Source organism: Caulobacter endophyticus (assembly GCF_003116815.1).
Taxonomy (GTDB): domain Bacteria; phylum Pseudomonadota; class Alphaproteobacteria; order Caulobacterales; family Caulobacteraceae; genus Caulobacter; species Caulobacter endophyticus.
Genome location: NZ_QDKQ01000009.1, coordinates 1 through 56,128, shown reverse-complemented (window position 1 = coordinate 56,128; position 56,128 = coordinate 1). Strand labels below are relative to the sequence as shown.

General features: G+C 69.0%; 54 protein-coding genes, 1 tRNA gene and 1 pseudogene (1 of these 56 cut by a window edge). 14 read left to right on the top strand and 42 right to left on the bottom strand.

Annotated elements, in window-relative coordinates; genetic code table 11:
* From DDF67_RS01015 to DDF67_RS25870, 4 genes are all read right to left on the bottom strand, one after another.
* Positions 1-640 carry the 5' portion of a FecR family protein gene (locus DDF67_RS01015; RefSeq protein ID WP_109099108.1) on the bottom strand. The gene continues 353 nt to the left of window position 1, outside the view, so only the first 640 of its 993 coding nucleotides appear in the window; it begins with the start codon at positions 638-640; its stop codon lies off the left edge, out of view.
* An 87-nt stretch (positions 641-727) separates the two neighbouring features.
* Positions 728-1,231, bottom strand: a complete 504-nt coding sequence (locus tag DDF67_RS01010; RefSeq protein WP_109099114.1) for an RNA polymerase sigma factor — start codon at positions 1,229-1,231, stop codon at positions 728-730.
* A gap of 266 nt (positions 1,232-1,497) precedes the next feature.
* Positions 1,498-4,293 (bottom strand): TonB-dependent receptor, encoded by a 2,796-nt coding sequence (locus DDF67_RS01005; RefSeq protein WP_233247493.1) that lies wholly within the window; start codon positions 4,291-4,293, stop codon positions 1,498-1,500.
* Between the two features lie 123 nt (positions 4,294-4,416).
* Positions 4,417-4,617: a hypothetical protein gene (locus DDF67_RS25870; RefSeq protein WP_233247492.1), complete on the bottom strand. Its 201-nt coding sequence runs from the start codon at positions 4,615-4,617 to the stop codon at positions 4,417-4,419.
* Between the two features lie 270 nt (positions 4,618-4,887).
* Between DDF67_RS25870 and DDF67_RS00995 the strand changes: the two genes are divergently transcribed.
* Positions 4,888-5,283, top strand: a complete 396-nt coding sequence (locus DDF67_RS00995) for an acid phosphatase (RefSeq protein WP_109099107.1) — start codon at positions 4,888-4,890, stop codon at positions 5,281-5,283.
* A 30-nt stretch (positions 5,284-5,313) separates the two neighbouring features.
* Here DDF67_RS00995 and DDF67_RS00990 read toward each other — a convergent pair whose 3' ends face one another.
* From DDF67_RS00990 to DDF67_RS00975, 4 genes are all read right to left on the bottom strand, one after another.
* On the bottom strand, positions 5,314-5,616 hold the full coding sequence (locus DDF67_RS00990; RefSeq protein ID WP_109099106.1) for a hypothetical protein: 303 nt from the start codon (positions 5,614-5,616) through the stop codon (positions 5,314-5,316).
* A 107-nt stretch (positions 5,617-5,723) separates the two neighbouring features.
* Positions 5,724-5,799 (bottom strand) — tRNA-Thr (locus tag DDF67_RS00985).
* Positions 5,800-5,862: 63 nt separating this feature from the next.
* The gene (locus DDF67_RS00980) at positions 5,863-6,642 is read right to left on the bottom strand and encodes an acyl-CoA thioesterase (RefSeq protein WP_332888308.1); all 780 of its coding nucleotides are present in this window, start codon (positions 6,640-6,642) and stop codon (positions 5,863-5,865) included.
* Between the two features lie 63 nt (positions 6,643-6,705).
* Positions 6,706-7,110: a VOC family protein gene (locus DDF67_RS00975; protein ID WP_109099105.1), complete on the bottom strand. Its 405-nt coding sequence runs from the start codon at positions 7,108-7,110 to the stop codon at positions 6,706-6,708.
* A 110-nt stretch (positions 7,111-7,220) separates the two neighbouring features.
* On the opposite strand from DDF67_RS00975, the gene pcaF reads away from it, so the two are divergent.
* Positions 7,221-8,432: a 3-oxoadipyl-CoA thiolase gene (gene pcaF, locus DDF67_RS00970; RefSeq protein WP_109099104.1), complete on the top strand. Its 1,212-nt coding sequence runs from the start codon at positions 7,221-7,223 to the stop codon at positions 8,430-8,432.
* 173 nt (positions 8,433-8,605) lie between these two features.
* Here the strand turns inward: pcaF and DDF67_RS00965 are convergent, their stop codons facing one another.
* From DDF67_RS00965 to fliL, 5 genes are read right to left on the bottom strand one after another with little or no spacing between them, the layout of a single operon-like run.
* Positions 8,606-11,473, bottom strand: a complete 2,868-nt coding sequence (locus DDF67_RS00965; protein WP_109099103.1) for a tetratricopeptide repeat protein — start codon at positions 11,471-11,473, stop codon at positions 8,606-8,608.
* A 19-nt stretch (positions 11,474-11,492) separates the two neighbouring features.
* On the bottom strand, positions 11,493-12,275 hold the full coding sequence (locus DDF67_RS00960; RefSeq protein WP_109099102.1) for a MotE family protein: 783 nt from the start codon (positions 12,273-12,275) through the stop codon (positions 11,493-11,495).
* Positions 12,272-12,886 (bottom strand): DUF6468 domain-containing protein, encoded by a 615-nt coding sequence (locus DDF67_RS00955; RefSeq protein WP_109099101.1) that lies wholly within the window; start codon positions 12,884-12,886, stop codon positions 12,272-12,274. Before DDF67_RS00955 ends, DDF67_RS00960 begins: the two co-directional genes overlap by 4 nt.
* Complete coding sequence (gene fliM, locus DDF67_RS00950) at positions 12,883-14,037, bottom strand: flagellar motor switch protein FliM (protein ID WP_058349208.1); 1,155 nt, start codon at positions 14,035-14,037, stop codon at positions 12,883-12,885. The genes DDF67_RS00955 and fliM overlap by 4 nt, the downstream gene beginning before the upstream one ends.
* A 27-nt stretch (positions 14,038-14,064) precedes the next feature.
* On the bottom strand, positions 14,065-14,679 hold the full coding sequence (gene fliL / locus DDF67_RS00945; RefSeq protein ID WP_109099100.1) for a flagellar basal body-associated protein FliL: 615 nt from the start codon (positions 14,677-14,679) through the stop codon (positions 14,065-14,067).
* 222 nt (positions 14,680-14,901) lie between these two features.
* On the opposite strand from fliL, the gene flgF reads away from it, so the two are divergent.
* The 5 genes from flgF to DDF67_RS00920 all read left to right on the top strand — a co-directional run bounded on the left by flgF (position 14,902) and on the right by DDF67_RS00920 (position 18,558).
* Positions 14,902-15,639, top strand: a complete 738-nt coding sequence (gene flgF / locus DDF67_RS00940; protein ID WP_109099099.1) for a flagellar basal-body rod protein FlgF — start codon at positions 14,902-14,904, stop codon at positions 15,637-15,639.
* Between the two features lie 13 nt (positions 15,640-15,652).
* Positions 15,653-16,441, top strand: a complete 789-nt coding sequence (gene flgG, locus DDF67_RS00935) for a flagellar basal-body rod protein FlgG (protein WP_101712695.1) — start codon at positions 15,653-15,655, stop codon at positions 16,439-16,441.
* A gap of 4 nt (positions 16,442-16,445) precedes the next feature.
* Complete coding sequence (flgA, locus tag DDF67_RS00930) at positions 16,446-17,207, top strand: flagellar basal body P-ring formation chaperone FlgA (protein ID WP_109099098.1); 762 nt, start codon at positions 16,446-16,448, stop codon at positions 17,205-17,207.
* Positions 17,208-17,224: 17 nt separating this feature from the next.
* Entirely contained in the window at positions 17,225-17,956 is a 732-nt protein-coding gene (gene flgH / locus DDF67_RS00925; protein ID WP_058349203.1) for a flagellar basal body L-ring protein FlgH, read from the top strand.
* Positions 17,957-18,096: 140 nt separating this feature from the next.
* The gene (locus tag DDF67_RS00920; RefSeq protein WP_109099097.1) at positions 18,097-18,558 is read left to right on the top strand and encodes a hypothetical protein; all 462 of its coding nucleotides are present in this window, start codon (positions 18,097-18,099) and stop codon (positions 18,556-18,558) included.
* Between the two features lie 684 nt (positions 18,559-19,242).
* Here DDF67_RS00920 and dxs read toward each other — a convergent pair.
* The 11 genes and pseudogenes from dxs to DDF67_RS00865 all read right to left on the bottom strand — a co-directional run bounded on the left by dxs (position 19,243) and on the right by DDF67_RS00865 (position 29,506).
* Positions 19,243-21,162, bottom strand: coding sequence for a 1-deoxy-D-xylulose-5-phosphate synthase (gene dxs / locus DDF67_RS00915; protein WP_109099096.1), 1,920 nt, complete (start codon positions 21,160-21,162; stop codon positions 19,243-19,245).
* Positions 21,163-21,179: 17 nt separating this feature from the next.
* Positions 21,180-22,061 (bottom strand): polyprenyl synthetase family protein, encoded by an 882-nt coding sequence (locus DDF67_RS00910; protein WP_058349198.1) that lies wholly within the window; start codon positions 22,059-22,061, stop codon positions 21,180-21,182.
* Positions 22,058-22,420 (bottom strand): tRNA-binding protein, encoded by a 363-nt coding sequence (locus DDF67_RS00905; protein ID WP_058349197.1) that lies wholly within the window; start codon positions 22,418-22,420, stop codon positions 22,058-22,060. Before DDF67_RS00905 ends, DDF67_RS00910 begins: the two co-directional genes overlap by 4 nt.
* Positions 22,420-22,674 (bottom strand): exodeoxyribonuclease VII small subunit, encoded by a 255-nt coding sequence (locus DDF67_RS00900; protein WP_109099095.1) that lies wholly within the window; start codon positions 22,672-22,674, stop codon positions 22,420-22,422. Before DDF67_RS00900 ends, DDF67_RS00905 begins: the two co-directional genes overlap by 1 nt.
* A gap of 65 nt (positions 22,675-22,739) precedes the next feature.
* The gene (locus tag DDF67_RS00895; RefSeq protein ID WP_109099094.1) at positions 22,740-23,360 is read right to left on the bottom strand and encodes a histidine phosphatase family protein; all 621 of its coding nucleotides are present in this window, start codon (positions 23,358-23,360) and stop codon (positions 22,740-22,742) included.
* Between the two features lie 41 nt (positions 23,361-23,401).
* Positions 23,402-23,503 (bottom strand): annotated as a pseudogene (locus tag DDF67_RS00890) (histone deacetylase family protein); the annotation flags it as partial.
* A gap of 27 nt (positions 23,504-23,530) precedes the next feature.
* Positions 23,531-24,148, bottom strand: coding sequence for a glutathione S-transferase family protein (locus DDF67_RS00885; RefSeq protein WP_109099093.1), 618 nt, complete (start codon positions 24,146-24,148; stop codon positions 23,531-23,533).
* A gap of 75 nt (positions 24,149-24,223) precedes the next feature.
* The gene (locus tag DDF67_RS00880; RefSeq protein WP_158277966.1) at positions 24,224-24,595 is read right to left on the bottom strand and encodes an endonuclease domain-containing protein; all 372 of its coding nucleotides are present in this window, start codon (positions 24,593-24,595) and stop codon (positions 24,224-24,226) included.
* A 67-nt stretch (positions 24,596-24,662) separates the two neighbouring features.
* Positions 24,663-25,946: a NupC/NupG family nucleoside CNT transporter gene (locus DDF67_RS00875; RefSeq protein ID WP_101711322.1), complete on the bottom strand. Its 1,284-nt coding sequence runs from the start codon at positions 25,944-25,946 to the stop codon at positions 24,663-24,665.
* A gap of 280 nt (positions 25,947-26,226) precedes the next feature.
* Entirely contained in the window at positions 26,227-27,147 is a 921-nt protein-coding gene (locus DDF67_RS00870; protein WP_109099091.1) for an EF-hand domain-containing protein, read from the bottom strand.
* Positions 27,148-27,436: 289 nt separating this feature from the next.
* Entirely contained in the window at positions 27,437-29,506 is a 2,070-nt protein-coding gene (locus DDF67_RS00865; protein ID WP_109099090.1) for a S46 family peptidase, read from the bottom strand.
* Between the two features lie 237 nt (positions 29,507-29,743).
* Between DDF67_RS00865 and DDF67_RS00860 the strand changes: the two genes are divergently transcribed.
* The 5 genes from DDF67_RS00860 to DDF67_RS00840 all read left to right on the top strand — a co-directional run bounded on the left by DDF67_RS00860 (position 29,744) and on the right by DDF67_RS00840 (position 35,246).
* The gene (locus DDF67_RS00860; protein ID WP_109099089.1) at positions 29,744-30,886 is read left to right on the top strand and encodes an ABC transporter permease; all 1,143 of its coding nucleotides are present in this window, start codon (positions 29,744-29,746) and stop codon (positions 30,884-30,886) included.
* Positions 30,883-31,647: an ABC transporter ATP-binding protein gene (locus DDF67_RS00855; protein WP_109099088.1), complete on the top strand. Its 765-nt coding sequence runs from the start codon at positions 30,883-30,885 to the stop codon at positions 31,645-31,647. The genes DDF67_RS00860 and DDF67_RS00855 overlap by 4 nt, the downstream gene beginning before the upstream one ends.
* Before the next feature lies 1 nt (position 31,648).
* Positions 31,649-32,641, top strand: coding sequence for an HlyD family secretion protein (locus tag DDF67_RS00850; protein ID WP_109099087.1), 993 nt, complete (start codon positions 31,649-31,651; stop codon positions 32,639-32,641).
* Positions 32,642-32,739: 98 nt separating this feature from the next.
* Positions 32,740-33,648 (top strand): SDR family NAD(P)-dependent oxidoreductase, encoded by a 909-nt coding sequence (locus DDF67_RS00845; RefSeq protein ID WP_109099086.1) that lies wholly within the window; start codon positions 32,740-32,742, stop codon positions 33,646-33,648.
* A 308-nt stretch (positions 33,649-33,956) separates the two neighbouring features.
* A complete protein-coding gene (locus tag DDF67_RS00840; RefSeq protein ID WP_109099085.1) occupies positions 33,957-35,246 on the top strand; it encodes an outer membrane protein transport protein in 1,290 nt (429 codons plus the stop codon).
* A gap of 1,020 nt (positions 35,247-36,266) precedes the next feature.
* Here the strand turns inward: DDF67_RS00840 and tgt are convergent.
* Entirely contained in the window at positions 36,267-37,382 is a 1,116-nt protein-coding gene (gene tgt / locus DDF67_RS00830; protein ID WP_109099083.1) for a tRNA guanosine(34) transglycosylase Tgt, read from the bottom strand.
* On the bottom strand, positions 37,383-38,489 hold the full coding sequence (gene queA, locus DDF67_RS00825) for a tRNA preQ1(34) S-adenosylmethionine ribosyltransferase-isomerase QueA (RefSeq protein ID WP_109099082.1): 1,107 nt from the start codon (positions 38,487-38,489) through the stop codon (positions 37,383-37,385). It lies immediately after the preceding gene.
* 149 nt (positions 38,490-38,638) lie between these two features.
* Between queA and DDF67_RS00820 the strand changes: the two genes are divergently transcribed.
* Complete coding sequence (locus DDF67_RS00820) at positions 38,639-39,619, top strand: endonuclease/exonuclease/phosphatase family protein (protein ID WP_109099081.1); 981 nt, start codon at positions 38,639-38,641, stop codon at positions 39,617-39,619.
* Positions 39,620-39,672: 53 nt separating this feature from the next.
* Here the strand turns inward: DDF67_RS00820 and DDF67_RS00815 are convergent, their stop codons facing one another.
* The 5 genes from DDF67_RS00815 to gyrA form a co-directional block, all read right to left on the bottom strand.
* On the bottom strand, positions 39,673-40,140 hold the full coding sequence (locus DDF67_RS00815) for a peptidylprolyl isomerase (RefSeq protein WP_101711334.1): 468 nt from the start codon (positions 40,138-40,140) through the stop codon (positions 39,673-39,675).
* A 57-nt stretch (positions 40,141-40,197) separates the two neighbouring features.
* Entirely contained in the window at positions 40,198-41,082 is an 885-nt protein-coding gene (locus DDF67_RS00810; protein WP_109099080.1) for a peptidylprolyl isomerase, read from the bottom strand.
* A gap of 15 nt (positions 41,083-41,097) precedes the next feature.
* The gene (locus DDF67_RS00805) at positions 41,098-41,931 is read right to left on the bottom strand and encodes a peptidylprolyl isomerase (RefSeq protein ID WP_109099079.1); all 834 of its coding nucleotides are present in this window, start codon (positions 41,929-41,931) and stop codon (positions 41,098-41,100) included.
* Positions 41,932-42,157: 226 nt separating this feature from the next.
* Entirely contained in the window at positions 42,158-42,646 is a 489-nt protein-coding gene (gene coaD, locus DDF67_RS00800; protein WP_109099078.1) for a pantetheine-phosphate adenylyltransferase, read from the bottom strand.
* A 23-nt stretch (positions 42,647-42,669) separates the two neighbouring features.
* A complete protein-coding gene (gyrA, locus tag DDF67_RS00795; protein ID WP_109099077.1) occupies positions 42,670-45,426 on the bottom strand; it encodes a DNA gyrase subunit A in 2,757 nt (918 codons plus the stop codon).
* Positions 45,427-45,541: 115 nt separating this feature from the next.
* On the opposite strand from gyrA, the gene sodC reads away from it, so the two are divergent.
* A complete protein-coding gene (sodC, locus tag DDF67_RS00790; RefSeq protein WP_109099111.1) occupies positions 45,542-46,066 on the top strand; it encodes a superoxide dismutase[Cu-Zn] in 525 nt (174 codons plus the stop codon).
* A gap of 87 nt (positions 46,067-46,153) precedes the next feature.
* Here the strand turns inward: sodC and dipM are convergent, their stop codons facing one another.
* From dipM to DDF67_RS00735, 11 genes are all read right to left on the bottom strand, one after another.
* A complete protein-coding gene (gene dipM, locus DDF67_RS00785) occupies positions 46,154-48,049 on the bottom strand; it encodes a cell division endopeptidase DipM (RefSeq protein ID WP_109099076.1) in 1,896 nt (631 codons plus the stop codon).
* 105 nt (positions 48,050-48,154) lie between these two features.
* Positions 48,155-48,814 carry a protein-L-isoaspartate(D-aspartate) O-methyltransferase gene (locus tag DDF67_RS00780; RefSeq protein ID WP_058349429.1) on the bottom strand — a complete coding sequence of 220 codons (660 nt, stop codon included), beginning with the start codon at positions 48,812-48,814 and terminating at the stop codon, positions 48,155-48,157.
* Complete coding sequence (gene surE / locus DDF67_RS00775) at positions 48,814-49,632, bottom strand: 5'/3'-nucleotidase SurE (protein WP_109099075.1); 819 nt, start codon at positions 49,630-49,632, stop codon at positions 48,814-48,816. The genes DDF67_RS00780 and surE overlap by 1 nt, the downstream gene beginning before the upstream one ends.
* Positions 49,629-50,924 (bottom strand): serine--tRNA ligase, encoded by a 1,296-nt coding sequence (serS, locus tag DDF67_RS00770; protein WP_109099074.1) that lies wholly within the window; start codon positions 50,922-50,924, stop codon positions 49,629-49,631. Before serS ends, surE begins: the two co-directional genes overlap by 4 nt.
* Before the next feature lie 114 nt (positions 50,925-51,038).
* Positions 51,039-51,938, bottom strand: coding sequence for a twin-arginine translocase subunit TatC (gene tatC, locus DDF67_RS00765; RefSeq protein ID WP_109099073.1), 900 nt, complete (start codon positions 51,936-51,938; stop codon positions 51,039-51,041).
* On the bottom strand, positions 51,935-52,549 hold the full coding sequence (gene tatB, locus DDF67_RS00760) for a Sec-independent protein translocase protein TatB (RefSeq protein ID WP_109099072.1): 615 nt from the start codon (positions 52,547-52,549) through the stop codon (positions 51,935-51,937). The genes tatC and tatB overlap by 4 nt, the downstream gene beginning before the upstream one ends.
* A gap of 100 nt (positions 52,550-52,649) precedes the next feature.
* A complete protein-coding gene (locus tag DDF67_RS00755; protein ID WP_058349436.1) occupies positions 52,650-52,874 on the bottom strand; it encodes a twin-arginine translocase TatA/TatE family subunit in 225 nt (74 codons plus the stop codon).
* Positions 52,875-53,010: 136 nt separating this feature from the next.
* The gene (scpB, locus tag DDF67_RS00750; protein ID WP_109099071.1) at positions 53,011-53,676 is read right to left on the bottom strand and encodes an SMC-Scp complex subunit ScpB; all 666 of its coding nucleotides are present in this window, start codon (positions 53,674-53,676) and stop codon (positions 53,011-53,013) included.
* Positions 53,677-53,836: 160 nt separating this feature from the next.
* Entirely contained in the window at positions 53,837-54,658 is an 822-nt protein-coding gene (locus tag DDF67_RS00745; RefSeq protein ID WP_109099070.1) for a segregation and condensation protein A, read from the bottom strand.
* Positions 54,655-55,683 (bottom strand): beta-N-acetylhexosaminidase, encoded by a 1,029-nt coding sequence (gene nagZ / locus DDF67_RS00740; RefSeq protein WP_109099069.1) that lies wholly within the window; start codon positions 55,681-55,683, stop codon positions 54,655-54,657. The genes DDF67_RS00745 and nagZ overlap by 4 nt, the downstream gene beginning before the upstream one ends.
* 11 nt (positions 55,684-55,694) lie before the next feature.
* Positions 55,695-56,128 (bottom strand): SPOR domain-containing protein (locus tag DDF67_RS00735; RefSeq protein WP_146197922.1); only part of this gene is annotated, 434 nt, incomplete at its 5' end.

The following is a 56,128-nucleotide window of genomic DNA, read 5'->3' as shown; positions in this document are numbered from 1 at the left end:
CGCGGCGGCTGACCGACACCCGGCCCTGCAGCAGCGAGACCTGCGCGCCGTCGCCGGTCAGGGTGGTGGCGAAGCGGGTGCCGGTGACGATCACCCGCCGGTCGCCCACGGCCACCTGGAACGGATGGGCCGTGTCGTGGGCCACGTCGAAGAAGGCCCCGCCCCGCTCGAGCGTCACGCGGCGAACGTCATCGGCGAAAGCCACGCGCACGGCCGAACCGGCGTCCAGCGTCAGGCGCGAGCCGTCCTCCAGCACCACGTCGACGATGCGGCCCGGCGCGCTCTCGTAGAGCCGGCCTTCCGGCGCCGGGCGCAACGAGGGTCCCACGGCGACCACCGCCACGGCCGCCGCCGTCGCTGCCAGGCCGCCGGCCAGAACCATCCGACGCCCGGTGCTGGCCGCCGGTTCGCGGCGGCGCAGGCGGGCGATGTCAAGGGCGAAGGCCCCGCGCGCGCCTTCCAGCGCCGCCAGGTCGGCCTTGGCCTGCTCGTACTGGCGCAGATGGTCGTCGTCGGCCTCCAGCCAGTCCAGGAACGCGGCCTGGTCGCGCGCGCCGACGCCTGGCCGGCCCATGCGGGCCAGCCAGCCCTCGGCCGTGGCCGGCCGGGGGGCGAAGATGGCGGTCAGGCGGCCGATCATGGGCGGCGGAAATCCCTTGTTTCTCGACCGGTTCGCGCGACGGCGCGGGTCGTCTCACAGACCACAACGATCCAGGCGCGCGACACCTCAGTCATGGCGCGAGCTCTTCAGCTGGCGCAGCGCCTCGGCGATGTGCTTTTCGACCATGCTGACCGACACGCCCTGGCGATCGGCGATCTGCCGGTAGGTCTTGGCTTCGAAGCGGTGCAGCAGGAAGGCGTCGCGGGTCTTGGCCGGCAGGGTCCGGATTACGGCGGCGGCGGCTGCCAGGTCCTGGCGGCCGATCAGCCGCTGGTCGGCCGACGGCGCCTCGCAGGAGATCGCCCGCGGCCCTTCGTCCAGGTCGTGAATGTCGTCGGCGTCGCGCCGCGCCCGCTCGCGCCCCGCCGACTTCCAGCCGTCGAGCTGCAGGTTGCGGGCGATGACGAACAGAAGCGGCCGGGCGTCCGGCGCGGCCAGGTCGTGGCCGGCGCGATGGAAGCGCGCGAAAGCCTCCTGAACCACGTCCTCGACCTCGCCGGCCCGGTCTCGGCGCTGCAGATAGGCGATCAGGTCGCGCCGCAGCGCCGCGGCGACGGCGTCAGTCCGCACGGGCGGCCTCCCGCGACCCGGACGCGCGAAGACGCCCCCTCCGGCGAAGGGGGCGTCCGCGTAGCCGCCCTCGGCGACCGTCAGCACGTCCTGGGCAGGAGATGTGGACGCCGTCCATGCTCTCGGACCTGGCACGAAGTGTCCTCTTCGCCTTGATGAGCCGCAGCCATCGCCAAAAAGTGTGACACTTTTTCACGACGCGCCGCGGCCGGCCGAAGGAACGGGACGGCCGGCGCCAGCCGACCGCCCCGCAGTCTTGCCGTGGATCAGAAGTTCATCCGCAGGCCGAGGGCGAAGCGGCGACCCGAGCGCTCGTCCATGGTCGGGAACGACGGGTCCATGGTGTAGCCCCGGGTGGCCTCGTCGGTGACGTTGATGCCTTCCAGGCTCAGCTGGACGCGTTCGTTGAGGTTGTAGCTGACCGAAATGTCGGTCTGGCCGTAACCCTCGCGCCAGATCGGGTACATTTCGTAGCCGATGCCTTCGACGTACTTGTCCTTGTAGTTATACGAGACGCGGGCCTGGAAGGCGTCGTTCTCGTAGAACAGGGTGAAGTTGTAGGCCTTGTCGGCCAGGCCCACCGGCGGGGTCGGCACGCCGATGATCGACTGGCCCGTCAGCGAGCTGTCGAGGATCGTGTAGTTGGCGTTGATCCCGAAGCCCTTCAGCGGCTCGTAGAACAGGCCGAACGGCACGATGGCCACCAGTTCCACGCCGCTGACCTTGTAGGAGCCGTCGGCGTTGATCGGTTGATAGACGTCGAAGTCGTAGACGCCGTCGATCGAGCCGTTGGCGTTGTACTTGGTGACGTTCTTGACCGTGCCCGTCAGGGCCTGGCGGACGACGCCCTCGATCTCCTTGCTGAAATACGAGGCCGCCAGCAGGCCGCCTTCCGGCAGGTACTTCTCGACACCCACTTCCCATTGCTTGGCGAAGGTCGGCTTCAGGTTCGGGTTGCCGTCGGTGAAGCGGAACGAGTTCCAGCTGGCCGTGCGCTTGTAGGCCAGGTCGGTCAGGGCCGGGCGCATCAGGGTCTCCGACGCCGCGGCGCGCAGCACGATGGTGTCGGTCAGCTCGGCGGTGAAGTTCACGCTGGGCAGGATCTTGTCGTAGCCGCCCTCGCTCGACACCGGCTCGGGGGTGTAGGTCGTGCCGCCGGTCGGGGTCTGCACCTGATGGTAGCCCGACGAGGTGACCGAGGTGTCGACGTAGCGCGCGCCGCCGTTGATCGCGACCGGCACCGGACCGACGTCGAAGCCGAAGTCGGCCATGGCGTAAAGGCTGGTGACCGTCTCGGACACTTCATAGAAGTCGCCCGGCGTGAACGGCGTGGTGAAGCCGTCGTAGCGGAAGGTGCGACGGGCGTACGCGTTGGAGATCTGGCTCCAGGTGATGTCGCGGATGCTGTAGGCGCCGCCCGGCACCAGCTGGTCGATCGGGGTCAGCTGGCTGTCGGCCAGGGTGCGGGTGTTGAGCCAGGCGGTGCTGCCCTTGCTCGGCCCCTGGATGTTCAGGGCGCCGTACTGGCGCTCCTTGGACTTGTCGGTGTAGCGGGCGCCGACCTGGATCGACTTCAGCGCCGGGAAGGCGTCGAAGGCGAAGTCCTTGGTGAAGTCCAGCTGCGCCGCGTACTTGTCGTCCTTGATCTTTTCGAGGGTCGTCTCATAGGCCTCGAACAGGTACCTGCTGGGCGAGTTGTACATGTCGATCGAGGCCGGGTTGGCGCTCTTGATCGTCTCGCCGCCGTTGGCGGTCCAGCGGGTGCGCGACGGGGCGTAGGCCACGTGCTTCAGGTTCGAGAAGTCGATGGTCTTCTTGGCGCCCGAATAGCCGGCCAGGCCGTGCAGCTTCCAGTCGTCGCCGCGCCAGTTGAACTCGGTCCCGAACTGGGCGTAGTCGGTCTCGCTGATCCGCTCCTTGCTCAGCATCTCGTGCTGGGTCGCGGTGTAGGAGACGTCGCGCAGTACGACCATGCCGTACTTCGACAGGGTGTCCTTGTCGTAGCTGTGGATAGTCTCGAGCGTGCTGCGGCTGGAGGCCGAATAGGCCGCCGCGTCATACTCGTCCTCAGTGCCGTCGAAGCCGCCGACCATCGCGTCGAAGGCCACGTCGAAATTGGCCGAGGGCTTGTACTGCAGCGACAGCGTGCCGCCCCACTGGTCCTGGGTGTTCAGGTAGGCGCGGTCGCCAACCTTGTCCTGGAAGATGATGCGGCCGGTCTCGTCGCGGTTGGTGTTGCTCTTGACGATGACGCCGGCGTCGCGCGCCAGCACGGCGGCGGCCTGCGAGGCGCGTGTGCCGCCCGCTTCGAGGAAGCGGAACATCGGGCGGAAGTTGATGCCCGAGTTGGAGTCGGTGCGGTTGGTGCGGCGGGCGGTCGAGAACGACACCAGCGCGCCGAAGTCGCCCCAGGTATCGCTGGCCAGGAACGAGACCTTCGGGTCGCTCTTCTCGGAGATCGAGTTGTAGGCGCCCTCGGCCGAGGCCACCAGCTTGCGGCCGCTGTAGTCGAACGGACGGGCCGTCGAGATGGTCACGGCGCCGGCGATGCCGCCTTCCTCGTCCGAGGCGCGGGGCGACTTCTGTACGGTGACCTGCTGGATCACTTCCGAGGCGAAGATGTCGAACTCGACGTCGCGGCCGCCGCTGCCCGAGGCCGTGGCCAGGTTGTTGATGGTGACGAAGGTGAACTCGCTGGGCAGGCCGCGAACGCTGACCCGGCCGCCCAGGCCCTTGTTGCGCTCGATGGTCACGCCGGGGATGCGCTGCAGCGCCTCGGCCAGGTTCTGCTCGGGGAAGTTGGCCACGTCGGTGGCGACGATCGAGTCCGAGAAGCCGACGGTGTTGCGCTTGATGTCGACGGCCTCCTCGAGGCTGCGGCGATAGCTGCCGGTGACGACGATTTCCTCGACCGCGTCCTGTTCGGCCACAGCCGAAGTGGGTTGGGCTGGCGCGGTCTGGGCGACGGCGCCCGACGCGGCGAACAGGCCGATGGCCGCGCAGCTGCTCATCAGCCAGGCGGTGTGGCGCGCGCGGCGGCCGGTGTTGTTCAGTTCGATCACTTGTGATCTCCGCAGGTCGTTTGTTGCGACGGCGGGGAGCCGGACGCCCTCGTCCGATCCATGCCCCCTGACGCCCTCAACGACGGCGCGGCGGGACGCCTCAGCGCTGAACCGCTGATTTCATCAAAACTTCACGGCCGGTCCGCGCACCGCCTCGCGGCCGGATCGTCCGCCGCCGCCGCCATCGTCGCCGAGGTCGGCCTGCGGGGCCTGACCCTTCGCGACCTCGCCCAGGCGCTGGGCAAGAGCACCACCGTCATCGTCAACCTGTTCGGCTCGCGCGCGGGCCTGACCGCCGCCCTGGAGCAGGACAAGGCGTTCCACGAGCGCTTCAGAGCTGGGCGGGCTGGTCGACCGCGCCTTCGGCCTGGAGGACGCCCCGGCCACCACCACCGAGGCCTATGTGGCCCGGATGACCATCCCGCAGGCCCCGGTCGGCGACGGCCCCAACGGCGCGATCCGGCTGAAGCTGCTCGACGTCGCCGCCGACCAGATCCTTGCTGGCGGCCTGCCTGCGGTCACCAACCGCTCGGTCTGCCAGGCGGCGGGCGTGTCGACCTCGACCATCGCCTATCACTGGAGCGACATGCGTCGATGCTCGGCGACCTGGAGACGATCCAGACCCCGGCCAAGAAGCGCTTTTCGCGCCCCCGGCCCTTCGTCGCCGAGCCCTTGGTCACCTGCATCGAGCCCGCCCCCGCCCTGGCCGCCAGCGGCTCCTACCCTTCCGGCCACGCGGCGCTCGGCTGGGCCTGGGCGCTGGTCCTTGCCGAGATGGCGCCCGGTCGCGCCGACGCCCTGTTGGCGCGCGGCGTCGCCTATGGGGAAAGCCGGGTCGTCTGCGGCCTGCACTATCCCAGCGACGTCGAGACCGGCCGGCTGGTCGGCGCGGCCCTGGTTTCGCGCCTCAAGGCCGACCCACAGTCCCAGGCCGACTTCGCCCGCGGCCGCGAGGAACTGGCCAGGGCCCGCAAGGCGAAGGCTGGCTAGGACCCGCCTTTCACCCCTGCCGTCGCACTCCTAGTCGCGACCGCCGCCGCCCAGGTCCATGCCCAGGGTCGGCCCGATGCCGTCGGGATGCTCGCCGAAGGGATTGGCTCGGCGGCGGGACAGGGCTTCCAGGCGCCGCCGCAGGTCGTCGTCGAGCTGGACGATGTGCTCCACCGCCGCCTGCTGCGCGGCGTCGACTTCGGGAAAGCCTGGCTCGGCCAGCACGCGCTCGATCGCGGCCTGGAAGCGGGCGTCGTCGGCGCCGCCCTCCGGCGGCGGGGCCTCCAGCCAGGCCAGCACCTGCTCGAGGGCGTCTTCGAAACTCTGCGCCATGCCGGTCGCCTCCTTCAAACCTATACCAGGCTTGGGCAACGCCAGGGCGCGCGAGTCGTTCAACGATCGCCGGGAGCAGAAGAAAGGCGCGGCCCCTTGGGGCGCGCTGGTGCCGGCTACAGGATTCGAACCCGTGACCTTCGGTTTACAAAACCGCTGCTCTACCAACTGAGCTAAGCCGGCCCGGCGAAGCAGGTTCGCCAATGGGCGTTCTCCTTAACCGTAGTCGACCGGGCGAGGCAATGGCTAGAGGAACACGGCCACGGTCTGGCGGGCGGCGATCAGCGGCGTCCCGTCCCGGCTCCACAGCGTCATCGCCTGGGCCGAATAGCCCTCGCGGATCGTCTCGGCCCGGCTGCTCATCAGCCGCCAGCCGTCGTCTTCCGGCGCCGCGCCCAGCACGTCCATCGACCAGGTCATGGTCGAGATCGGCGCGAACTGGTCGAACACCGACAGCGCCGGCGGCGGCAGGGCGTCGGCCAGGGCGACCATGGCCGCCAGCGACCGGGCGGCCGGATCGCGGTGACGGATCCAGACCAGGAAATCGGGCGGCCCGCCGCTCAAGGGGCGACCGCCGGCCACGTAGCGGAACTCGAACTGGCGGGCGAAGGCCGGCCCCGCTCCTTCGGGGATGAACAGCTCGCAGGCCTCCGGCGCGGGCGTCTCGGGGGCCGGCAGGTCGAGGTGCGAAAGCTTGGAAGCCCGCTCGGCGCCGAAGGTCAGCACGCCCCGCGTGGCCAGCCCTCCCTCGCCGGTCAGGTCGACACTGGCGAACAGCGCCGACTTGCCCTGGCGCAGAACCTCCACCTTGGCCGACAGCTCGCCTGCCGCCGGACCCACGAAGGCGAACTGGGCCGAGCGCAGCGGCGGGGCCGCGGGCAGGCGACGGGCGGCCGCCTCCAGGCACAGCGCCGCCGACAGCCCGCCATAGGTGGTGCGGCCCTGCTTCCAGTCGTCGCCGACGGTCGCCACCACGGCCTCGCCGTCGATCCGCAGGGCGTCCATCAGTTCGCTGTAGCTGGGCACGGCCGCCGGTCTCCACGCGCCCAAGCGGCGCGCGCCCGACATAGTCCTAATTCGAAACTAACGTCAATCGCCCGCGACGTTCAGTTGCCACGAGACGCCGAACCGGTCCGACACCCAGGCGAACCAGGGGCTGAAGCCGTAGTTTCCCGGCGGCATCAGCACTCCGCCGCCTTCGCCCAGCACGGCGGCCAGCCGATCGACCTGCGCCGCCGAAGCGCAGGTGACGAAGAACGAGAACGAGGGCGTGAAGGCGAAGGCATGCTTCACGAAGCTGTCGCTGCACATCACGCTCTGCCCGCCGATCGTGAAGCGCGCGGTCTTGATCGTGCCCTGCGGCCCAGGACCGGCCGGACCATAGAGCTCGACCTCCTCGACCACGCTTTCTGGAAAGACCGAGACGTAGAAGTCCAGCGCGTCGGGACCGACGCCGTCCTGGAACATCAGGAAGGGCTGGATGGTGGGGCTCATGCCGCCAGCCTAGACGCCTCCCCGCCTATCGCAAGCGCATTGCGCTTATCGCAAACGTTCGTTTGAATGCAGTCCGGAAACCGCCCCGGAAACCGCCCCGGAAACCGCCCATGACGACCGCCCCAAAGGCCGCCTACATCTGCGACGCCATCCGCACCCCGTTCGGCCGCTATGGGGGCGGCCTGGCCAGGGTGCGCGCCGACGACCTGGCCGCCATCCCGCTGAAGGCCCTGGCAGCGCGCAATCCAGGCCTCGACTGGAGCACGGTCGACGAAGTGGTCTACGGCAGCGCCAACCAGGCCGGCGAGGACAACCGCAACGTCGCCCGCATGGCCCTTCTGCTGGCGGGCCTGCCCGAGACGATCCCGGGCGTCACCGTCAACCGCCTGTGCGCCTCGGGGCTGGAGGCCGTCGGCTACGCCGCTCGCGCCATTCTCTCGGGCCAGGCCGACCTCGTGGTCGCCGGCGGGGTCGAGAGCATGAGCCGCGCGCCCTTCGTCATGGGCAAGGCCGACAGCGCCTTTTCCCGCAACGCCGAGATCTTCGACACCACCATCGGCTGGCGCTTCGTCAATCCGGCGATGCGCGCGGCCTATGGCGTGGATTCCATGCCCGAGACCGCCGAGAACGTCGCCAGCGACCATGGCGTCTCGCGCGCCGACCAGGACGCCTTCGCCCTGCGCAGCCAGCAGCGCGCGGCCGCCGCCATCAAGGCCGGCTTCTTCGATGGCGAGATCACGCCGGTCGAGATCCCCGGCAAGGCCGGCCCCACGATCCTCGATCGCGACGAGCACCCGCGCGAGACCACGCTGGAAGCCCTGGCCAAGCTGAAGCCCATCGTTCGCCCGGACGGCACGGTCACCGCCGGCAACGCCTCGGGCGTCAACGACGGCGCCGCCGCCATCATCCTGGCCTCGGAAGACGCCGTGAAGCGCCACGGCCTGACGCCGCGCGCCCGCGTGCTCGGCTACGCCACGGCCGGCGTCGCTCCGCGCGTCATGGGCATCGGTCCCGTGCCCGCCACCCAGCGCCTGCTGGCCCGCACCGGCCTTACGGTCGGAGACTTCGATGTGGTCGAACTGAACGAGGCCTTCGCCGCCCAGGGCCTGGCGGTGCTGCGGCAACTGGGCCTGCCCGACGACGGCGGGCATGTGAACCCCAACGGCGGGGCCATCGCGCTTGGCCACCCGCTCGGCGCCTCGGGAACGCGGCTGGCGCTGACGGCGCTGCGCCAGCTGGAGGCTACGGGCGGCAAGCGGGCGCTGGCGACGCTGTGCATCGGGGTGGGGCAAGGCGCGGCGCTGGCGATCGAGACCGTCTGATCCCTCTCCCCTTGCGGGAAAGGGTGGCCTCCGAAGGAGGTCGGGTGAGGGGTCGATAAGCCGGCCAGCTGCGACCGAGGCCCAGGCCGGGTGACGTGGTCACGATCTGAGAGACCCCTCATCCGCCGGCTTTCGCCGACACCTTCTTCCGCAGGGGGAGAAGGAAACCCTGATCAGACCTTCGGCGTCGCGGCCGCGCGGAAGCGGTCCTTCATCTTCGCCACCCAGCCGTTGAACACCTCGTTCTCGGCGGTCACACGGCCAAAGTCGCTGCTGGAGGCGACGCCGTCCACGCCGGCCAGGGCCACGCGCAGGCCTTCGGGATTGCGGGCCGTGCCGATCAGGGTGGTGTAGCGGCCGCGCAGACGGCCCAGCGACGCGTCGTCGTCCGACAGGCTATAGGACACGGCCGCGCGCATCAGCTTGGCCTCGTCCGAGGGCGTCAGGCCGGCGGTGTTCTTGAAGCGGTCGCCCAGGGCGGCCTCGTACAGCTTGCCCGCCATCGCCCAGTTGCGCTGCTTCCAGGCGATGTCGCCGCGGATATCCTGGGCGTCCTTGCCCTTGTCGCCCTCGATCACTTCCAGCGCGTCATCGTAGCGGCCCAGGGTCATCAGCGAGCGTGCGGTGGCCAGGCGCCGTTCGGCGTTGAGGGCCGGCGGCAGGATGGTGGTGCGTGTGCCGTTGATCGCCGCCAGGGCGTCCTCGGGCTTGCGGTCCATCAGGTAGATCCAGGCGAGGTCCGTGGCCACCTGGGCCTTGGGCACGCCGTTCAGGCGGTTGTCGACCTGATACTTCAGCAGCTTGGCGGCCTCGTCCAGCAGGTCCACGTCGACCAGCCGGCGCACGAGGTTGCGAACCATCTGGTCGCCGTCGGCGCCGATCGGGGTCAGGTCCTGGTAGTCGTAGAACAGGCCCACGGCCTGGATCGGCTGCATGCCATCGGCCAGGCCGTCGAGGAACAGGGTGCGGAAGGCGCCATAGAGGTCGTTCTGCAAGGCCACGGCCTGCGGCAGGTCGGGCAGGACCTTGCCGGCCGAACGCAGCACCTCCAGCGCCTCGCGATAGCGGCCCTGGTCGATATAGAGCTTGCCCAGCGCCCGCACGACCTCCAGCTCGACGCCGTCGCCGCGCCAGCGGAAGCGCAGCTGGTCCAGGGTCCTGGCGGCCTCGGCGGGCGAAATCTGGTTCTTCTCCAGGCGGATCTGGGTGGCGTGCAGCGCGGCGGGCGTAGCGATGCGGTCGTTCGGCGCCTTGCCGATCGCCTGGAACATCTTCAGCGCCTTGTCCTTGCGCCCCTGCAGCTCGAACGCCTTGGCCAGGGTCAGGCGCAGGTCCAGCTGGTCGACGACCGGCAGCTTGGGCAGCTTCAGCGCCTGGTTTACCAATCGTTCCGCTCCGATTCCGTCGCCGGTGGCGGCCGCGGACTCGGCCTGGGCGCCCAGGAAGCGGGCCTGCCAGACGGCCGGGAACAGGTTCATGGCCTGGGCGCCGCTGGCGAACTTGTTGCGGGCGTCCACCCACTGGCCCTGCTTGTAGGCGACATAACCGCGCCACAGGGCGCTGGACGGATCGTCGGACAGCACCGGCGAGGAGAAGTCGGCCTCGGCCTCGGCCCAGCGGCCGGCCATGGCCTTGGCCGCGCCGCGCAGGCCGCGGAACTCGGCGTCGCCCAGCAGGGCCTGCTGCTTGCGGGCCGCGGCGTTGAGCACGCCGATGGCTTCGAACGACAGGTTCGAGCCGACCAGGAAGCGGGCCAGGGCCATGCGGGCGGCGATGTCGCCCTGGCGGTCGGCCGGATCGACGGCGGCGACGGCCGCCTGCAAGGCGTTGTAGCGGGCCAGGAAGCCGCCCGAGCCGGTCTTGGGCCAGTGTTCCAGGTCGATGACGGCGGGCATGGCCGCCGGCTGCGGCGCGCCGGTCACCACCTCGGCCGCGCCCCCGCCGGCCCCTGCCGGCGACAGCACCAGCCCCTTGGGCCGGCCGATGCGGACGATGTCGCCTTCGGTCAGGATCTGCACGTCGCCGGCGAAGGCCTCGACCGCCAGGCCTTGCGCCGACGGCAGCAGGGCCATCTCGACATATTCACGGCGCGAGGCCAGGCCCTTTGACGGCGCCAGGGCCGGCACGACGCCGATGCGATCGCCGACGGCCGGGTCGCTGACCCATACCGGGCGCGCGGCCCCGGCCAGGTTGGCCGACAGGCTGGCGGGCGTGGCGGTCTCGTCGCGGGCCACCTTCACCGGATCGGGCTCGCGCTGCAGGCCAGCCCCCAGGGCGACGGTCCAGTTGTTCCCCTGCCCTTCGGCATAGACCGGCACGCCGGGCTTGGCGACGATGCGCAGGGCCGAATAGTCCGCGCCCCGGAAGGCCTGGACCTTGGTGTGGTTGGGGCCGGTCTGCGGCAGGCGGCCGATGTCGAGGCGCACGGGCGCGTCGAACACCACCCACACCGCCTCGCCGCGCTTGAACACGGCCGCCGCCGCCGGCGCGGCCCAGGTGGTGACGAACTGGGTCTGGCCCTCGGCCTTGTTCAGGCTAACGGCCACCACGCCGCTGGCGGGCGCGGGATTGGGCCGGCGTGGATCGCGCGGAACCGGCGCCGGGGTCGGCGCGGCGGGCGCTCCGGCCTGCGGCGGCTTGGCGAAGACGTTGACGAAGTCGATCCCGTCGGCGCGCCCCACCCGCAGGTCGGCGTCGTCGGTCGGGGTCAGGACGAGTTCCAGCGCGCCGCCGACGTGGCGGGCCTCGACGGTCTTCACCCAGCGCGGCGGGGCGATGCGAAGGCTGGCCAGATTGGGATTGGCGTCGCGGCCGAAACGCAGGATCGCCTGCTGGCCCTCGCGACGCATCTTCATCACCGGAACGCGGCCGCTCCAGCGGAATTCCAGGCGCGAGAAGTCCGGGGCCTGGGCCACGCGGACGACCAGATCGCCCTGGGCGGCCTGAGCGGCCGCGGGAGCGGCGGCCAGCACGGTGGGCGCGACGACGCCGGCGATGCAGATCGCCGCGACGCTCGCCTTCAACGCCCCCCTAAGGTTCATGAGCCCCCTCAGCCTTCCCCTAGCCGGCCTTCTTCGGCGCGGCGGCGCCGGCCAGCGGCGGGGCCGCGGCCTGCTGGCCGCCAGCGGCCGCCGGAGCAGCGGCGTTCTCGGCCACGGCGGCCTTGCCCTTGGCGATGGCGTCGCCCGAGAAGCGGCTGGCCAGGCGCTCGGTCAGCACCTTGGCGTCGCCCGGCGCCATGTTGGCCAGGATCATCGCCAGGGTGCGTTCCTTCATCTTGGCCGCGATCGGCAGGCGCACGGCGTCGTCCAGCACCGTCAGGCGCACGGCCGCATCCTTGGGCTTCATGGCGGAGAATACGGTGACCATGCGGTCGACCTCGGCGGCCTTCTGAGAATCCGCCTGGCCTAGCAGGCCCTGGATCTCGCCCTTCATGCCGTTGAGGGTCTTCATCTTGGCGTCGAGCTTGGCCTCGGCGGCGGCCAGCAGCTGCAGCTGGACGTCGATGTCCTGCTCGCGCTGGTCCAGCTGGCCGCGACGCGCGCCCAGGCTCTGCAGCACGCGCAGTTCGGCCGGCGACAGGCCGGCTTCCTTGGCCAGGTCCGTGGCCGACGGCGCGCAGATGCGCGGCGGCGCAGCGCCCGGCGCCTTGGCGGCCGCGTCGCTCGCCGCGCCCTCGGCCGAGGCGGCCTCAGCCTTCTTGTCGGGCTTGGCGCCCTCGGCAAAGGCCTTGGCGCCGCTCAGCAGGTCGGGAACCGACTTGGCGCCGGCCATGGCGTTGACCGCCAGGACGCCGACCACGGCGACGCCGACGATCGGCAGGATGCGAGGAACGTTCTTCATCGACGGTCTCTGAATGGCGATCCGGGCCGCGACGCGGGGTCGGGGCCATCGAACAGGTCATCATCCACCCGCGCCCGTGAACGGGGCGTTTCACGCGCGGGCGTGGCGGACGAAATAGGGGAAGATTGGGCAGGCGTCGCGGGACGCGAGGTCGCAGGGCCCGGGCCGCGGGCGCGGGCCTCGCGCTCCAGCATGGCCTCGAAGTCCTGCGCGTTCAGGCGGCGGCCGCCGGCCGGGGCGGCCTCGGGGGCCGGCGGCGCGGCGAAATCACGCGGCTCGCGAGCCGGACGCGGAGCGGGCTCGGCACGGGTCTCGATGCGGGGCGCGGCGGCGGCGCGGGTCATGCGCTCGTCCAGCTGCAAGGCCAGGGCCTTGGCCTTCTCGATGCGGTCGGCCAGGTATTCGGAGGCTTCGTCGGTCGCTGCGCGCAGGTCCGCCAGGCCCTGTTCGGCGCGCTGGGCGGCGTTGTCCAGGTCGGCCACGGCCTTGGCGAAGCCGCTCTGGGCGTCGCGCAGCGCCTTCAGCTTGCGCTCCAGGCGCCAGCCGAAGACGAGCGCCACCATCAGCAGCACCGCCAGAAGAACCTGCAGGGCGACCGAGATCAGGCTCATTTCAGCTTCTGAACCGCCTTCTTCGCCGCGGGCGTCAGCGGGGCGTCGGCCCGAATGGCGATGGAATGGTTACGGCGGCCCATCCGGCCGCGGGTAAGCGGAATCGACCCCGCCCGCAACTCCACCAGGCTGTCGGGCGTGGCGTTCAGCATCAACGTGTCGCCGACCTGCAGGTTCAGCACCTTGGAAAGCGGCAGCTGCTGCTCGTCGAGCACGGCGCGCACCTCCATCTGGGTGGTCCAGAGTTCGGTGGCCAAGTGGCCTTCCCAGATGTTGTCGCGGCCGAACTTCTCACCCATGAACTGCTGCAGCAGCATCTTCCGGATGGGTTCCAGCGTCGCGTAGGGCAGCAGCAGCTCGATGCGGCCGCCGCGGTCTTCCATGTCGATGCGCAGCTTGACCAGGATCGCGGCGTTGGCCGGGCGGGCGATAGCGGCGAAGCGCGGGTTGGTCTCCAGGCGGTCCAGGGTGAACGACACCGGATGCAGCGGCTCGAAGGCGGCCTTGGCGTCGTTCAGCACCACCTCGACCATCCGCTGCACCAGCACCCGTTCGATGGTGGTGTAGGGACGGCCCTCGATGCGCATGGCCGCGGTGCCGCGGCGGCCGCCCAGCAGCACGTCGACGATCGAGTAGATCAGGTTGGAGTCGACCGTCAGCAGGCCGTAGTTGTCCAGCTCCTCGGCCCGGAACACCGCCAGTATGGCCGGCAGCGGGATCGAGTTCAGATAGTCGCCGAAACGGATAGAGCTGATGTTGTCGAGGCTGACCTCGACGTTGTCGGAGGTGAAGTTGCGCAAGCTGGTCGTCATCAACCGCACCAGGCGGTCGAAGACGATTTCCAGCATCGGCAGGCGCTCGTAGCTGACGAGGGCCGAGTTGATGATGGCGCGGATGCCGGTGCGGTCGTCGCCGCCGTCGCCCGACAGGTCGAAGCCCAGCAGGCTGTCGATCTCGTCCTGGTTCAGGATCCGCTCGGATCCCATGCCGTCGCCGCCGCCGTCGTCCCAGCCGGCCATGCCGGCCATGCCGCCGCTGAAGTCGCCGAAGCTGTTGTTCAGCTCGCCGCCGCCCGAGGCGTCGAAGGTCCCCGGGGGGTTCTCCGCCGCCCATTGGGCCATCGCGGCCTGATCGTCGATCTCGTCTGCCATGATGGTTCGCCTCAGCCGGCCCGAAGGCTAGTTGATCAGCATCTCCTCGATCAGGACGGCGTTCACTTTCGAAGGGGCGGCCACCAGATTAACACGACGCAGCAGCTCGGCGCGCAGCTGATAGCTGCCCTGGCTGCCGGCGAGGTCCTCGGGACGCAGTTCGCGCAGGAAGGTCTGGAACATGTCGGTCAGGCGCGGCAGGTTCGGCGTCAGCGCGTCGGCCGTCTCCTCGTCGGGCAGCTCGAAGGTCAGCTTCAGCTTCAGGAAGGTCGACTTGCCGTCGGCCGACTGCATGTTCACGACGATGTCGGGCAGGGTGTAGAACACCACGCCGTCGGGGCCTTCCTTGATGACCGGCGCACCGGCGCCGCCCTCGGCGGTCTTGGCGCCCTCGCCGCCCTCTTCCTTCTTCTTTTCCTTTTTCTTTTCCTTCTTCTCCTCGCCGTGGCCGGCTTCGCCCTCGGCGGCCGGCTTGGGCTTGAGCATGAAGAAGGCCGCGGCCCCGCCGCCGCCCAGAACGAGCACGCCGGCGGCCGCCGCGATCAGGATGATCGGCGGCTTCTTCTTGGCGGGAGCTTCACCCTCGACGGCGCCCTCTTCGCCTTCGGGGGCGGGAGCTTCCTTTGGGGGTTTCTTGGCCACGCGAGAGTTCCTTGAAATCTATGACCCGTACTCATGCGCGAGCATGGTTAACGATCTCTTTTGAAGGCCATTTGGTCGCAGGTCGAATCTGCCCGGCGGAGTCCGCAAAAGCGTCGCCGTTAACCACCCTCCCCGCTGATTTCATTGCGATTTTCGAGTTGGCACGCGGCTTGCTTGCAGGGTTGCGGCGCATTTGTCGCGCCAAACTGCGAGTTAATCGTCATGGACAACGCGCTGTATGTGGGCCTTTCGCGGCAGATGACGCTCCGTCGTGAGCTGGACATCGTCGCGAACAACATCGCCAACGCGAACACCACCGGCTTCAAGGTCGAGGACCTGATGGTCCGCACCGAACCGGCCAAGCCCGCGCGCACCGCGGGCGGCCCGGCGCCGATCAAGTTCGTGCTGGACGACGGCGTGGTCCGCGACTTCACGCCCGGCGCCCTGAACCAGACGGGCGGGACCTTCGACCTGGCCATCGAGAACCAGGGCTTTTTCAAGGTCTCGACCGGCGAAGGCGAGCGCTACACCCGTGACGGCCGCTTCACCACCAACCCCGAAGGCGTCCTGACCACCCAGGAAGGCGCTCCGGTGCTGGACGACGGCGGCGGCCAGATCACCATCGACCCGGAACTGGGCCCCGTCAGCATCGGCCGTGACGGCATCGTCACCCAGGGCCAGGTGCGGGTGGGCAAGATCGGCGTCGCCCGCTTCTCCGACCTCGCCTCGCTGCGCAAGGACGGGGACAACCTCTATCGCAACGTCGGCAACGAGACCCCGCAGTCCGCCACCGACGCGATCATCCACCAAGGCATGCTGGAGGGGTCGAACGTCCAGCCCATCCAGCAGATCACCAAGCTCATCGAGGTCAGCCGCGCCTACGAGAGCATCGCCAAGATGATGGACCAGACCGCCGAACTCTCGCGCTCCGCCGTCGAGCGCATGGGCAAGGTCCAGTAAGGGATAACGAACAATGCAAGCTCTGCGCACCGCCGCGACCGGCATGTCGGCCCAACAGCTGAACGTCGAAGTCATCTCGAACAACATCGCCAACATGAACACCGTTGGCTTCAAGCGCCAGCGGGCCGAATTCCAGGACCTGCTGTACCAGACGATCGAGCGCGCCGGCGCCCAGTCGTCCAGCGACGGCAACGTGGTCCCGACCGGCGTTCAGGTCGGCGGCGGCGTCAAGGCCGGCTCGGTGTACCGCATCACCGAGCAGGGCACGCCCACCATGACCAACAACCCGCTGGACGTGGCCATCCAGGGCAAGGGCTACCTGCAGATCCTGCTGCCCTCGGGCGAGACCGCCTACACCCGCGCCGGCAACTTCTCGACCAACGACCAGGGCCAGATCGTCACCGAGGACGGCTACCTGGTCCAGCCGGGCATCACCATTCCCGAGAACGCCACCGGCATCACCATCGGCAAGACCGGCCTGGTGCAGGTCAACCTCGACGGCCAGACCGACGCCCAGACCGTGGGCCAGATCGAACTGGCCAACTTCATGAACGAAGGCGGCCTCGAGGCCATCGGCGACAACCTCTATCTGGAGACCGGCGCGTCCGGCGCGGCCAACATCGCCGCCCCCGGCCAGCCCGGCTTCGGCACCCTGCTGCAGAACTACACCGAAGCCTCGAACGTCGACGCCGTCAGCGAAATCACCTCGCTGATCGTCGCCCAGCGCGCCTACGAGATGAACTCCAAGGTCATCACCACGGCCGACCAGATGCTCCAGGCCACCTCGAACCTGCGGTCGTAAGCTCATGAAAACCCTGCTTCTCGCCGCCGCCGCCCTGCTGATCGCCGCCCCGGCCGCCTTCGCCGGCCAGCCCGTCAGCCTGCGCCAGGACACCACCGACGCCGACGGCGTCATCACGCTGGGCGAACTCTTCGACGGCGCCGGCTCGGCCGGTTCGGTCGTCATCGCCCGCCGTGTCGGCCCCAGCGTCGTGCTCGACGCCGCCCAGCTGCAGATGACCGCCCGCCGCGCCGGCCTCGAGTGGGCCAACCCGCAGGGCCTGCGCCGCGTGATCGTGCGCCAGGGCGCTGAGGGCGGCGGCCAGCTGGCCGGCGCTTCGGCCGCCGCGCCGCGCGGCAACGTGGAGGTTCTTGCCTACGCCCGCAGCCTGGCCGCCGGCGAGACCGTGCAGCCGCAGGACCTGGTGTGGATCAAGGTCGCCTCCGCGCCCTTCGACGCCCCGGCCGACGCCGACGCCATGATCGGCATGACCACCAAGCGCCCGCTGCGCGAGGGTTCCGCCGCCTCGATGCGCGACGTCGCCGCCGCCCAGGTCATCGCCAAGGGCGATGTTGTCGCAGTCACCTACGACTACGCCGGCGTGGCCCTCACCTTGCAAGGCAAGGCCATGAGCGCCGCCGCCGTCGGAGAAGCCGTCAGCGTGCAGAACACCGCCAGCAAGAAGATCATCGAAGCGGTGGCCACCGGCCCCGGTTCGGCCGCCGTCGGCCCCGAGGCGCAAGCCCTCAAGGCCCGTTCCAATTCCGTGCGCTACGCCGCCCGCTAAGAGAGCAAGAGACATCCATGCGCCCCGCCGCCTTCGTCGCCCTCGCCCTGCTCGCCCCGATCGCCGCCTGCTCGACCGTCACCGAAGCGGTGAAGGGTCCCGAACTGGCCCCCGTGGGCTACCCCGCCTCGCTGGCCCCGATGGCCCCGACCTACGTCTCGGCCCGCGAACCGGCCCCGCAGGCCGCCTCGGCCAACTCGCTGTGGCGCGTCGGCGCCCGCGCCTTCTTCAATGACCAGCGCGCCAGCCGCGTCGGCGACATCGTCACCGTGCTGATCGAGATCGACGACAGCGTCAGCACCTCCAACACCAGCAAGTCCTCGCGCACCTCGACGGGCAATGCCGGGGTCAGCAACTTCTTCGGCCTGGAATCGAGCCTGGGCAAGGTTCTGCCGGGCGGTTTCGACCCGGCCAACGCCGTGGGCACCAACTCGGCCTTCTCCAACGCCGGCGCCGGCAGCGTCAGCCGCTCGGAAAAGATCAACCTGACGGTCGCCGCGATCGTCGCCCAGGTCATGCCCAACGGCAACATGGTCATCCAGGGCACCCAGGAAGTGAAGACCAACAACGAACTGCGCCAGCTGACCGTGGCCGGCATCGTTCGTCCGGAAGACATTTCCTCGGCCAACACGATCAAGCACACCCAGATCGCCGAAGCCCGCATCAACTACGGCGGCCGCGGCGACATCAGCCGCGTGCAGAAGACCCCGGCCGGCCAGTCCCTGGTCGAGAAGTTCTCGCCGTTCTGATGATCTAGGGGCCGTTCCGGACAGGTCCGGGCGACGGCGTACAATCGGCTTTCCTCCGCCGCCTCCAGGGTGGGCGGAGGCAGACCGGCAGAAACCGCCTAGGCGGCGAGGCGTTCTCCTGACGAAGGAGATCCGCCGCCATGTCTTCCCGCCTCGTCGCCGCCGCACTGCTCGCCGCCCTCGGGCTGGCCGGCTGCGCGCACGAGCAGGCGGCAAATCCCGCCTACGCCTGGGCCTATCTCAACGAGCCCGGCGAAGGCCCGAAACTGGCCTACGGCCGTCCCTCCAGCGACGAGGTGCTGCTGATGCTGGTCTGCCCCGCGCCGGGCGGGCCGGTCGAGGTTTCGGCCAGCGGGCTGGAAGGCGGAACCATAGGGCTGGCCAGCCGCGACCGGACGTCGCACCTGGCCGCCAAGCGCGCCGAAAGCGGCGGAACCGGGACCATCCTGATGGCCTCGGCGACCACGCGCGACCCCGCACTAGGCAATTTTCGCCGCACGGGCGATCTGGCAATCGTTAACGCCGGCCAGCGCCACAGCATCGCCGCCAAGGCCGACGAGCGCCGCCGCGTGAAGGCGTTCTTCGAGGCGTGCGGGGCTTAGGGCGGCAGCTCATGCTTGCCTGCCCGCCTTTCCTTCGCGACGGCCTTCACCGCTACCAACCGATCGCGCGGAACCGGCGGATTGGACGTCAGCTATGGGTGGTTAGCGGTCGTAGCAAAATCTCGGTCCCAGCCGCTCGGCCGCGATCGTCCTCTGCACTGTCACCTTTGAACGCCAAAGCCCCAGATGACCCGCACCACCAAAGGGGTAGTGCGTTCTATAACCGACAAAAGTGACCAGGATCGGAGGCGCCATCTGGCAGTCGCCGTCGCCGGGCCTCGCTTCCATAAGCTTTTTCAGGCGCGGCTGTTCTCGCCACTCGAACCAGTCCGTTTTCTTAGGGTCTGGGCGCCTCTTCGGTATCTCAGTCGCGCCTTCGACAAAGGTTGAATCCTCGAATTCGTAGAGCCAGACGCCGGAGAACTGCTGGTGACGGCCGTTAAGTCCTCCGTCCCAGCACGACGAAAGCGTCAGGCAAAGCGCTATCGAGCCGATCGATCTGAAACTCATGATTGAGCTAACCACGTTTCCCTCGGCCTTGTAAGGGATGGTGCTCGAACGTCCGACTAGGGTCGCGAACCGACATTGTTTCAGCCATCACCCGCATCCAGGCCGAGCCGGAAAAGCAAAACGCCGCGACGGTGACCGTCGCGGCGTTCGATGCTCTTCGTCAGCGTCCTAAAACTAAGCCCGCCGCCCCGCCGCGCTGACATTGTCCATGCCCAGCGCCGACAGCGCCCCGCGCAGGATGCCTTCGGCGTCGAGGCCGGCCTCGGCGTACATCAGGTCGGGCTTGTCCTGGTCCTGGAACACGTCGGGCAGGCCCAGCGTGCGGATCTTCAGGCCGCGATCCAGGGCGCCGTGCTGGGCCAGGGCCTGCAGCACGAAGGCGCCGAAGCCGCCCATGGCGCCCTCTTCCACCGTGACGATGGCCTCGTGCTCGCGCGCCAGGCGCAGCAGCAGGTCAAGGTCCAGCGGCTTGGCGAAGCGGGCGTCGCAGACCGTCGCCGACAGGCCGCGCGCGGCCAGCAGGTCGGCGGCCTTCAGGCTTTCCGAAAGGCGCGTGCCGAACGAGACGATGGCGACGCTGGTCCCCTCGCGCACGATGCGGCCCTTGCCGATCTCCAGCGGCTCGGCCGGACCGGCCGGCAGTTCCAGGCCCAGGCCCTCGCCGCGCGGATAGCGGAAGGCGCTGGGGCGGTCGTCGATCTCGACGGCGGTGGCGACCATGCGGGCCAGCTCCAGCTCGTCGGCGGCCGCCATCAGCACCATGCCGGGCAGAGCGCCCATGAAGCCGATGTCGAACGAACCGGCGTGAGTCGGGCCGTCGGCGCCCACCAGGCCGGCGCGGTCCATGGCGAAGCGCACCGGCAGGCGCTGGATGGCCACGTCGTGGACCACCTGGTCGTAGCCGCGCTGCAGGAAGGTCGAGTAGATCGCCGCGAACGGCTTCATGCCGTCGGCGGCCAGGCCCGCGGCGAAGGTCACCGCGTGCTGCTCGGCGATGCCCACGTCGAAGGTGCGGGTCGGATAGGCCTTTTCGAAGATGTCCAGGCCCGTGCCCGAGGGCATGGCGGCGGTGATGGCGACGATCTTGTCGTCCTTGGCCGCCTGCTTGACCAGTTCCTGGGCGAACACCTTGGTGTAGCTGGGCGGGCCGGCGGCCGCCTTCTGCTGCTGGCCGGTGACCACGTCGAACTTGGCCACGGCGTGCAGCTTGTCGGCCGCGCCCTCGGCCGGGGCGTAGCCCTTGCCCTTCTGGGTGACGACGTGGACAAGGACCGGCTTTTCCTTGAATTCCCGGGCGTTCTTCAGCACCGAGACCAGGGCGTCCATGTCGTGGCCGTCGATCGGGCCGACATAGTGGAAGCCCAGTTCCTCGAAGAAGGTGCCGCCGGTGACCATGCCGCGGGCGTATTCCTCGGCCTTGCGGGCCGCGTCGCGGATCGGGGTCGGCAGCTTCTCGACCACCGTCTTGCCGAGCTTGCGCGCCTTGCGATAGGCGCCGCCCGAGACGAGATTGGCCAGATAGGCGCTCATGCCGCCCACCGGCGGGGCGATCGACATGTCGTTGTCGTTGAGGATGACGGTCAGCTGGCGCGTGGCGTCGGTGGCCGCGTTCATCGCCTCGTAGGCCATGCCCGCGCCCAGCGAGCCGTCGCCGATCACGGCGACGACGGCGTTGTCCTCGCCTTTGGCGTCGCGCGCGGCGCAGAAGCCCAGCGCCGCCGAGATCGAGGTGGCCGCGTGGGCCGCGCCGAACGGGTCGTATTCGCTCTCGGCCCGCTTGGTGAAGCCCGACAGACCCCCGCCCTGGCGCAGCGTCTTGATGCGGTCGCGGCGGCCAGTGAGGATTTTGTGCGGATAGGCCTGGTGGCCGACGTCCCAGATCAGGATGTCCCGCGGCGTCTCGTAGACGTGATGCAGGGCCACGGTCAGCTCGACCACGCCCAGGCCCGCGCCCAGGTGGCCGCCGGTTACGGAAACCGCGTCGATGGTTTCGGCGCGCACCTCGTCGGCGAGCTGCTTGAGCTCGGCGATCGACAGCCCGCGGGTGTCGGCGGGCGAGGAGACTGAGTCGAGAAGAGGCGTGTGCGTCGGCATGTTCGTAGAAAGCGCGGTCAGTTGCGGCGGTCCAGCACGAAATCAACGCTTTCGCGCAGATGATCGGCCCGATCCCCAAAGATATCCAGATGCGCCTTGGTCTGCGCGGCGAGAAGCTCCACCCGCTCCTTGGCCGCATCGAGGCCCAGAAGCGTGACGTAGTTGGCCTTGCCCTTGGCGGCGTCCTTGCCGGCGGCCTTGCCCAGCAGGGCCGCGTCGCCCTCGGCGTCGAGAATGTCGTCGACGATCTGGTAGGCCAGACCCAGGTCCTGGGCGAAGCCCATCAGCGCCGCGCGCTCGGCTTCCTTGGCCCGGCCGATGATCAGCGGAATTTCGAAGGCGAAGGCGATCAGGGCGCCGGTCTTCAGGCGCTGCATGCGCGCCACCGCGCCCAGGTCGTCGCGAACGCCCAGCAGGTCGATCATCTGGCCGCCGCACATGCCGCGCGCGCCCGAGGCGATGGCCAGCTTGCGCACCAGCTCCGAGCGGACGTGGCCGTCGTCGTGGGTGTCGGGGTGGGCCATGATCTCGAAAGCCGCCGTCTGCAGCGAATCGCCGGCCAGGATGGCGGTCGCTTCGTCGTACTGCACGTGCACGGTGGGACGGCCGCGTCGCATGTCGTCGTCGTCCATGGCCGGCAGGTCGTCATGCACCAGGCTGTAGGCGTGGATGCACTCCAGCGCGCAGGCCGCGCGCAGCACCGGCCGCTCGGGCAGGTCGAACATCTTGCCGGTTTCCAGCGCGAAGAACGGCCGCAGGCGCTTGCCCGGGCCCAGCGCCGCATAGCGCATGGCCTCGGTCAGGCGGCTTTCGGGTCCATCGGCGCGGGGCAGCAGCTCGTCGAGCGCCACGGTGACGATATCGGCCGCCTGGGCGATGCGCTTGCCAAGGTCGCTCAAAACAGCTTTCCCCCATTGGGCGCCGCGCGATCCACCGTCACGAGGACGACTTCGCCCTCGTCATCCGGAAAGCCTAGGCACAGGACTTCCGACATGAAAGGGCCGATCTGACGCGGCTTGAAGTTCACCACCGCCGCCACGCGGCGACCAACCAGCTGGTCGGTCGTGTAGTGACGGGTAACCTGGGCCGACGAACGCTTTACGCCGAACGCCGGTCCGAAATCGATCGCCAGCTTGTAGGCCGGCTTGCGGGCTTCGGGAAAGGCCTCAGCCGAAACGATCGTGCCGACTCGGATGTCCACGCGCTCGAAATCCTCGAACGCGATCGTCGGCGACAGTTTCGGCGAGGCCTGGCCCATCAGGAGAACTCGGCCGGCTCGACGCCCGCGGCGCCGCCCTGGCCCAGGACGATCTTCTCGACCTTCAGGCGCGCGGCCTCGAGCTTTTTCTCGCAGTGGGCCTTCAGGGCCGCCCCGCGCTCGTAGATGTCGATGGAACGCTCCAGCGGCGCCTGGCCCGATTCCAGTTCGGACACGATCTTCTCGAGCTCGGCCAGGGCCTGTTCGAAGCTCAGGGCCGAGAGGTCGTGCGCGGGAGAAGCGGCGTCGGTCATTTCTACTCCAAGGAGAAGCTCGCACCCTAGTTGGCGAGGGGCTGGCGGGCAACGGCTGTGAAAGGTCAGGCGCGCTCGAAGCGCTTGACGCACCAGTACTGGAAGCCCTGGTCGAGCGTCTTCTTCAGGCCCCGCGCCTGCAGGGCGTTGCCGATCATCACGTTGAAGAAGCCGTGGGCCACCAGCAGCACGTCGCGGCCGTCCTGCGACAGGGCGATCAGCGCGTCGGCGGCCGCCTCGGCGCGGGCTTCGGCCTGCTTGCGGCTTTCCTGGCCCATGTGGTGATCGAAGAACCACCACCAGAACCGGGCGAAGAAGCCCCATTTCTTGGGCGACAGCTTGATCCAGCTGGGCCACGGCGGCGGCGGCAGCGGCGCCTCGATGAACATCGGGTCGCGCGGAAAATCCCGGCCGCCGGCCACGGCCTGGGCGGTCTCGATCGAACGAAGGCGGGTCGAGGAAACGATCACTTCCGAACGCCTGGCGATCTCCAGCAGGCAGTCCGGCGGGGTCTGGCCGGGCAGCAGGCCGCCCTCCTCGTAGCGCGCCCACCAGTCGCCGTAGGTCCTGGCGTCGAAACGCACCTTGCGCGAAAGGGCCGGCTCGCCGTGACGGGCCAGGACGATGGCCCCGGGCGGGCGGACCACGCTCGAGGCGGTCTGGTCGGCGGTCGGTGCGTCGGCCATTTTCCTCGACGACCCGGCGGCCGCTGACGCGGGACCGGGTCTCATCCTTCCTGAAGCGCTCGAACATGCGCCGCAGCCGAACGGCCGAGCGCTTCGAGGTCGTACCCGCCCGCGAGCGAGGAGACAATACGCCCTCTGGCGCGTCTCCCCAGACTTCGACCGGTCTCGCTTCAGACTCCCGCCTTCGCCGCCGGCCGCGCCTTCATCGCCTCCAGCCAGCGCTTCACGTTCGCCAGCTCGGGATCGGGCCTGAAGCGCGCCATCCGGGCGAAGTCGATCCCGGTCACGGCCAGGATGTCGGCGATGGTCACCCGGTCGCCGGCGATGAACGCGCTTTCGGCCAGCCGGCGGTCCAGCACCCTGATCCCCCTTTCGGCGGCGGCGCGGTTGCTGGCGGCCACTTCCGGGATCTGGGTCTCGATCGCCGCCAGGGCCGGATGGCTGTGGCGCACGGTCAGCATCAGCGGCGTGGCCACCAGCATCTCGGCCCGCCTGGCCCACATCTCGATGATCGCCACCTCGCGCGGATCGACGCCGAACAGGTTGGGCTCGGGATAGACGCTTTCGAGGTAGCGGCAGATGGCCACCGACTCGGTGATCGTGGTCCCGTCGTCCATCTCCAGGGCGGGCACGTTGGGCAGGCCGGCCCTGGCCCTGTAGTCGGGCGCGCGGTGCTGGCCGGCGAAGATGTCGATCTCGACGATCTCGACGTCCTCGATCCCCTTCTCGGCCATGAACCACCGCACCCGCCGGGGATTGGGCGCACGCCGGCTGTCATAGAGCTTCATTCTTTTCGTCCTCCCGTCGCCATAAGAGCCCTTCCCCCTTGATGGGGGAAGGGTTGGGATGGGGGTGACGTAGCGTCAGACGTCCGCGCGACGTACTTCCAGCGCGATCCGTTCGGCGACCTCTTCGGGCCGGCCGAACGCCTCGGAGTCACGGATGCGCATCACGCGGTAGCCCTGGCTCGCCAGCCAGACGTCGCGTTCGGCGTCGTGCCGTTGCTGTTCGGGAAGATCATGCCAGCCGCTGTCGACCTCGATGACGAGGCGCGCTCCGTGATGCGCGAAGTCGGCCACGTAGCGGCCGATCGGCGCTTGGCGGCGAATGTGGAGATCGAGCGCTCGAAGCGCTTTCCAGAGAGTCCGCTCGCTGGCGGTCATGTCCCGCCGAAGGCGGCGGGCGCGGCCGACGGCGCCGGGGGCGTGCGTCGGCTTTGGTGTTTTCTCGGACACGCCGCGGTCACCCCCATCCCCGGCCCTTCCCCCATCAAGGGGGAAGGGAGGGACGGAGGCAACGGTCTTAAAGCCCGAACAGCACCCGGGGCATCAGGCCGATCAGCGAGCCGGTCAGGCAGGTGGCCAGGAAACCGGCCATCATCGCCTTCCACACCAGGCTCAGCACTTCCTGGCGGCGCTGGGGCACCAGCACCGAGAAGCCGGCGACGTTCATGCCCACCGAGCCGATGTTGGCGAAGCCGCACAGCGCGTAGGTCATGATCATCCGCGAACGCTCGTCCAGGCTGGCCGCGCCGGTCTTGGCCATCTGGATGAAGGCGGTGAACTCGGTGAGGATCAGCTTGGTGCCCAGCAGGCCGCCGGCGCTGCCGGCTTCCTTCCAGGGAATCCCCATCGACCAGGCCAGCGGCGAGAAGATCACGCCCAGGCCGCGCGTAAGGCTAAGCGGCTGGCCGCCGATCGCCGGCAGCATGGCCAGGAACTTGTCGAGCATGGTGGCGAGCGCCACGAACACGATCAGGGTGGCGCCGACGTTCAGCGCGATCTGCAGGCCGTCGGTGGTGCCCTTCATCACGGCGTCGATCGAGCTGCCGTAGGTCTTGTCCTCGGCGGCCAGGTCCAGGTCGCCGCCCTTTTCCAGCGGGTCCGACGGCACCACGATGCGGGCCAGCAGCACGCCGGCCGGGGCCGAGATGATCGAGGCGGTCAGCACGTGGGCCGCGGCGTTGGGCAGCACGTCGGCCAGGATGGTGGCGTAGGCCACCATGGTCGAGCCGGACACGCAGGCCATGCCGACCGTGATCAGCATGAAGAGTTCCGAGCGCGACAGCTTGTCGAGATAGGCGCGGATGAAGATCGGGCCTTCGATCTGGCCCATGAAGATGGTGGCGGCGGTGGCCAGGGCCGGCGGACCGCGCAGGCCCAGCGTCTTCTGGAACACGAAGCCGAAGCCTTGAGCGGCCCACTTCAGGATCTTCCAGTGCCACAGCAGCGCCGACAGGGCGCAGACCACCAGGATCACCGGCATCACGCGGAAGGCGAAAATGAAGCCCGCGCCCGGATTGCTGACCGGATAAGGCTGGTCGCCGCCGGCCAGGAAGCCGAACACGAACGCCGTGCCGGCCTGGGTCGAGGCGCCCAGGCCCTCGACCGCGCCGTTGACGCCGCGCAGCATCTGCTGGGCCTGCGGCAGGCCGAACAGCAGAACCACCAGGCCGACCTGGATGATCAGGGCGCCGATGGCCAGCACCCACGGGAAGCGCTTGCGGTTTTCGGAGACGAGCCAGCAAAGGCCCAGGGTGAGCGCCAGACCCGCCAGGGCCTGAACGTTCTCGGGACGGAAGAGCAAGAGCGGAACCTTGAATTGTGAAGCGACGCCCCCGCGACGCCGACCAAGGGGCCAGTTTGTCCAACACAAGCGCGCCCGGCGCAAGCGGCTTGCGTGAGCTTCGGCGTCGCGGGGGCCGGCGCCTGCTTGGCGAACAATCCTGGGTCGAAGCCAGGTCACTCTCCCTTCCCGTTGGCGGATGGGGAAGGGTCGGGGATGGGGGCGATGCTGCGGTTCGGCCGGCAAGGCCGCACCACCCCCACCCAACCCTCCCCCATCAAGGGGGAGGGCTTGCCTTGGTTCAGGCCGCGATGCTCACCGACGAGGCCGAGCTGACGCCCTCCCCGCTGGCGGCGCTGCTGGTGGCCGCATCGGCCAGTTGCTGCAGCAGCTTCTGCATCATGTCGGACGCCAGCGACGCGCTCGACAGCGTGCTGGCCAGGGTCGAGACGCTGCCCGAGCTATCCGAGGCCTGCTTCAGCAGCTCCGCGAACTCCTGGCCCGACAGGCTCCCGTCGCCGTCCGCATCCGCCGCCGAGATCAGGTCGGAGGCGGCGCTGGCCGCATCGGCGCTGTCGGTGTCGGCCGCGGCCAGTTCGGCGGCCGAGACCGTGCCGTTCTGGTTGGTGTCGAGGCTGTCGAACACCTGGCTCACGCCGCCGCCCCCGCCAGTGCCGCCGCCGCCTTCACCACCGCCCGACGGCGGAGGTCCGGGCGGTGGGCCGCCCATGCCACCCGGGCCGCCCGACGCCTGGGCCAGCGCGGCGAACTCGCCGCCGGTCAGCACGCCGTCGCCATCGCTGTCGCCGTCGGAGATCAGGCTGCTCACGGCCGAAGACACGTCGTCCGACTCGCCCAGCGCATTGGTCAGGGCCGCGGTCAGCTCGTCGGTCGACAGCGCGCCGTCCGCATCGGTGTCGAGGCTCTCGAAGATCCCCTGCCCGCCGCCCGTCTGGCCGCCCATGCCCTGCACGCCGCCTTCCTGCATGGAAAGCAGCGAGCCGAGGGTTTCAGAGCTGAAATTCTCGCCGCTGGAGCCCTGCGAGCTCATCGGCGGCGGGGGCGGCGGCGGCGGCTCGCCGCTGCCGACCTGCATTTGTTGCCCAGCGGCCGCGCCGCTGGAGGACGACGCGGCGCTGGCCGCCGACGTCGTCTGGGAGCCGCGCATCGACTGCAGCAATTGCTGCATGATCGAGGTGCTGCTCAGGCTGGAAACGCTCAAGGCGATGTCTCCTGGAACCGGTGATGCGCCTCAAGGCGCGGACGCTACGCGCGCCCTTGCCCTGGGCGCGCTCCGGTTCGAGCGAAAAACATTCCACATTTCGGCAGGTTACGGCGCTGAAATGGGGCTTTGCCCCCACGGGCTCCCTTCCCCGTAAAATCCCCGCGAAAGCGGGGATTTTACGGAGGGGCGTGTTCCCCACCGCCCAAACGAAAAACGCCGCGACAGCCAGTCGGCTGTCGCGGCGTTCGTTCCAGATCCGCTCTCCCTCAGAGGAGAGAGATCAAGATCACTTCCCGGCCAGTTCCTTCACCAGCGCGTCGCGGCCGTAGACCTTTGTCAGGGCCTCGGTGATCGCCGCCGTCGAGACCACGACGGTGCGGTTGATCGCGCCGTCATAGCCGAAGGCGCCGCCCAGCGAGTGGATGTTGCCATCGAAGGCCGCACCGATCACCCGGCCCTTGGCGTCGATCACCGGCGAGCCGGAATTGCCGCCGATGATGTCGTTGGTGGTGACGTAGTCGTAGACCGTCTTGGGGTTCAGCTTGTCCTTGGCGGCGATCCAGCGCGGGGCGGCCTCGAAGGGCTCGGCGCCGGTGACGCGGTCGTAGAAGCCGGCGAAGTCGGTGAAAGGCGTGATCGTGCGGCCGCGATGGGTCCAGCCGGCGACCTTGCCGTACGACAGGCGCAGGGAGAACGTCGCGTCCGGATAGACGCTGTCGCCCAGCACCGCGAAGCGAGCCTTGGCGATGCGCTCGGCGGCCGCGTCGGTCGGCGCCGTCACGCTGGCCTCATAGGCCTTGCGCGCCTCGCGGCCTGCGCCTTCGGTCTTCAGCACGAACTGGATCATCGGGTCGTCCGAGGCGTGGACGGCGGCAAGACCCCCGTCCCACAGCGCCTTGCGCACGGCCGGATCGGCCAGCTTGCTGCCGGCGACCAGGCGGGCCGACAGGCCCTCCGGGCTTTCCTTGCCCAGCAGCAGCTTCACGGCCGGGGCGTCGGCGGTCAGGTATTCGCGGGTCTTCAGCAGCCAGTGTTCGAGATAGATGCGCTCCAGCGGAGCGTCGACCGGCCGGATGTCCAGCAGACGCTTTTCCACCAGCGGCAGGCGGGTGTCGCCGTATTCCGGCAGGCGGTCGGTCGCCGGCCTGGCGCGTTCCTGGGCGCCGCGCACCAGGGTGCGGGCGTAGCCGTAGAGGTCCGAACCGCCGCCGGCCGCCGTCTCCAGCTGGCGCATGGGCACGAACTGATCGGCCAGGGCGACCTGGGCCTTGTCGATCTCGCTCCACGGATCGCCGATCTCGGCGGCCAGCTTCGGGTCGGCGGCGATCTTGGCCTTCAGGTCGGTCTCGGCCGCGCGCTTGGCGTCCATGAACTTCTTGTCGCTCAGCACGAACTGCTGGCCGAAGAACACCTTGTAGCTGTTCTCGATGCCCGCCAGCGGCTGGTTGGCGATGCGCTTGTTCTCTTCGGACTGTTCGCCGAACTGGATCAGCCGGCCGCGCATCTCCGAGCGCTGCAGCTGGCCGACCGGGATGATCAGGTCGCGGTTGGTCTCCAGTTGCGAGACGGTCAGCTGGCGCTGGGTGGTGCCAGGGTTGCCGGCCACGAAGGTCGGCTCGCCCTCGGCCGGGGCAGTAGCCCGCCAGACCAGGTGGTTGGGCGTGCTGGCCGGCTTGCCGTCCTCGTACAGGCGCAGGAAGGCGCTATCGAGGTTGAAGCGCGGGAAGTTGAAGTTGTCCGGATCGCCGCCGAAGAAGGCCGTGGCGTACTCCGGCGCGAACACCAGGCGCACGTCGGCATAGCGGCGATACTTGTAAACCTTGTACTGGCCGCCGCGGTAGAAGCTGATGGTCTGGCAGCGCAGGGTCTTGTCCTGGCCGCAGGCGGCCAGCTCGGCGGTGGCGAACGAGGCGTCGCGCGCCTTGACGAAGTCCTGGCCGGTCTTGCCCGCGCCTGCGGCCTTCACCTGGTCGGTGACGTCGGTGATCGACAGCAGCACCTCGGCCTGCATGCCCGCGCACTTCAGTTCCTCTTCGCGCGCGCCGGTCAGGAAGCCGTCCTTGACGTAGTCCTTGCCTTCGCTCGACAGCGCCTGGGTGCAGTCGGCCACGCAGTGGTTGTTGGTCAGCACCAGACCCTGCTTGGAAACCACCGAGGCCGAGCAACCCGTCGTCAGGCGCACGGCCGAGGCGCGCACGGTGTCCAGCCACTTCTGGTCGATATCGACGCCGTAGGTCTGCTTGACCTTGGCCGAAGGGAAGTTGTCGAAGGTCCACATGCCCTCGTCGGCCTGGGCCGCGCCGGCGGCCGCGAACGAGAGAACCAGGGCCGAGGCGGCCAGCGTCAGAGTCTTCATGAGTCGTCCTTGCACGGCGCAGCGCCGTCGTGGCGTACAATGTAACAGCCATAGCCAAGCCTCGCAGCCAGAGCCACCCCTGTTTCGCCATCCTTGTTTCGCCCGTCGACTGCTCGACGCAAGAAACGTGCGCTCCAATCACATTCCGTCGAAGAGTTCCGTCTTACCCCGATTTAACTTGGCCTGGACGGGTTGGGGCTGTTCTTGTGCAACCGTTGATTGGGGGAGCGTGTCGGCATGTCGCTGGCGTTGGCCACACTGTTGTACGAATGGCGGCGATACCTGGCGGCGATCATCGCCCTGGCCTTCTCGGGCCTGCTGGTGCTGGCCCAGGTCGGCATGTTCACCGGCATCGGCAAGGCCTTCACCGCCACCATCGACCGCTCGCCGGCCGACATCATGGTGCTGGGCCCCAAGGCCGAAAGCCTGATGAACGGCGGCAACGGCCTGCCGCGCCGGGTCATGGCCCAGATGTACATGCACCCCGAAGTGGTCGAGGTCGCCGATCTCGACGGCGGCGGCGGCATGTGGAGCAACGACCCGCCCCCCGGCAAGAAGCGCGTGCGCGAGTGGATCCAGACCTCGGCGGTCGACACCCGCAGCGACGCGGTCACCTGGCCGCGCGACTACAACGAAAACATCCGCGTGGCGCTTCTGGAGCCCTACTCGGTCGCGATCGACCGCACGGGCATGGCCAAGCTCGGCATCCAGAAGCTGGGCGACCGCGCCAGCATCAACGGCAAGACCGTCTACATCCGCTACATCCTCGACGGCTATCCCAACATGATGCAGCCGACCGTCGTGGTGTCGCGCGACACCCTGCGCCTGCTGGGCCAGGCCTCGACCGGCAGCCGCGTCGGCCCGCTGATGGTGCGCATCAAGGATCCGGCCCGCGCCGAGATCGTCCGCGACCAGCTGAACGCTACGTCCGACAACGCCTATCGCGCCTGGACCCGTGCCGAGCTGTCGGAAGCCAATGACGGCGCGATGATGAAGGAGAGCTTCATCGGCATCATGCTGGGCTTCTCGGTGTTCCTGGGCCTGCTGATCGGCGTGGGCATCACCTCCCAGACCCTGCGCGGCGCGATCCTGGCCAACATCAAGGAGTTCGCCTCCCTGCGGGCGCTCGGCGTGTCGATGGGCTCGCTGCGGATGATCGTCATCGAGCTGGGCTTCTGGACCGGCGTCGCCGGCCTTTTCGCCACCGCCGTCCTGGTCGGCCTCGTCTCGCAGCTGGCCAAGATGAACGGCCTGCCGATGAGCTTCCCGCTGCCGATGGTGATCGCCTCGGCCGGCTTCCTGATGCTGATCGCCATCGTCTCGGGCCTGCTGGCCCTGGGCATCCTCAAGAAGAGCCAGCCGGCGGATCTGCTGCGATGAGCCAATCCCCCTCCCCACTCGTTCCGGGCAAGACGGCGATCGTCGCCAAGGGCCTGGTCAAGCGCTTCAAGACCGGCCGCACCTATATCGAGGTGCTCAAATCCGTCGACTTCGACGCCCTGCACGGCGACGTGACCATGGTCATGGGTCCGTCGGGCTCGGGCAAGTCGACGCTGGTCGCCTGCCTGTCGGGCCTGCTGCGGCCCGACGGGGGCCGGGTCAAGGCCATGGATCAGGACCTGTGGTCGCTGCCCTCCGGGCGGATCGACAAGTTCCGCCTCGACAACTGCGGCTTCATCTTCCAAGGCTTCAACCTGTTCCCCGCCCTCACCGCCCTGCAGCAGGTCACCACCGTGCTGAAGTACCAGGGCTACGACGTCGCCGAGGCCAGGCGCATGGCCATGGTCTCGCTCGACGAGGTGGGCCTGGGCCATCGCGTCAACCAGCGCCCGTCCGAGCTGTCCGGCGGCGAGAAGCAGCGCGTGGCCATCGCCCGGGCTCTCGCCAAGCAGCCCCGCCTGCTGTTCGCCGACGAGCCGACCTCGGCCCTCGACGGCGAGAACGGCCAGATCGTCACCCGCCTTCTGCAGCGGGCGGCCAAGGAGCATGGGGCGGCCGTGATCTGCGTGACCCACGACCACCGCATGGAATCCTTCGCCGACCGCGTCATCCACATCGAGGACGGCCGCATCCTCGACGACCGCCGCGTCACGTCGCAGCCCGCGCCCGCCGCGGCCGACCGTCCTCTCATCGGAGCCTGAGATGCCCGCCCTGTTCCGTCGTCGCCGCTTCTGGCTGATCTCCGTCGGCGCCCTCGCCATCCTCGGCGGAGGGCTCTGGATGCAGAGCCAGGCCAAGGCCAAGAAGGTCGAGGCCGCCAAGGTGGCCGCCGCCACGCCCGCCACCCCCTACGGCGCCGTCGCCGACGGCAAGGCCGACGTCGAGGGCGGCATGATCTCGGTCGCCGCCCGCCGCCAGGGCATCGTCAGCGAGGTCTATGTCCAGGAAGGCGACATCGTGAAGAAGGGCCAGGCCCTGGCCAAGCAGGAGGACGACGACGTCCGCCTGGCCGCCGAGACCGCCGCCGCCAACCTGGCCCAGGCCAGGGCCCAGATCCGCGTGCTCGAGGTCCGCAAGACGACGGCCCAGCGCGAATACGCCCGCCTGCAGGGCCTGACCGCCTCGAACTTCGTGGCCGGCCAGCGCCTCGACCAGGCCCGCGACGCCATCGCCGGCGCCGACGCCGAGCTCGACGCCCAGCGCGCCCTGGTGGCCACCTTCGCCGCCCAGCTGAACCAGGCCCGCTACAACCAGGAACTGACGGTGATCCGCGCGCCGGCCGACGGACGTATCGCCCGCCGCTACGCCAACCCCGGCTCGGGCGCCTCGACCCTGAACGTCACCTCGATGTTCGACCTGGAGCCGGCCACGGCCCGCATCGTCCGCGCCGAGATCAGCGAGTCGGCCATCCCCTTCGTGGCCATCGGCCAGCCGGTCGAGATCATCCCCGAGGCCGACCAGAAGAAGACCTACACCGGCAAGGTCCTGCGCCGCGCCGCCGTGTTCGGGGCCCGCAAGCTGCAGTCCGACGATCCTTCCGAGCGCACCGACGCCCGGGTGGTCGAGGTGGTGGTCAGCGCCGACGAGACCCCCTTCCTGATCGGCCAGCGCGTGCTGGTGAAGTTCATGAAGCCGGGCCAGACCGCCGGCGCCAAGCGCAGCGGCCCGCAGGCCCCCGATCCGGCCAAGACCTGATCGCGCTTCCATAAGCCGCCTCCCCCGCCCTTGACGCTCCCTCTTCGCGGTCGCACAAACGCGTCAAACCAAACACGCGTTTGAGGGAGACTTAGGGCATGGCGGACGACATTCGCTTCGACGGTCAGGTGGCCATCGTCACGGGCGCGGGCGGCGGGCTTGGACGCCAGCACGCCCTGGAACTGGCCCGTCGCGGCGCCAGGGTGGTGGTCAACGACCTGGGCGGCAGCGTCGACGGCTCGGGCGACTCGTCCGACGCCGCCAAGGCCGTGGTGGCCGAGATCGAGGCCTTCGGCGGCCAGGCGATCGCCCACGGCGCCTCGGTGACCGACGACGCCGGCGTCGCCGACCTCGTCAAGACGACCATGGAGACGTGGGGCCGCATCGACATCCTCGTCGCCAACGCCGGCATCCTGCGCGACAAGACCCTGAGCAAGATGGAGCTGGCCGACTTCGAGGCGGTCATGCAGGTGCACGTCTTCGGCACCTTCAAGCCGATCAAGGCCGTGTGGGACATCATGAAGACCCAGAACTACGGCCGCATCGTCGTCACCACCTCGTCCTCGGGCATGTACGGCAACTTCGGCCAGTCCAACTACGGCGCGGCCAAGATGGCGGTGCTGGGCCTGATGAACACGCTGAAGCTCGAAGGCGCCAAGAACAACGTCAAGATCAACGCCATCAGCCCGGTCGCGGCCACCCGCATGACCGAGGGCCTGATGCCGCCCGAGATCCTGGCCAAGCTGAACCCCGAATACGTCACCCCGGGCGTCGTCTACCTGGTGTCGGAAGACGCCCCCACCGGCGCGATCCTGACCGCCGGGGCCGGCGTCTTCGCCCTGGCGCGCATCTTCGAGACCGAGGGCGTCTATCTGGGCGAGGGCGGGCTGTCGGCCGAAGAGGTCCGCGACAGCTGGGAGGCGATCACCGCCGAGCCAGGCCAGCAGGCCTATTTCAACGGCGGCGAACAGGGCCAGAAGTTCTTCCGCAAGCTGGCCGGCGGTTGATCCAGAAGATCGCGGGCGCTGGAACATCCGCGCCCGCGATCGCCGCATTTGACGTAAATTGCAAAAAACTGCACCTACGGTAATTGCGGCGAATACAAGTCTTTACCTAAGGGAAGGCGCTTGTTTTGACATAACGGCGAATGAATAGAGGCCAAAATGGCGCTCTTTCTTTGACGCCGAGAACAAAATTCACCGTTACGCGAATAAATAGCAACGGTTTTTGAAAAGATGCGTTAGAGCCGGCGGCAACCTCCAGCATCGCAAGGTGTTGGTTGGACCTAACCTCCCCAAGAAGGTCTGTCAGTCACATGGCTCTCTCGCGTAAAGTCCTCGCCGCCGGCGCCGCGCTCGCCGCCCTCGCCGCCGCTTCGCAAGCCTCCGCCTCGGGCTTCTACCTGCAGGAACAATCGTCCCGCGGCGCCGGCCGCGCCTATTCGGGCGAAGTCGCCGACAGCGGCGCCGCCAGCCTGTGGTGGAACCCCGCCGCCATCGCCGGCGTGGAGCACGCCGAAGTCTACGGCGGCCTGCACGCCGTTCTGGTGAACTCCAAGGTCACCGACAAGGGCTCCACCATCACCCGTCCGGTCCCGGTCACCACCGGCGTCGGCGGCGTGGGCACGGCCACCGACGTCATCAACGACGGTGTCGTCCCGAACTTCGCCGGCGCCTGGCGCCTGAACGACAAGATCGTTCTCGGCGTCTCGATGGCCGCCCCCTACAACTTCACCACCGAGTACGAGGCCAACAGCTGGGCTCGCTACGACGCCATCAAGTCGCGCCTGACCACGGCCGACCTGCAGGCCACCCTGGCCTACCGCGTCAACGACAAGCTCGACCTGGGCGTGGGCATCAGCGGCGTCTACGCCGACGCCGAACTGTCGAACGCCCTGCCGAACGCCTCGCCGCTGCAAGCCGACGGCCGCCAGGAACTGACCGGCGACGGCTGGGGCTACGGCTGGACCGTGGGCGCCCAGTTCCACGCCACTCCGGCCCTGACCTTCGGCGCCAGCTACCGTTCGAAGACCGAGCACACCCTGAAGGGCGACGTGGCCGTCTCGGGCATCCTGGCCCCGCTGCCGACCGCCTCCAACCGCACCATCGCCGGTGAAGCCACCATCACCACCCCGTGGATGGCCAACGTCGGCGCCCGCTGGGCCGTGACCCCCAAGACCACCCTGAACGCCCAGGTCAGCCGCGTGGGCTGGAGCGAGTTCGACGCCATCCGCGTCACCTTCGCCGGCGGCGGTTCGGTCAGCGAGCAGAACTACAAGGACATCACCACCGTGGCCCTCGGCGTGGATCACCAGCTGACCCCGCGCCTGACCCTGCGCGGCGGCGTCCAGAAGGACCCGACCCCGACCCCGGACGAAGGCCGCACCGCCCGCGTTCCGGACGGCGACCGCATGCTCTACGCCGTCGGCGCCACCTGGGCCGCCAAGCCGAACCTGAACCTCGACATCGCCGCGACCTACATCTCGTTCGACGATTCCGAGATCCACCGCACCGACGCCACGGCGACCGGCTCGTCGGTCACCCTGAACGGCCTGGCCACCGGCCACGCCACGGTCCTGTCGACCGGCGTCCGCTGGACGTTCTGAACCCTCTAGGGTCCTGAATGCGGAAAGGCCGCCTGGAGCGATCCAGGCGGCCTTTTTGTTTTGAACCTCCCCCCGTGGGGGAGGCGGCCGAAGGCCGGTGGGGGGCGTTTTCAGCTTTCGCGGAATTGGCCGATCCCGCTACCACTCCCCCCACCGATCGCTGCGCGATCGCCTCCCCCACAGGGGGAGGTTCTCAGTTACGGGGATAGAGCAGCGTGGATCCTCTGCGTTCAGCGGATGAACCCCAACGATCTCAACCGCTTGCAACTTTCTCATGCGCCTGGATCAGACGCGCTTAAACCCGATGCATAATCAAAGCTGTCCCGTCGCAGGGAGAGGGCGCAAGGATCCGGCCCGAAGCGGCGACGTGGATGCGATCGAGCGGGGCTGAAGGAGCGGCGAGAGCCGAGCCCGAAGGCTTAAATGAGGATGGGGGACGTAAACCCATCCATCGGAAGGCTGCCGACTTAGCCTTCCGCCCGCCCAAGGGTTCGCGCCGCCATGCACGCCTGGCTGTCAAGAAACGGGGCGCACTGCATGGGGAAGGGGCACAGGGCGGAAGAGGCCCGCGCGCCCCGGCCTGAGGACAAACGATCGCGCGGGGCGTTCAAGCTTCGTCGAAACGGTACTTAGAACAAACACATCCGGGCGAGGCCCGGACGCCCCGCGCCCTCTCCATAAGCTCTGCGCAATCGCGCGAGAGGCGGAAGTCGCGCGCCCAAGATCCTCCCCCTGAAGGGGGAGGTGGCCCGAAGGGCCGGAGGGGGAAGTGACTGATGAGATCAGTGCTCCCTCCGCCACAGAAGCCCCTTCCCCCTCAGTCGCTCCGCGACAGCTCCCCCTCCAGGGGGAGCATGTGGAGGAACTAACCTCCCCCTCTGGGGGAGGCGGCCGAAGGCCGGTGGGGGGACGTTTTCAGCTTTCGAGGGCGCCGGAAAGTCATCACCAACTCCCCCCTCCGATCGCTACGCGATCGTCTCCCCCACAGGGGGAGGTTCCTTGAGCATCAACCTCGCCCCCCTACCCGCCCTTCTGCCGCGCGGCGAACTCCCGGCGGAACTGCTCGAACCGCCCCTCTTGGATGGCCGCCCGCATGGCCGCCGTCAGGGCCTGGAAGAAGGCGATGTTGTGCCAGGACAGCAGCACCTGCCCCAGGATCTCCTCGGCCTTGAACAGGTGGCGCAGATAGGCCTTGGAATAGTCGCGGCTGGCCGGGCAGTCGCTGGTGGGGTCCAGCGGGCTCTCGTCCTCGGCGAAGCGGGCGTTCTTGATGTTGATCGCCCCGTCCCAGGTCCAGGCCTGGCCGTGACGGCCCGAACGGGTGGGCAGCACGCAGTCGAACATATCGACGCCGCGCCAGACGGCCTCCACGAGATCGATCGGCTTGCCCACGCCCATCAGGTAGCGCGGCTTGTCGGCCGGCAAGAGGCCCGGCGCGTAGTCCAGCACCTCGCACATGGCCTCGTGCCCCTCGCCCACGGCGAGGCCGCCGATGGCGTAGCCGTCGAAGCCGATCTCCTGCAGGCGCTCCGACGACTCCTTGCGCAGGTTCTCGAAGGTCGAGCCCTGCTGGATGCCGAACAGAGCCTGCGTATCGCGCGTGCCGAAGGCGGTCTTGGAGCGCAGGCCCCAGCGCGCCGACAGCTCCATGCCCTCGCGCGCCCGCTTCTCCTCGGCCGGCCAGGCCACGCACTCGTCCAGCTGCATGACGATGTCGGAGCCCAGCAAATCGGCCTGGATCTCCATCGACCGCTCGGGGGAAAGCACGTGCTTGGTCCCGTCGATGTGGCTGGCGAAGGTCACGGCCTCTTCGGTGACCTTGCTGATCCCCGACAGGCTCATCACCTGGAAGCCGCCGCTGTCGGTCAGGATCGGCTTGTCCCAGCGCATGAACCTGTGCAGCCCGCCCAGGCGCTTCACCCGCTCGGCGCTCGGCCGCAGCATCAGGTGATAGGTGTTGCCCAGGATGATGTCGGCGCCGGTGTCCTTGACCTGGTCGACCGTCAGGGCCTTGACCGTACCGGCCGTGCCCACCGGCATGAAGGCCGGCGTGCGGATGTCGCCGCGCGGGGTCTTCAGCACGCCCGTGCGGGCCTTGCCGTCGGTGGCTTTGATCTCGAAGGGGAAGGCGGCCATCTAGACGGTCTCGGTTTCGGCGCGGAACAGCAGCGAGCCGTCGCCATAGGAATAGAAGCGGTAGCCCGTCGATATGGCGTGCTCGTAGGCATCGCGCATCGCCTTGCGGCCGGCGAAGGCGCTGACCAGCATGAACAGGGTCGACTTGGGCAGGTGGAAATTGGTCATCAGCACGTCGACCGCGCGGAAGCGATAGCCGGGCGTTATGAAGATCGCGGTCTCGTCGGCGAACGGACGCACCACGCCATCCTCGCCCGTGGCGCTCTCGATCAGGCGCAAGCTGGTGGTGCCGACGCAGGCGATGCGGCCGCCGGCGGCGTGCACGGCGTTCAACGCATCTGCGGTCTGCGCCGAGACCTCGCCGAACTCGGCGTGCATCCTGTGCTCGGAAACCTCGTCGGTCTTCACCGGCAGGAAGGTGCCCGCCCCTACGTGCAGGGTGACGAAATGCAGGGACACGCCCTTGGCCTTCAACGCTTCCAGGAGGTCCGGCGTGAAGTGCAGCCCGGCCGTCGGCGCGGCCACCGAGCCGTCCTCGCGGGCGTAGACGGTCTGGTAGTCGGCGCGGTCGCGGTCGTCCTCGGCGCGCTTGGCGGCGATATAGGGCGGCAGCGGCATCATCCCATGCCGGGCGATGCCGATGTCCAGGTCGGGACCCGACAGGTCGAAGGCCAGCACCACCTCCCCGCCCTCGTGCTTCTCGACGACGGTGGCGTCCAGCCGTTCGGCCTCGCAGGCGACCGAGCCCTCGGCGGCGAAGGCGACGCGGTCGCCGGCCTTCAGCCGCTTGCCCGGGCGCATGAAGGCGCTCCAGCGATCGGGGGCGATACGGCGATGCAGCGTCGCCTCGACGGCGACGGGCGTGCCGTCGGCCCCGCCGGTCGTGCGGCCCTCGCGCAGGCCCGAAAGGCGGGCGGGGATCACCCGGGTGTCGTTGAACACCAAAGCATCGCCGGGGCGCAGAAAATCGGGCAGGTCGCGGACGATACGGTCCTGAAGAGCCTGCCCTGGGCGCACGACGAGAAAGCGCGCGCTGTCGCGCGGTTCGGCCGGGCGCAGGGCGATGCTGTCGTCGGGAAGGTGAAAGTCGAAGTCGGAAAGGCGCATGGGCCGGCTTCAAGGCCACGACGAGACGGCGAGGTCAAGGCGCGGCGCCGCCGCACGGGCGCCATGCGGCTGCGCAAACGCTCTTTCGACCGTCCGCGAACGCAAGGCGGCCTGCACGAGCGTCGCCTGCCCGTGCTAAGGGGCAAGCCATGCAACTGATCCTGCACCTTGCCCGACTGTTCTGCCGCGGCACGGCCCTGGCCATGGTCCTGCTGGCTCTCGGGCTTGGCCTGATGGGCCTCGGCGGCGCCTTCAGCGACCGGCTGGACGTGGCCAATCACTTCGCGCCGATCTGGCTGGTCACCGGCCTCGCCGGCGCCCTGGTCGGCGCGATCGTCTCGCGGCGCAGCGAACGGTGGGCGATCGTGGTCATGGGCGTGGTCGCGATCCTGGCCCATGGCGGCCTGATGGCCCCCGAACTGATCGCCGCCCAGACCCGCAAGCTCGATCCTGGCCCAGCCACGCTGAAGGTCATGCAGTTCAACGTCTGGGCCTCGAACGACGACCCGAGCGAGGCGCTGGACTGGGTGCTGGCCGAGGATCCCGACGTCCTCTTCATCGAGGAAGGCGGCGGCAGCGCCTGGCCGCTGATCGCGCCGCTGCGCCGGCTCTATCCGTTCGTCGTCTCGTGCGTGGGCAACACCCGGCCTTGCGACACCTGGATCTTCAGCAAGAAGAAGATGGTCGCTCGCGGCGGCCTCTACGACCGCCAGCGGCCGTTCTCCGCGGCCTGGGCCACCCTCGCCGATCCGAACGGTCCGTTCACGGTGGTGGCCACCCACTATGTCTGGCCGATCCCGGCCGGCGCCCAGCAGGCCCAGAGCCGTCGCCTGGCCGAGATGCTCGGCGGCTTCGACAAGAAGGCGATGATCGTCGCCGGCGACTTCAACTCCACGCCCTGGTCGTGGAGCCTGCGCCGGCAGGACAGGCGCTTTGGCCTGGAGCGGCGGACCCTGGCCATGCCCTCCTGGCCGTCGGGTTCGTTCACCCGGCTGCTGAAGGCGCCCTTCCCGTTCATGCCGATCGACCACGTCTATGCCGGCAAGCAGTGGAAGACGGTCTCGGTCAAGCGCGGTCCGCACCTGGGTTCGGACCACCGGCCGGTGGTGATCACGCTCCGGCGCGAGTGAGCGCCCAAAGAAAAAGGGCCCTTCCGTTTCCGAAGGGGCCCTCTTTTGGACTGTTAGGCGTCGGCGGCGATCTTGGCGCTGACGATCTTGCCCGGCGCGCGGGGCGGCTCGCCCTTGGGCAGGCTGTCGACGTTCTCCATGCCTTCGGTCACCTGGCCCCAGACGGTGTATTGCTTGTCGAGGAAGGTGGCGTCGTCGAAGACGATGAAGAACTGGCTGTTGGCCGAGTTCGGATCGGGCGTGCGGGCCATCGAGCAGACGCCGCGGACGTGCGGCTCGGCCGAGAACTCGGCCTTCAGGTCGGGCTTGGACGAGCCGCCGCGGCCGGTGCCGGTCGGGTCGCCGCCCTGGGCCATGAAGCCCGGGATCACGCGGTGGAAGACGACGCCGTCGTAGAAGCCCTCGCGGACCAGTTCCTTGATCCGCTCGACGTGGCCCGGCGCCAGGTCGGGACGCAGCTTGATGGTGACCGGACCGGTCTCGAGCGTCAGGATCAGGGTGTTTTCGAGGTCAGCCGACATGGTCGTCCCTTCGGAATGGAATATTGCGCGCTCTTTAGCCCGGCGCGAAGCAACTGGCTACTGAACGCTGACGGGCACGTCCAGGTCGCAGACCGAGAAGTCCGCGCCCTTGGCCCGGCGTACGGCGGCGATCTGGCCCCGGAACCACGGGCTGTTCGGGTCGATCACCCGCACCTTGGGACGCTCGGCTTCCGGGATGTCGGCCAGCAGGCGCACCTTGGTCATCTCGTCCTGCGGGTCGGCCACCGGCTCGCCGGTCTTGATGGCCCGTACGACCTCCAGGCCGGAGATCACCCGGCCAAAGGCGGTGTAGCGCTTGTCCAGCGAAGGATAGGGCTGGCGCATCAGGAAGAACTGGCTGTTGGCGCTGTCGGGCGCGTCGTCGCGGGCCATGCCCAGCACGCCCGGGCAATAGGTCCCCCAGGCGGCGACCTTCTTGTCGCTGGTCATGGCGCTCCAGCTCATGCCCTGGCTGACCACGGGCAGCGACTTCAGCAGCCCCACCTCGGAGCCGGCCGGCGAAGCGGCGACCACCAGCGGCAGGGTCCGGTCGCGGCGGAAGGTGAACTCGGCCTTCAGGTTGGGCTTGGTCGAAGCCCCCTGCCCGGTGTCCTCCGGATCGCCGGTCTGTGCCATGAACTGGTCGATGACCCGGAAGAAGGTGCGCCGGTCGTAGACGCCCTCGCGGGTCAGCTCCTGCAAGCGCGCCACGTGGGCGGGCGCGACTTCGGGAATCAGCTCGACGAGGATGCGGCCCTTGGTGCTGTCGATGACCATCACCGTGTCCGGCGCAGGCGTGCGCCAGTCCGAGGCCTTGGGGCCGGCCGGCGCCGCGACGGTCGCGGCGGCCTTGGGCCGCTTGGCCTTGGACGCGGCTTGCGCCGCCGGAACGACCGCCGCGGCGGCCAGGAGAGCGACGGCGGAGACGATCGGCAGGCGCATTCAGTCGACCTCGGCTTACTTGCTGACCTTCACGGGCACTTCCACGTCGCAGATGTTGTAGCCGGCGCCAAGCTCGGCCTGCCGCTTCTTGAAGACTTCGGCGAAGGCGGCGCTGCGGGTGTCCATCACCTGCACGGTCGGGCGCTTGTCGGCCGGCATGTCGGCCAGCACCTTGACGCTCAGCATCTTGTCCTGCGGATCGGCCACCGGCTCGCCGGTCTTGATGGCGCGGACGACCTCCAGGCCCGACAGCACGCGGCCAAAGCCGGTGTAGGTCTTCTCGAGCGACGGGTAGTGCTGGCGCATGAAGAAGAACTGGCTGTTGGCGCTGTTGGGGTCGCCCGCGCGGGCCATGCCCAGCACGCCGGGGCAGAAGTTGGCCCAGGCCTGCACCTTGCCGTCGGCGGTCATGGCCGCCAGCATCGACGATTGGCTGGTCACGGCCAGCGGGCCGACGAAGCCGGTCTCCAGCGAGCCGACCTTGCCGGCCGGCGCGAACGCCCCGCCCGAACCGGGGCGGCGGAAGGTGAACTCGGCCGTCATGTCGGGCTTGTCCGAACCGCCTGTGCCGTCGTTCTTCGGGTCGCCCGTCTGGGCCATGAAGCCATCGATAACGCGGAAGAAGGTCAGGCCGTCATAGAAGCCGGCCTTGGCCAGCTCGCGCACGCGCTCGACATGGCCGGGAGCGGCCTCGGGAACCAGCTCGGCGACGATGCGGCCCTTGTTGGTCTCGATGACAAGGACGTTCTCCGGGTCGGGCGTACGCCACTCCGAAACTTGAGCCGAAGCGGTCGAGGCCGAAACGAGCGCCAGGGCGACGACGCCGAGAGCGCGGAACGCAGACTTCATGGATTTCCCCGAACAGATCTCGTCGCCCCGCGTAGAACGGGCGGAGCGGAACCACAAGCGTCGTCGATGATTTCGGCCACTTGTGGGCGATGGGACCGGGAAGATGCTCCCCCTGCGGGGGAGCTGTCGCGTAGCGACTGAGGGGGAAGTGATCGCGGCACGTCAGCAGCCGCTTCCCCCTCCGCCCCTGTGGGCCACCTCCCCCTTCAGGGGGAGGATCTCTGAATCACCGCGCCTTGATCTTGGCCATCAGGTCGGTAGCGACGCCCGGGCTGACGAACTTGCCGACTTCGCCGTCGAGCGAGGCGATTTCCTTGACCAGCTTGGAGGCGATGGCCTGGTGGCGCGGATCGGCCATCAGGAAGACCGTCTCGATCTCGCGGTCCATCTGCTGGTTCATCGCGGTCATCTGGAACTCGTACTCGAAGTCGGCCACGGCCCGCAGGCCGCGGACGATCATCTGGGCGCCGACTTCACGCGCGAAATGGATCAGCAGGCTGTCGAACGGGCGAACCTCGATGGCCGCGCCCTTCAGGTGAGCCGTCTCGCGCTGCAGCATGGCGACCCGCTCGTCGAGCGAGAACAGGGGGCTCTTGCCGATATTGACGGCTACCCCGATGACCAGCTTGTCGACCAGCTTGACCGCCCGACCGATGATGTCGAGGTGGCCGTTGGTGACCGGATCGAAGGTCCCGGGATAAAGACCGATACGCATGAAACCCCCTGCGCTTCCTTGCTTTACGGGGTCTCGTCCGCCCCGCTTGCCTCGTCCTGCCCTTCGTCGCCGCCGGCTTCGGCCAGACGTTCGACGCTCACGACATGCTCGTCCGCCGCCGTGCGGAAGACGGTTACGCCCTGAGTATTCCGCGCCGCAACACGAATTTGCGAGACGGGGCACCGTATCAGCTGACCAGCGTCGGTCACCAGCAGGATTTGGTCGCTTTCGTCGACCGGGAACGAGCCCACCAGCTTGCCGCCGCGCTTGGACAGATCCTGGGCCGCCAGGCCCTGGCCGCCACGGCCCGTGCGGCGGAAATCATAGGCGCTGGTGCGCTTGCCGTAGCCTTCCGACGAGATCGTCAGGATGATCTCTTCGGCCGCGCCCAATTCGGCGATGCGCTCGATCGACAGGTTGGCCTCGCCGGCCTCTTCGTCGGTCTCCTCCGGCGCCGGGGCTTCGTCGCCCTCCTCGCCATTGGCGGCGCGCAGCAGGGCGCGCTGGTGCTTGAGGTAGGCCGCGCGTTCGGCCGGAGTGGCGTCGACGCTGCGCAGCACGGCCATCGAGATGACGGTGTCGCCCGAAGCCAGCTTCACGCCGCGCACGCCGGTGGAGTCACGGCTGGCGAACACCCGCACCTCGTCGACCGAGAAGCGGATGCAGCGGCCGGCCGCCGTGGTCAGCAGCACGTCCTGGTCGCCGTTGCAGACGGCGACGCCGACAATGCCGTCGCCTTCATCCAGCTTCATGGCGATCTTGCCGTTGCGGCGGACGTCGACGAAGTCGGACAGCTTGTTGCGACGCACGCTGCCCGAGCGGGTGGCGAACATCACGTCCAGGCCGTCCCAGGTGGCCTCGTCCTCGGGCAGGGTCAGGATCGAGGTGATGGTCTCGCCCGGCTCGATCGGCAGCAGGTTGACGAACGCCTTGCCGCGCGAGTTGGCGGCGCCCAGCGGCAGGCGCCACACCTTCATCTTGTAGACCTTGCCGCCCGAGGTGAAGAACAGCAGCGGCGCGTGGGTCGAGGCCGAGAACACGCGGGTGACGGCGTCCTCGTCCTTGGTGGCCATGCCCGACTTGCCTTTGCCGCCCCGGTGCTGGGTGCGGTAGTTGGCCAGCGGGGTGCGCTTGACGTAGCCGCCCATGGTGACGGTGATCACCATGTCCTCGCGGACGATCAGGTCCTCGTCTTCCACGTCGGCGTCGCCGTCGACGATCTGGCTGCGGCGCGGGATGGCGAACCTGTCCTTCACCTCGACCAGCTCTTCGCGGACCACGGCCATGATGTTGGCGCGGTCGGACAGCAGGTCGAGATAGCCCTTGATGGCCTCGGCCAGCTGGGCGGCCTCGTTGCCGATCTCGTCACGGCCAAGGCCGGTCAGGCGCGACAGGGTCAGGGCCAGGATGGCGCGGGCCTGCTCGTCGGTCAGGCGGATGAAACCGCCGTCTTCCAGCACCGAGCGCGGGTCGGCGATCAGCTCGACCAGGGGCAGCATGTCGCCCATCGGCCAGGCCTTGGCCACCAGGCGCTCGCGCGCCTCGGCCGGGTCCTTGGACGAGCGGATGATGTGGATGAACTCGTCGATATTGGCCACCGCGATGGCCAGGCCGACCAAGACATGGCCCCGGTCGCGGGCCTTGCCTAGCTCGAACTTGGTGCGGCGGACGACGACTTCCTCGCGGAACTCGACGAACACTTCCAAGAGCTTGCGCAGGCCCATCTGCTCGGGACGGCCGCGGTTCAGGGCCAGCATGTTGACGCCGAACGAGCTTTGCAGCGCCGTGAAGCGATAGAGCTGGTTGAGGATCACCTCGCCCGAGGCGTCGCGCTTGAGCTCGACCACGATGCGCATGCCGTCGCGGTTGGACTCGTCGCGGATATCGGCGACGCCCTCGATCTTCTTGTCGCGGACCAGCTCGGCGATGTGCTCGACCAGGTTGGCCTTGTTCACCTGATAGGGGATCTCGGTGATGATGATGGCTTCGCGGCCGGTGCGGATTTCGTCGACGCTGGCCACGCCGCGCATGACGACCGAGCCGCGGCCGGTCAGCAGCGCGTTGCGCGGCGGCGAACGGCCGATGATCTCGCCGCCCGTCGGGAAGTCCGGACCGGGCACGAGGTCGAGCAGTTGGTCGGTGGTGACCTCGGGTTCGTCGATCAGCAGCAGGCAGGCGTCGATGACTTCGCCCAGGTTATGCGGCGGGATGTTGGTGGCCATGCCGACGGCGATGCCGCCCGCGCCGTTGACCAGCAGATTGGGGATCCGCGACGGCAGGACGGTCGGTTCCTGCTCCTTGCCGTCGTAGTTGTCGGCGAAGTCGACCGTGTCCTTGTCGAGGTCGGCCAGCAGCGACATGGCCGGCGGCGCCATGCGGCACTCGGTGTATCGCATGGCGGCGGGCATATCGCCGTCGACCGAGCCGAAGTTGCCCTGGCCGTCGATGAGCACCAGGCCCATCGAGAACGACTGCGTCATGCGCACCAGGGTGAAGTAAATCGAGGCGTCGCCGTGCGGGTGATACTTACCCATGACGTCACCGACGACGCGGGCCGACTTGACGTACGGACGCTCGGGCGTCTGGCCCTGCTCGTGCATCGAGAACAGCACCCGGCGGTGCACCGGCTTGAGGCCGTCGCGCGCGTCCGGAAGGGCGCGGCTGACGATGACGCTCATCGCGTAATCGAGATACGAGCGGCGCAGCTCGTCCTCGATATTGATCGGGGCGATGTCTCCGCGCGGCCCTTCGGGAGGCAGAGTGTTTTGATCGTCGTTCAAGGGGATTTTTCGCCGTCAGAATCGAACACGGAACAGTCGGAAACAGTTAGCATTCTGACACGGACGGCGCCACCTTCGCCGCCCCATGCGTCCCTTACGAATGCAGGAGCAGTTCATGCGTCTGACCGCCCTTTTCCTCGCCGCCGGCCTCGCGGCCGCCACCACGGCCTCCGCCGCCGATGCGCCCGCCGTCGCGACCGCCGAGATCAAGGGCGCCGACGGCAAGACCATCGGTACGGGGACGATCACCGAAGCCCCGCACGGCGTGCTGCTGAAGATCGAGGCCAAGGGCCTGACCCCGGGCTGGCACGGCCTGCACTTCCACGAAAAGGGCGACTGCGGCACGCCCGACTTCAAGTCGGCCGGCGCCCACGTCCACACGACCGCCACGGTGGTTCACGGCCTGCTGAACCCGAACGGCAACGACAACGGCGACCTGCCCAACCTCTACGCCGCCGCCGACGGCACGGCCGTGACCGAAGTGTTCTCGCACCTGGTGTCGCTGAAGGGCGCGGGCGGCCGTCCCGCCCTGCTGGACGCCGACGGTTCGGCCATCGTCATCCACGCCAGCCCCGACGACCACACCAGCCAGCCGATCGGCGGCGCCGGCGCTCGCAGCGCCTGCGGGGTGGTGAAGTAGCCCCTTCCCGCCCCTCCTGGCGGGCGGAAACGAAAACGGCCTCCGGATCGCTCCGGAGGCCGTTTCTGTTTGGGATGTCCCTCGACCTTAGCGCGGCAGCACCAGGCCCGGATCGATCGGCTTGGCCTTGTCCTTCGGGGTCGGGGCGTAGCGAACCTCGAAGTGCAGTTGGGGCTCGTTGACGCCGCCGGTCTGGCCGACCGTGCCAAGCTGCTCGCCCTGGCCGACCTGCTGGCGCATCTTCACGTCCGTGGCGGCCAGGTGCGCATAGGCCGTGACCCAGCCGTCAGCGTGCTTGACCAGCACGAGGTTGCCGAAGCCCGGCACCTGGTTGCCGGCATAGACCACCTCGCCCGAGGCGGCGGCCTTGACCGGCGCGCCGGCCGAGGCGCGGATGTTGAGACCGTCGTTGCGCTGGCCGGTGCCCTTGGGGCCGAAGTCCGAGATGGTCTCGCCGCGCACCGGCCAGATGAAGCGGCCGCGGCCGGCGGCCGTGATCTCGGCCTCGGTCGGCGGGGCGCTGCTTTCGATGATCGGACGCGACGGAGCCGGCGGCGGGGTGATCGGCTGGGCCGAGACCGGCGCGCTGGGACGCGGATAGCTGGAAGACGAACCCGACGGCGTGTACGGGCGCGGGCTGGACGGCAGGCCGCTGGTCGACGGCGCGGGGGCCGGCGAAGCGCCGATCGGCGCCTGGGCGGTCGCGGTCGGAGCCGGGATCGAGGGGCGCGGCGCGGGCGTCGTCACCGTGGTGCGGATCGGGCCGCGATCCTTGTAGCCGTCCGGCAGGACGACCTTCTGGCCCTTCTTGACCGAAGCGCCGGTGCGCAGGTTGTTTTCCTTGGCCAGCGCCGAGACGCTGACGTTGAAGCGCTTGGCGATGCCGGTCAGGGTGTCGCCGCTCTCGGCCACATAGGCCTTGTCGGTGGTGGCCGGACCTTTGAGCTTCTGGCCCGGACGGATGACGTACGGAGCCTTCAGGTCGTTGTCCTCGACCAGGTCCTTGCGCGTGGTGCCCAGCTCGCGGGCGATGGAGTCGATGGCGTCGCCCGACTTCACCGTGTGGATCTTCGGCTTGCCGGCGACCTCGATCACCTTGCCGGTGATGCTGACCGTCGTGGTGGTCGTCGCGGCCGGGGTCGGCTCGTCGTCGACGACCGGGCGCGAGGGCGGCGGGGCGGCGGGACGCGAACCAATGGGCGGGGACGAGGCGGTCGAGGTCGGACGCGACGGCGCAGCGCCCGCCAGGGTGGACGAGGCGCCCGGAACCGGCTGCATCACCGTGGTCTTGGACGGACCCTTGTCCTTGTAGCCTTCCGGCAGGCGGATCTTCTGGCCGGCGCGGATCGAGGCGCCGCTGGCCATGTCGTTCTCGTCGGCCAGGGCCACCGGCGTGACGCTGAAGCGGCGAGCGATGGCGCTGAGGGTGTCGCCGCTCTCGACGACATAGGCCTTGGCCTTGGTCGAGGGGCCCTTCAGCTTCTGGCCCGGCTTCAGGCGATAGGGTTCTTCCAGGTCGTTCAGCTTGGCCAGCTCGACACGCGAGATGCCCATCTTGCGGCCGATGGCGTCGAGGCCGTCGCCCGACTGGACGGTGTAGGTCTGAGGAGCGCCGCTGACGTCGACGACCTTACCCCCGGTGACCGTCACCACGACCGGGCGCATGGCGGGCTGCTGCGGCGCAGGCGTCGGGATCGGGCGGCTGTCGGCCGGCGGCGGGGGCGGCGGCGGAATGTCGGAGGGCACCGGCGACAGCGGCTGGCTCGACACGGCGCCGGCGGCGACCGGCGCCGTCACTGGCGGGGCGTCATCCTCGGGCGGCTGGGCCGGCGGCGGGGTCTGGGCGGCAGGCGGGGCCTGGACGATCGGCGGGCTGACGCCGGTGTCGGCTCGGGTGGGATACTGCGCGCCGGTCGTCTCGCAGGCCGCGAGCGTTCCAGCCGTCAGCGCGATCACCGCCGCTTGCGTCCACAACTGCCTCATGACCTCTCCTTTCCTCGCGGAGCCTTCAAGTCGCCGCCGCAAGGGTGAATCAAACCTTAACCAAACACGCACGACGTCGCCGAACCTGTGGACGCCAGGCCCGCTCTACTCGCGGGCGACGCCTTCCAGGATCGGGACGAAACGTACGTCGCACAGGGCTTCGACCGTGAAGCCCCCCTTTCCGTCGCCGGCATAGCGGCGAAGGCTCTGGACAGGCCCGCGACCAACGGGCGCGACGAGCACGCCGTTGGGCTTGAGCTGAGCCAGAAGCCCCTTAGGCTCTTCCTGCGCCGCAGCGGTGACCATAATACGGTCAAAAGGCGCCTGCTCGCGCCAGCCTTCCCAGCCGTCGCCAAACTTGGTGATCACGTTGGTCAGGCCCAAGGCCGAAAAGCGGGCTTCGGCCTCCTTCATCAGGGTGCGATAGCGCTCGACCGTGTAGACGAGGCGCGACACCCGGCTGAGGATCGCGGTCTGGTAGCCCGAGCCGGTGCCGATCTCCAGCACCCGGCAGCGCGGCTCGACCGTCAGGGCCTGGGTCATCAGGCCGACGATGAACGGCTGGCTGATGGTCTGGCCGCAGGCGATCGGCAGGGCCGAATCCTCCCACGACCGCTCCTTGAAGAGGTCGGGCGTGAACAGGTCGCGGGGCGTCTTCTCGATCGCCGACAGCACGTTCGGATCGGTCACGCCTTGCGCGCGCAGCGCGTCCAGCAGCCGCTTCAGCAGCGCTTCGGGGGTCTCGGGGCGCTTGGCGCTCGCCATCACAGGCTGGGCTCCGGCTGGCTTTCCGATTTGGGGGCGAGCTTGGGCGGCGCTCCGCCCAGCACGCCCTTGAGGGCGGCGACGGTGGCGTTGTGCGTCAGGTCGATATGCAGGGGCGTCACCGAGATACGCCCTTCGTACACGGCCTTCAGATCGGTGCCCTCCGGCGGATTGGACGGCTTCGCCGTGAAGCCCGTCCAGTAGTAGTCGCGACCACGCAGGTCCGTCCGCTTTTCAATGCGCCGCAAGTGCGAGTCGCGGAAGCCTTGGCGGGTCACTTCCACGGCATCGACCCGCTCGGGTGGAACCGGCGGGAAGTTGACGTTCATGACCACGTCCGACGGCCAGCCCACCTCGAGCAGGCGGCGGATGATCCCCGGCGCGAAGTGTTCGGCGGTCTCCCAGTGGGCGACGACCTCTTCGGCGAAATAGGTCATGGCCTGCGACAGGGCGATGGCCGGAACGCCCAGCACCATGCCCTCGATGGCGCCGGCCACGGTGCCCGACAGGGTCACGTCCTCGGCAAGGTTCTGGCCGCGGTTGACGCCCGACAGAACGAGGTCGGGCTTGGCTCCCTCGACCAGTTCCTGAAAGGCCAGCGACACGCAGTCGGTAGGCGTGCCCTCGACGGCGAAGCGGCGGGCGTCGATCTTCCGCACGCGCAGCGGGTCGGCCAGGGTCAGGGCCCGGCTGGCGCCCGACTGCTCATACTCCGGCGCGACGACCCAGACGTCGTCCGACAGCGCCGCGGCGATGCGCTCCAGGGACGCCAGTCCCGGCGCGTGGATGCCGTCGTCGTTGGTGAGGAGGATCCTCACGCAGCGCCCCCGATGTGGGTCAGCCCGCCCATATAGGGCTGCAGCACGGCCGGGATGGCGATGCGGCCGGCTTCGTCCTGATAGTTCTCCAGAACGGCGACGAGCGTGCGGCCGACGGCCAGGCCCGAGCCGTTTAGGGTGTGGACGTAGTGCGTGCCCTTTTCGCCGGCCTTCTTGTAGCGGGCATCCATGCGGCGAGCCTGGAAGTCGCCGCAGTTCGAGCACGAGCTGATTTCGCGGAAGGTAGCCTGGCTGGGCAGCCAGACTTCCAGATCGTAGGTCTTGCGGGCGCCGAAGCCCATGTCGCCCTTGCACAGCAGCATGGTGCGGAAGGGCAGCTCCAGCTTCTTCAGCACCGTCTCGGCGCATTCGACCATGCGCTCGTGCTCGGCCTCGGACTGGTCGGGCGTGGTGATCGAGACCAGCTCGACCTTCTGGAACTGGTGCTGGCGGATCATGCCGCGGGTGTCGCGGCCCGAGGCGCCGGCTTCCGAGCGGAAGCAGTAGGTCAGTGCGGTGAGGCGCAGGGGCAGCTCTTCCTCGCCGGTGATCTGCTCGCGCACGAGGTTGGTCAGCGACACCTCGGCGGTGGGGATCAGCCAGTGGTCACCGGTGGTGCGAAACAGGTCCTCGGCGAATTTGGGCAGCTGGCCCGTGCCGAACAGGGCGTCGTCCTTGACCAGCACCGGTGGGCTGACTTCGGTGTAGCCGTGCTCGACCGTCTGCAGATCGAGCATGAACTGGCCGAGCGCGCGTTCGAGCCGGGCGACCTCCTTCTTGAGCACCACGAAGCGCGCGCCGCTCATGCGGGCGGCGGCCTCGAAATCCATGCCGCCCAAGGCCGCGCCCAGGTCGACGTGGTCCTTGGGGGCGTTCAGGCGGCCGGCCGGCAGCTTGGCGGCGTCGCCCCAGCGGCGCTGCTCGACATTGCCCGCCTCGTCCTCGCCTTCCGGCACTTCGGCGGCGGGGATGTTGGGCAGGCTGGCCAGGAGGTCCTTCAGCTTGGCGCCGACGAGGTGCTCTTCTTCCGAAGCCTCGGCCATGCGGCCCTTCAGCGCCTCGACCTCGGCCATCAGGCGGGCGGCTTCGGCCTCGTCCTTCTTGGCCTTGGCCATGCCGATCAGCTTGGAGCTTTCGTTGCGCTTGGCCTGGGCTTCTTGCAGAGCCGTCTGGGCCGCGCGCAGCTGGGCGTCGAGCTTGACGGCTTCCGACGCCGCGCCCGACCGCCCCTTGGCCGACCAGGCCGCTTCATAGGCTTGCGTGTTTTCGCGGATGGCCTTGATGTCGTGCATCGGAATGAGCTCGGCAGGAAGTCGTTAAGAAACGCCCTTCTCTAAGGCGCGTCGCCAAGGGTGCCAACGTTTTTGCTCACGAACACCCCTCTCTCAGAGGGAGGTGGGCTCTCGCTAGACCGCGACGACGTCCTTGCTTTCGTCGGCCTCGCGCTTGCTGCGGCCGCGCTCGATGATCCAGACGCACCAGATGCCGATCTCGTAGAGCAGGCACATGGGGATCGCCAGGGTCAGCTGGCTGATCGGATCGGGCGGGGTCAGGATGGCGGCGGCGATGAATACGCCGACGATCGCGTAGCGGCGGCCGGTGCGCAGCATCTTGGAATCGATGATCCCGGCCATGCCCAGCAGCGAGACCACCACCGGCAGTTGGAAGCAAAGGCCGAAGGCCAGCAGCAGCGAGGTCACCAGGGTCAGGTAGTCCGAAACCTTGGGCAGCAGCTCGACCGAGATGCCGGCGCCGAAGATCTGCTGGTTCATCGAGAACCAGACGATGAACGGCAGCATCACATAGTAGACCAGCGCAGCCCCCATGAGGAACAGCACCGGCGAGGCGATCAGGAACGGCAGGAAGGCCCCGCGCTCGTTCTTGTAGAGGCCCGGCGCAACGAAGCGGTAGAGCTGCCAGGCCAGCACCGGGAAGGTGATCACCACGGCGCCGAACGCCGACAGCTTCAGCTTGGTGAAGAACTGCTCCAGCAGGGCCGTGAAGACGAACTTCTGGTGGGCCACGTCCACCGGCGCGTCCTTCAGGCCCATCAGCACCATGATCAGGTCGAAGGGGTTGTGATGCGCGCCCGTCTTGCTGGCCGCGACCATGCCGGCGGCCACCTCGAACGGGTGGATCAGGAACAGGAACAGCTGGGTCGAGAAGGCGAAGCAGACGCCGAAGCCGACGAACAGGGCCACGACGCAGACGATCAGGCGCGAGCGCAGTTCGGTCAGGTGGTCGAGCAGCGGGGCGCGCGAGGCCTCGATCTCGTCTTCGGGATCATGTCCGATCGAATTGGTCACGAAACGATGTCCGAGCTGGAGGCGGCGGTCTTGGCCGTGCGCTTGCGGACCGGCTTGGCGGCCGGCGCGTCGACGTCAGCACTGGCGGCCTTGGGCTTCGGCGGGACGCCGACGTCCTTGGAGGCGGCCTTGGCGCGCGGCTTTTTGGCGACGACCTCGACCGTGGGCTCGGCGGCGGCCTTGGGCGCGCGCTTGCGAGCCGGCTTGACCGGGGGCTGCAGCGTCGCGGCGGCGTCGGTCTGCGGCTCTTCCACCGGTTCAGGATTGTGCGCGGCGTAGGGGTGAGCCTGCACCGAACCGTTGTTCAGGCTGGCGTCGATGTCGGCGAACACCTGATCGACACTGGCGTCCTTGGCTTCGTCGACCGCAGTCTGCACCGGATTGGCATATTGGCCAGCGCGCATGGCCTCGACCTCGCGGCGCAGCTCGTCGAGCTCCGATTGGCGGGCCATCTCGTCGAAGCTGGCGCGGAACTCGTTGGCCATGCCGCGGATCTTGCCGACGAACTGGCCCAGCTTGCGAAGGAGAACAGGCAGGTCCTTGGGGCCGACCACGATCAGGGCGACCGCGGCGATGACCAGGAGTTCTGCGCCGCCGATATCAGGAAGCATGCAACCGCCTCAGACCGGCCCGGCTCTCCCGAGGAGGCCTGGGCCGCGCAGTATGAAAAACGCGGCCGCGCCCTCTATGCGAAGGCGCGGCGAACCGACCTTACGACTTGCGCAGGTCTTCCTTCTCGGCCTCGGTGCGCGGCAGGGCGCCCGTCGACTTGTTGTCGGCCACTTCCTGGCTGCTGTCGTCCTTCAGGCCGTCCTTGAACGCCTTGATGCCCTTGGCGGCGTCGCCCATGATCCCGGACAGCTTGCCGCGACCGCCGAAAAGCAGGGCGACGACCGCGATCACGATCACCCAGTGAATCCAGCTCATGCTACCCATAACGGCGGTGCTCCTTGCGACAGCGGCGCTTTAGCCGCTGCGGCGTGTCGTTACAATGTCTCAGATAATATAGGCGTCCGCGTGGCGTGGAGCCAAGCGGAACGGAATGCGGCGATTGCGCCCCGGCCAAGGCAGGCTATGCCTTGTCGCCCCCTTCCAGCTCGCCCAGGAAATCCTGAGCGAATTCCGGCGTCTCGCCTTCATCGAGCAGATCCTCGCCTTCGTCGTCGCGCATCGCCAGGGGATCAGGCACGGAAAAGCCCGGCGGCAGGTTGAGGTCGAGCAGCCCCGCGGCCTTCATTTCCGCCACGCCCGGCAGGTCGCCAAGATTCGCCAGGCCATAGTGTTCGAGGAAGGCGTCCGTGGTGCCGAAGGTCACCGGGCGGCCCGGCGTGCGGCGGCGGCCGCGCATGCGGATCAAGCCCAGCTCCAGCAGCACATCCAACGTGCCCCGGCTGGCCTGCACGCCGCGCACGGCTTCGATCTCGGCGCGGGTGACGGGCTGGTGATAGGCGACGATGGCCAGGGTTTCCTGGGCGGCCTTGGACAGGCGCCGCGGCTCCTCGCGCTCCTCGGTCATCAGGAAGGCCATGTCGGCGGCCGTCTGGAAGCGCCAGCGGCCGGCCACTTCAACAAGCTCGATGCCCCGCCCGGCCCAGGTCCGCCGGAGGTCGGCGATCCCCTGGCGGATGTCGGCGCCGTCGGGCAGGCGCTTGGCCAGATCCTGCACGCTCAGCGGCTCGGCCGCCGCGAAAAGCAGCGCCTCGATGCAGCGTTCGGTGAAGATGGGGTCGAGGGTCATGCGAAGCCGCCGAGGAACCTCCCCCTGTGGGGGAGGCGATCGCGCAGCGATCGGTGGGGGGACTTAACTTGGAGGTCGGCAGGCGCGGCGGAAGCTGAAAACTTCCCCCCACCGGCCTTCGGCCGCCTCCCCCACGGGGAGAGGTTCCTTGAGACAGCGATCACGCCCCCTCCTCCGCGTCTGTCCGGGTGCGCAAGTAGATCTCCTCGAACGCGCCCATCTGGCGCACCGTCAGCGCGCCCTCCTTGGCCAGCTCCAGGCTGGCCGACAGGGTCGAGGCCAGATAGCTGGCGGGCGTGGGGCCTTCGGGGTCTTCCTCCCAGCGCTCGACCGGGGCGACGCCGGACAGGGCGGTCCATTCCTCCATCCTCGGCAGGAACGTCCGCAGGCGGTCGCGGGCGTCCTCCAGCGGGTAGGCCTGGGGGGGGCGCGGGGCGTAGTGACGGCCGTGCTCACGCTTGCGCTGGCTGATATAGGCGCTCATCAGGGCGTAGAGGTCGCCTTCGAAACGGGTGGAGGAGACGATCTTCACCGCGTCGGGGTCGCCGCGCATGAAGACGTCGCGCTTGAGCTGCGGGCGCTCCTTCAGGGCCTCGACCGAGCGGCGCATGGCGTCGAGCTTGGCCAGCCGGAAGGCCAGCTGGGCGGCCATCTCCTCGGCCGGCGGCTCCTCGGCCTTGGGGCGTTCGGGCTTGGGCAGCAGCAGGCGCGACTTGAGGTAGGCCAGCCAGGCGGCCATGACCAGATAGTCGGCGGCCAGCGAGAAGCGCACGCGGCGGGCCTGCTGGACGAAGGCCAGATACTGCTCGGCAAGACGGGTGATCGACAGCTGAAGCAGGTCGACCTTCTGGTTGCGGGCCAGGGCCAGCAGGACGTGCAGCGGCCCTTCGTAGCCATCGATATCGATGACCAGGGCCGCGCCGTCTTCGGCCGCCTCCCGGGCGGCCGCGAAGTCGAATGTGGGCTGAAAGCCCGTGCTCACCCGGCGTACCGGCCGTCGAAGGCGGCGTCGAAGCGGGCGCGAGCCTCGATGGGATCGAAAGGCTCGGGAACCCTGACCAGCCGCCCCATTACGGCTTGGGCGCGACGGCGCGCCTCCTTGGACAGCTTGCCGACGCCGGCCATCACGGCCTTCATCTCGTCCATGTCGCCGTTGCAGTGCAGGACGACGTCGCAGCCGGCCGACAGGCTGTCCTTGGCGCGCTGCTTGAAGTCGCCCGACAAGGCTTTCATCGACAGGTCGTCGCTCATCAGGAGGCCGTCGAAGCCCAGCGAGCCGCGGATGACCTGCTTGATGGCCTTCTTGGAGGTGGTGGCCGGGCGGCGGCGGTCGATGGCCGTGTAGACGACGTGGGCCGTCATCGCCATCGGCATGTCCGACAGCACGCGGAACGGGGCGAAGTCGCGCGCGTCCAGCTCGGCCAGCTTGGCCTTCACCACCGGCAGCTCCAGATGGCTGTCGCTCATGGCGCGGCCATGGCCGGGAATGTGCTTGATGATCGGCAGCACGCCGCCGGCCAGCAGGCCCTCGGCCGCCGCGCGGCCCAGGGTCGCCACCTGCTCGGGGGTGTCGCCATAGGCGCGGTCGCCGATGATCTCGTGCCCCTTGGGATCGGGCACGTCCAGCACTGGCACGCAGTCGACGTTGATCCCCAGCGAGGTCAGGTCGTGAGCGATGAGGCGGGCGCCGAGGCGCGTGATCTCGCGGGCGACCAGCGGGTCGTTGGCGACGAGCTCGCCATAGGCGCGGCCCGGCGGATACTTGGCCCAGTGCGGCGATTGCAGGCGGGCGACACGGCCGCCCTCCTGGTCGATCAGGATCGGCGCATCAGGGCGGCCGACCGTCTCGCGCAGCGCCGAGGTCAGCTTCCGGACCTGGTCGGGCGTGTCGATGTTGCGCTTGAAGAGGATGAAGCCCCAGGGCTTCACGTCGCGGAAGAAGGCGGCCTCTTCCGCCGACAGGACGGTCCCGGCGCAGCCGAGGATGGCGGCGGAAGAGGTGCTCATGGTCCCCTCGCCTACTTCACGAAGCAGGATTTGCCGGCGGCGCTCAGGGCGTCGCAGAACGCCTTGGCGTCAGCGCGGCTGGAGAAGCCCGTCACCGAGGTGCGGTAGAGGGTCGAGCCGTTCTTGTCGATCGCCTCGACCTTCTTGCCCTTGCCCGCAGCCAGGCCCGGCGCGATGCGGGCTGCGTCGCTCCAGGCCTTGTCGGCCAGGGCGGTGGAGGACAGGGCGCCGATCTGGACGCTGGCCGGACCCGAGGCGGTCGCGGCGGGCTTGGGCGCGGCGGCGGCCGGCTTGGGCGGAGCCACGGCGGCGGTGGCCAGGCTCTCGATGCTCGGGGCGGGAGCCGGCTTGGCGGCCGGCTTGGCCGCGGGCGGAGCGGCGACCGGGGCGCCGGGCGCGGTGGCGGCGGGCTTGGCCGGCGGCAGGCTGGCGCTCTGCACCGGCG

Bases quoted from the DNA above. Each gene is read 5' to 3' on its own strand.
- DDF67_RS00990 (WP_109099106.1), bottom strand. From the start codon at position 5,616: ATGGCGCAGAGTTTCGAAGACGCCCTCGAGCAGGTGCTGGCCTGGCTG.
- DDF67_RS00805 (WP_109099079.1), bottom strand. From the start codon at position 41,931: ATGAAGTCTGCGTTCCGCGCTCTCGGCGTCGTCGCCCTGGCGCTCGTT.
- DDF67_RS00900 (WP_109099095.1), bottom strand. From the start codon at position 22,674: ATGACCGACGCCGCTTCTCCCGCGCACGACCTCTCGGCCCTGAGCTTC.
- DDF67_RS00815 (WP_101711334.1), bottom strand. From the start codon at position 40,140: ATGTCGGCTGACCTCGAAAACACCCTGATCCTGACGCTCGAGACCGGT.
- DDF67_RS00920 (WP_109099097.1), top strand. From the start codon at position 18,097: ATGTCTTCCCGCCTCGTCGCCGCCGCACTGCTCGCCGCCCTCGGGCTG.
- flgH (WP_058349203.1), top strand. From the start codon at position 17,225: ATGCGCCCCGCCGCCTTCGTCGCCCTCGCCCTGCTCGCCCCGATCGCC.
- sodC (WP_109099111.1), top strand. From the start codon at position 45,542: ATGCGTCTGACCGCCCTTTTCCTCGCCGCCGGCCTCGCGGCCGCCACC.
- flgA (WP_109099098.1), top strand. From the start codon at position 16,446: ATGAAAACCCTGCTTCTCGCCGCCGCCGCCCTGCTGATCGCCGCCCCG.
- DDF67_RS00885 (WP_109099093.1), bottom strand. From the start codon at position 24,148: ATGAAGCTCTATGACAGCCGGCGTGCGCCCAATCCCCGGCGGGTGCGG.
- DDF67_RS00975 (WP_109099105.1), bottom strand. From the start codon at position 7,110: ATGAGCCCCACCATCCAGCCCTTCCTGATGTTCCAGGACGGCGTCGGT.
- nagZ (WP_109099069.1), bottom strand. From the start codon at position 55,683: ATGAGCACCTCTTCCGCCGCCATCCTCGGCTGCGCCGGGACCGTCCTG.
- DDF67_RS00965 (WP_109099103.1), bottom strand. From the start codon at position 11,473: ATGAACCTTAGGGGGGCGTTGAAGGCGAGCGTCGCGGCGATCTGCATC.
- DDF67_RS00755 (WP_058349436.1), bottom strand. From the start codon at position 52,874: ATGGGTAGCATGAGCTGGATTCACTGGGTGATCGTGATCGCGGTCGTC.
- DDF67_RS00845 (WP_109099086.1), top strand. From the start codon at position 32,740: ATGGCGGACGACATTCGCTTCGACGGTCAGGTGGCCATCGTCACGGGC.
- DDF67_RS00780 (WP_058349429.1), bottom strand. From the start codon at position 48,814: ATGGCGAGCGCCAAGCGCCCCGAGACCCCCGAAGCGCTGCTGAAGCGG.
- DDF67_RS00865 (WP_109099090.1), bottom strand. From the start codon at position 29,506: ATGAAGACTCTGACGCTGGCCGCCTCGGCCCTGGTTCTCTCGTTCGCG.
- DDF67_RS00905 (WP_058349197.1), bottom strand. From the start codon at position 22,420: ATGGGCCAGGCCTCGCCGAAACTGTCGCCGACGATCGCGTTCGAGGAT.
- tgt (WP_109099083.1), bottom strand. From the start codon at position 37,382: ATGGCCGCCTTCCCCTTCGAGATCAAAGCCACCGACGGCAAGGCCCGC.
- DDF67_RS00840 (WP_109099085.1), top strand. From the start codon at position 33,957: ATGGCTCTCTCGCGTAAAGTCCTCGCCGCCGGCGCCGCGCTCGCCGCC.
- DDF67_RS00960 (WP_109099102.1), bottom strand. From the start codon at position 12,275: ATGAAGAACGTTCCTCGCATCCTGCCGATCGTCGGCGTCGCCGTGGTC.
- DDF67_RS00810 (WP_109099080.1), bottom strand. From the start codon at position 41,082: ATGCGCCTGCCGATCGTCTCCGCCGTCGCTCTCCTGGCCGCCGCGGCG.
- DDF67_RS00955 (WP_109099101.1), bottom strand. From the start codon at position 12,886: ATGAGCCTGATCTCGGTCGCCCTGCAGGTTCTTCTGGCGGTGCTGCTG.
- serS (WP_109099074.1), bottom strand. From the start codon at position 50,924: ATGCACGACATCAAGGCCATCCGCGAAAACACGCAAGCCTATGAAGCG.
- tatB (WP_109099072.1), bottom strand. From the start codon at position 52,549: ATGCTTCCTGATATCGGCGGCGCAGAACTCCTGGTCATCGCCGCGGTC.
- flgF (WP_109099099.1), top strand. From the start codon at position 14,902: ATGGACAACGCGCTGTATGTGGGCCTTTCGCGGCAGATGACGCTCCGT.
- DDF67_RS00895 (WP_109099094.1), bottom strand. From the start codon at position 23,360: ATGGCCGACGCACCGACCGCCGACCAGACCGCCTCGAGCGTGGTCCGC.
- DDF67_RS00820 (WP_109099081.1), top strand. From the start codon at position 38,639: ATGCAACTGATCCTGCACCTTGCCCGACTGTTCTGCCGCGGCACGGCC.
- dipM (WP_109099076.1), bottom strand. From the start codon at position 48,049: ATGAGGCAGTTGTGGACGCAAGCGGCGGTGATCGCGCTGACGGCTGGA.
- scpB (WP_109099071.1), bottom strand. From the start codon at position 53,676: ATGACCCTCGACCCCATCTTCACCGAACGCTGCATCGAGGCGCTGCTT.
- flgG (WP_101712695.1), top strand. From the start codon at position 15,653: ATGCAAGCTCTGCGCACCGCCGCGACCGGCATGTCGGCCCAACAGCTG.
- queA (WP_109099082.1), bottom strand. From the start codon at position 38,489: ATGCGCCTTTCCGACTTCGACTTTCACCTTCCCGACGACAGCATCGCC.
- DDF67_RS00850 (WP_109099087.1), top strand. From the start codon at position 31,649: ATGCCCGCCCTGTTCCGTCGTCGCCGCTTCTGGCTGATCTCCGTCGGC.
- DDF67_RS00860 (WP_109099089.1), top strand. From the start codon at position 29,744: ATGTCGCTGGCGTTGGCCACACTGTTGTACGAATGGCGGCGATACCTG.
- coaD (WP_109099078.1), bottom strand. From the start codon at position 42,646: ATGCGTATCGGTCTTTATCCCGGGACCTTCGATCCGGTCACCAACGGC.
- DDF67_RS00855 (WP_109099088.1), top strand. From the start codon at position 30,883: ATGAGCCAATCCCCCTCCCCACTCGTTCCGGGCAAGACGGCGATCGTC.
- dxs (WP_109099096.1), bottom strand. From the start codon at position 21,162: ATGCCGACGCACACGCCTCTTCTCGACTCAGTCTCCTCGCCCGCCGAC.
- DDF67_RS00995 (WP_109099107.1), top strand. From the start codon at position 4,888: ATGCTCGGCGACCTGGAGACGATCCAGACCCCGGCCAAGAAGCGCTTT.
- pcaF (WP_109099104.1), top strand. From the start codon at position 7,221: ATGACGACCGCCCCAAAGGCCGCCTACATCTGCGACGCCATCCGCACC.
- fliM (WP_058349208.1), bottom strand. From the start codon at position 14,037: ATGGCAGACGAGATCGACGATCAGGCCGCGATGGCCCAATGGGCGGCG.